A 55545-nucleotide genomic window follows, 5' to 3' on the forward strand; every position below is an offset into this window, starting at 1 on the left:
CCCAACCATCCCCACAACCACCCCCTACGACACGAACGCCCGCCTTGCCGCTGCCGTGGCCCATTTGAATGCGCTGCTGCCGCGCCCGGATCTCGTCCTGATTACCGGCGACCTCGTCAACGGACCGAAACCCGGCGAGTACGCGGCGCTGTCCGCCCTGCTGGAACCGCTCGCCATTCCCTTCCGCGTGCTGCCGGGCAACCACGACGACCGCGCGGAACTGCGCCGGACTTTCGCCGACACCGGCTGGATGCCCATGGAGGGTCCCTTCCTCCAGCACGCGGTGGAGGCGTACCCGGTCCGCATCCTGATGCTCGATTCGGTCATCCCCGGTTCGGCGGTGGGTGGCCTGTGCGCCGACCGGCTGTCCTGGCTGGCGGAGCGGCTGGCCGAGCAGCCGGAGCGGCCGACGGTGCTGGCGCTGCACCACCCGCCCTTTGACACCGGGCTGGCCTTCCTGGACACGCTGCGCTGCCTGGAGGGCGCCGATGAGCTGGGCCGGCTGGTGCGCCGACACCCGAACGTCCGGGCCGTGCTGTGCGGCCACACCCACCGCCAGACCGCGGTCGCCTGGAACGGGGCGCACGGCTACGTCGCCCCGTCTGTCGCCTACCAGATCGCCCTGGATCTCGCGCCTGAGCCGCCCTACCGCTGGACGGAGGAACCGTCCGCGCTCGCTCTCCATCAATTCCGACCGGATGGCACGGTGGTGACGCATCTCAGCGTGATCGGCGACTATCCCGGCAGGGAGTTTTCCCGCAAGGCCAGGAACTCCTGAAAATTGGCGCAGCGTCCGGCGGACTGCGCGGCCATGTAGGCGGCGTTCAAGGCGCGCTTGGCGTCCAGGGCTGCGGCGAAACGATGGCGCAGCGCGGCGTCGGCGATCCGCAGCCCGTCGCCGGCCAGGCGGTCGAGCACATGGCGGTAGCAGAGGTCCGCCCGCGTGCCGCTGTCGACGGAGCAGGTGATCGACCCTTCCCGCTGCCGGTATTCGTACAGCGGCTCCAGAACGAGCGGCAGGCGGCCCAGCCGGTCGAAGACCTGGATGTTGAAGACCACGTCGTCGCAGAAATCGACCCCCTCCTCCCAGCCGGGAACAAGGTCGCGGCGGACCACGAAGAACATCGGGACAGAGGTCTTCAGGAAAGCCGCCGCATCCAGCGTGGCGGTCCCGGCGCCGGGTGGGAACAAGGTGGAGAGCGGCGCGCCGTCGCTGTCGCGCACCACCGCCACATTGTCCGCCGCAGCCCCCTGCGCCGCCGCCAGAGGGGCGAGCCGCGCCAGCCGGTCCGGCTCGAACCGGTCGTCGGCGTCCAGCGGGGCGATCAGCGGCAGACGGGCGCAGCGCAGCCCGGTGTTGCGCGCCGCCGGGGCGCCGGACCCGACGCGGCCGGTTCCGGTGAAGGTCAGGCGCGAGTCGGCGATGCCGGCGGCCGCCAGAAGGGCACGGTAGTCGGCGCCGTCGTCGCTGACCACCACCGCTTCCCAGTGGGGAAGGCTCTGCGCCAGCAGGCTGGACACGGCGCGGACGATGGTGTCCTGCGCCCGGTAGGCCGGAATGATGACCGAGACGCCCCCGCCGCTGCCCTCGCCCATGCACCGCCCTCCGATTGTGCAAAGGGCAGTCTGCCTCTCCTTCCCGATGGTCGGCAAGCGGCGATCCGCACCGATGCGGCCAGCCTGAGCGCGACTATGACGATGCGGGGGTGGGATTTGGCGTCGCGGCCCGTTGAACAAGGAACCGATACGGGCTATGTGGAGAAACGAGTGGCGTGGTTCGGTCCCCATCCGACATCCCAGGCCCCCGCAAGCCAAAGCCCCCCGGTAGACACGCCGACCTCAGGGAGTTCAAAAACGATGGCGCAAGACGGATACACCCGCTTCGACGACGAACCCGAGCAGGAGCCGGACGAGAAGTCGAAGGAAAGCGCCCCGCCGCCGTTCGCTGCCGTGCAGTCGAACCTGTTCAAGGCGCGCACGGTGCTGATCTTCGGGCAGATCGACATGAAGCTGGCGCAGGCCGTCTCGGCCCAACTGCTGGCTCTGTCCCACGAGAGCAACGACGACATCACGGTCGTGGTGAACTCCCCCGGCGGCCACGTCGAGGCGGGCGACACCATTCACGACATGATCCGCTTCGTGAAGCCGCGCGTGAAGATGCTGGGCACCGGCTGGGTCGCCAGCGCCGGCTGCCACATCTTCCTGGCCGCGAAGAAGGAAGACCGCTACTGCCTGCCGAACACCCGCTTCCTGATCCACCAGCCGCTGGGCGGCACCGGTGGCCGGGCGACGGACATCGCCATCGAGGCGAAGGAAATCATCCGCATGCGTGAGCGGCTGAACCGCATCATCGCGCGCGAGACCGGCCAGCCGGTGGAGAAGGTGTCCAAGGACACCGACCGGAACTACTGGATGCTGGCGGACGAAGCCCGCGAGTACGGCATCGTCAGCCACGTCATCGACACCTTCGACGAGCTGAAGTAAGCGGTTCTCCGGAACGCACAAAGCCCCTCTCCAGCGAGAGGGGCTTTTTTTATGGCCGCGGCTTGGTCTGAGCGATCAAGCCCGCCGAATCAGCCGTTCACACAACGATGTTCAGATTCTGTCCGCGCGTGGCCGTCACGTTGCCGCCGGATGAGGGCCCTTCCGAACCACCTTGAAGCAGCGTGGCGATCGCCTGATCCTGCTGCTGCGCGGTCTGGTTCAGCGTCTTCACGCCGAAATCGATCTGTCCCTGGGCCTGCCGCAAACCGATCGCGGCGCCGAGCGTGGAGGATGAAACATCGAGAGCCATCGAAGGATGCCTTCAAAAGAAACAGCCGTGGAACGGAAACCCGCCCGCGCCGTGCCGATCAGATCACCACGTTGACCGAAACGGACCCCGCCGGGGGGGCTGCGGCCGCATGGGTCGTCATCGGGGTGGAGGCTACCACCGGTGACGTGTGCGCGGAAGCCCCCTGTGACGGGCCGGAACGGCCCCCGCCGGCCCCGGACTGGCCCGAGGCCCAACGGTGCACGGGGGAACCGTTGGCAGAGGTTCCGCTCGACCCGGCGCCGTTCGGCTGGTCCTGCCCGTCCGAACCGCCGACCAGAAGTTCGAGCGACGCCTTGCCGCCCTTCCGATCCTTCTGCGCTTCGCGGTACTGCCGCAACGCCGCCTCGGTCGGAATCTGGTCGAGGGTCGCCCCGTCCTCCGGGCTGCGGAACAGCAGCACCAGCCGCGATGCGTCGGCATCGTAACGGTAGGCGGTCTTCGTGTAGCGTCCGGAGAGGGGTTCGGACTGCCCGGTCACGGGGTCCTTTGCAGACGGAGTCCCGGTGTCGGCCCCGGTTTCAACAGCCTCGCTGTTGCGGGCCGTCATGAAGGCCAACGGCCTTGCAGCCGTTGCGGTGGCGAGGGCCACGTTCATGACATTACACCGATGTGTGGACAATCCAGATGATATATTGCAGCCGCACTCGTGCATTGTAAAGGGTTCGTTCACCTTTTTTCCGGCTAGTCCGAAGGACGGTTTCCCACAGGCTGTTTGCGGCACCAAGGTTTCGCATTCCAGGACCATTGGGACCGTTCCCCACCCCTTCTCACAGCCGTGACACTTGCGGAAGGGCGCCAGGGTGCTTAAGCCTGTATGCATGGCTACGATCGCGGAAGCGCTGGCGCTCGCCCTGGAGCACCATCTGGCCGGCCGGCTGGCCGAGGCCCAGCAGCTCTACCACCGCATCCTGGATGTGGACCCGGAGCAGCCGGACGCCCTGCATTTCCTGGGAGTCCTGGCCGGTCAGGTGGGGGAACAGGCGCTCGGCCTGCAACTCATCGCCCGCGCCATCGCCCAGCGGCCCGAAGCGGCGGACATGCACGCCAACAGCGGCAACATCCGCCGTTCCTCCGGACAACCGGAGGCGGCGGTCGAGGATTATCGGCGCGCCGTCGCCCTCCAGCCCGACTTCGCGGAGGCCTGGACCGACATGGCGAACGCCCTGCGCAGCCTGGGCCGCTCCGCCGGGGCCATCGCCGCCCTGGAGCGCGCCGTCGCCTCCGCCCCCACCCTCACCATCGCGGCGGAACGCCTGGGGGCGCTCCGGCACGAGGAGGGCCGCCTTCTGGTCGAGCAGGGGCGCGGCACCGAATCCCTCCGACCGCTGGCCCGCGCCGCGGACCTGCTGCCGCTGGACGCCGACGTCGCCTTTCTCTACGGCAATGCCCTGTTCGCCATGGGACTGCGGGAGGATTCCACCCTCGCCTACCGCAACGCCCTGGCCATCACGCCGGATTTCCCGTCCGCCGCCTTCAATCTGGGGGTCGCGCTGGGCGGCGTGGACCGTTTGGACGATTCCGCCCGTGCGCTGGAGCGGGCCGCCCGTCTGGACCCCCGCCATCTCGACGCCATCGACCGGCTGGTCGTCGCGCTCGCCCTGCTCGGCCGGGACGACGAGGCCGCCGTCTGGGGGGAACGCGCGCTGGACCTGAAGGACCGCACGGCCATGGGCACGGCCCTCGCCCTGCCCCCGCTGCCCGCCCAGCCACGCGGTGTGGAGCGGCGACGGCGCAACGTCATCGCCTTCAGCCTGTGGAGCGGCCAACCCGCCGGCGCCCACGACCCGGTGGAGATTCTGCGGCACACCCTGGCGCTGCATCCGGGCTGGACCTGCCGGGTTCATCACGACGGCACGCTTTCCGCCGACCGGTTGGCCGAACTGGCCGCGACGGGGGCGGACCTCGTCGCGGTGGCCTCCGACGCACCGACCGGCGGCCCCTATTGGCGTCTGGCGGCCGCCGACGATCCCACGGTGGCGCGTTTCCTCTGCCGGGATTGGGACGCGCCGCCGACCGCCGACAGCAAGGCCGCCGTCGATGCCTGGATCGCCTCCGGCCTGCCCTTCCACGTCCTGCGCGACGGGGTTCTGCACACGGAGCTGATGTCGGGCGGTCACTGGGGCGGGATTGCCGGGCTGCTGCCCGACCTGCTGCCGCTGGCCGAGCGCCACGCCGCCGCCGAGGCGGACCGGGCGCAGGATCACCGCTTCCTGCGCCGCATCGTCTGGCCGATGATCCGCGACCGCACGCTGGTCCACGACCGCGCCCACCCCCGGCACGGCCTGCCCATTCCGAAAGCCTGACCGGCTACAGAACCTGCTTCGGCAGGGACAGCAACTCCTTGCGGATCTGGCCCATGCTCGGGCGGTTGTCCGGCCCGAAGGCGATGGGGCGGCACAGATGCATGGCGGTCAGCCCGACCCGCGCGGTCAGCAGCCCGTTGATCACCCCCTGCCCCATTCGGGTGGAGATGGCCGCGGCGATGGAGCCGCCCAGCGCCTCGACGGCGACATGGTGGGCGCTTTCCGCCACCCCGGCGACGGCGAGGTTGGCGAGCATCCGCCGCAACAGCCGCAGCGACCCGACATAGCCGGGCCGCGCGCCGTAGAGCGCCGCGATCTCCCGCACCAGCTTCAGGTTCCGCCACAGCACCACGGCGAGATCGACGACCGCCGCCGGGCTGAGCGCCGTCGCCACCGCCGTGTCGCGCGAGGCGCGCAGGACGGTCTGGTAGGCGCGGCGGTCCAGCGGTCCCATCACCTCGCGGTCGAGCAGGCGGAGGATCTCCGCGTCGTCATGGGCGTCGGTCACATGGTCGCGCACCCGCTCCAGCGCGGGCGCCAGATCGGGACGGCCGTCGTAGAGGCGGGTCAACGACCCGGCGAAGCGGTCGGCGTGGCCCGGCTCCCCGGCCTTCGTCACGATCTCGGTGGACAGGCGCCCGGCCTCGCCGCGCAGCTCCTCGATCCTGCGCAGGCGGCGCAGCGCGCGCAGTTCGCGCAGCAGCATCGCCAGCGCCGCCCCGCCGGCCACGGTCACGGCGGCGGCCACCAGAACGCCCAGCGCGGCGCTGGTGGCGAAGGCGCGGTTGAACAGGTCCCAGGTGTCGAAGCCCAGCGCGATCAGCACCAGCGCGGCGACCGACCCGGTCAGCCAGCGGCCGAGCCGGCTGCGCGGACGGCCCTCCGCCAGCAGGGCGGGAAGACGCTCGGCGGCCGAACCCGCCAGGGGGCCGGCCAAGGGACCGGCAATGATCGCCTCCTCCTCCGCCGCGGGGACGGCGGCGGCGCGGGTGGGGTCCAGCTCCATCGGCGGGACCCAGTGGCGGTCGCGCGTGCGCTCGCTCATTCCAGATAATCCCCCAGTAGGAACTGCATGGCTTGGTCCAGCCGGATGTGCGGCAGGCCGCGCGCCTCGCGGGCGAGGTCGGCCGGCGGCTGGAAAGCCATGAAGTTGTAGGGCCGCTCCTGCCCCGGCGGGAAGTCGGCGTCCTCGGGGATCTCGCCGGGGAACAGCACGGTCGGGCGGTCGCGACCAAGCGGCACGCCGCGCACGCAGCGCAACTGCCGCCCCTCATGCTCGGTCACCACCGTCTCGGTGGATTTCAGGGCCGCGATGGCCATGGTCTCCACCTGCGCCCCTTCGAAGCGGATGCCGGCGCGGGCGTCGGACACCAGCCGGTCCAGCAGATGGCGCAGGCTGTTGTGCTGGTGCGAGGCGACATGGTCGGCCTTGGTCGCGGCGAACAGCACGCGGTCGATCTTCCGGCCCAGCAGCCAGTCCAGCCAACTGCTGGACCCGTGGCGGAAGGGCTCCAGGCTCAGTTCCAGGGCGCGCTTCATGTCCGCCATGCCCGCCGGGCCGGAGTTCAGCGCCCCCAGCACGTCGATCAGGACGATCTGCCGGTCGAGCCGGGCGAAATGCTCGGCGAAGAAGCGGCGGACGACCTTGGACTTGTACGCCTCGTAGCGGTCCTCCATCAGCGCCCACAGGCTGCCGCGGGTGCGCGGACGGTCGCCCGGCAGCGGGCAGAAGGTCAGCAGCGGCGCGTTCGCCATGTCCCCCGGCTCGACGAATCGCCCCGGCTGGATCAGGCTCAGCAGATTGTCGGAGCGGCGGCAGGCGTGCAGATAGTCGGTGAACAGCGCGGCACCGCGCCGCGCCTGCTCCTCCTCCGCCGGGGCCGCCGTGTCGATGGTGGCGAGCCAGCCGCGCCAGGACACCGACAGCTCGTCGCGCGGCGCCCGCCCGGCCAGCTCCAGGGTCAGCGCGCTCCATTCCGCGAAGGACTGGTGGAGCAGAGGCAGGTCGAGCAGCCATTCGCCGGGATAGTCGACGATGTCGAGATTCAGCGTGGCGACCGGCTGCACCGTGCGCTTCAGAACCGCGTTCGGGCGGTAGCGCATGGACAGGCGGAGCTGGCTGATGCCGCGCGTTTCGGTCGGCCAATGGGGCGCCGGACCGGCCAGCTCGGCCAGCCGCTGCTCGACCTCGAAACGGGGAACCTGGGCGTCGGGCTGGGGGCGCAGGCGCGACGCCTGGAAGCGGCCGGAGGACACCACGTCGAGGAAGGGAAGCCGCCCGGCCTTCAGCAGGTTGTCGACCAGCGAGGTGACGAACACGGTCTTGCCGGCCCGCCGCAGCCCGGTGACGCCGAGACGGACGTCCTGTTCCAGGATGCCGCCGGAAACGAGATCGCCGGCCCGCCCCAACAGGCGCGAGCCGGCGTCGTACAGGTCGTTGAAAATGGGCACGCGCACGGTCAGACGGTCCGTGTGGGGGAAAGGATCGCCCCTCTATATGGGGGACCGTCCGCCCACGCCTATACCCTGACCGGTGCTTTAGGACGCCCCGAAGTCGAGGTTCCAGGCCTCGTAGCGCTCCGGATCGTTCTCCCAATCCTCGCGCACCTTGACGAACAGCATCAGGTGGACACGCTGCTCCAGCATTTCCTCCAGCTCGGTGCGGGCGGCCTGACCCAGCGCCTTGATGCGGGTGCCCTGCTTGCCGAGCACGATGGCCTTCTGGCTGTCGCGCTGGACATACACGACCTGGGAGATCTTGACCGACCCGTTCTCGAACTCCTCCCACTGCTCGGTCTCGACCGTCGCCGCGTAGGGAAGTTCCTGGTGAAGCTGCTGGAACAGCTTCTCACGGGTGATCTCCGCCGCCAGGAGGCGCATCGGCATGTCGGAGATCTGGTCCTCCGGGTAATGCCAAGGGCCTTCCGGCATGCGGGCGGCCAGGAAGCCGCGCAGATGCTCCACCCCGTCGCCGGTCGAGGCGGACAGCATGAAGATGTCGGTGAAGATGCCTTCCTGGTTGAAGCTGTCGGCGAGGCCCAGCAGCTTCTCGCGCGGCACGAGGTCGATCTTGTTCAGGATCAGGATCGCCTTGCGCCCCTGCTCCTTCAGCCGGGCGATGATGCCAAGCGTGTCCTGGTCGATGCTGCGGCGCGACACGTCGAACAGCAGGCCGACCAGATCGGCGTCCTCCGCCCCCTGCCAGGCCGCCGCCACCATGGCGCGGTCCAGCCGGCGCTTCGGCTTGAAGATGCCCGGCGTGTCGACGAAGATGATCTGGCTGTCGCCGGCGATGGTGATGCCGAGCACGCGCGTGCGGGTGGTCTGCACCTTGGAGCTGACGATCGACACCTTGGAGCCGACCATCGCGTTCAGCAGGGTCGATTTGCCGGCGTTCGGCGCGCCGACCAGGGCAACGAAGCCGCAGCGCGGGTTTTCGGGCACATAGGCAGCCTCTTCGGCGCCTTCTTCGGCACCAGTGTCGGCACCCTCGTCCACGCTCTCGCTCACGCCCTCGTCCACGCTCTCGTCCTTACCGTCGAAATCGTCGTCTTCAAACTTGTCGCGGCCGTCAGTCATCGACCTGCACTCCCAATTGGCGCAGCAAGGCGCTGGCCGCTTTCCGTTCGGCGACCCGCTTGGAGGGGCCGGTGGCCGTCACCGGCTCCATGCCCTTCAACCGGACCGCGATGCGGAACACCGGCTCGTGCGCCGGGCCGCTCTGCTCGATCAGTTCATAGGTGGGAAGGGGCCGCTTGTTGCCCTGCGCCCATTCCTGCAACGCCGTCTTGGAATCCAGCGGCGGCGGCTCCGCGCGGTCGATCTGCCCGGCCCAGGCCCCGCGGATGAAGTCCCGCGCCTTGTCCATGCCGCCGTCCAGATAGAGCGCCCCGATCACCGCCTCGCAGGCGTCGGCCAGGATGGTGTTGTTGCTGCGCCCGCCGCCCTGCGCCTCGGACGGGGACAGGCGCAGGTAGCGCCCAAGCTGCAGCGCGCCGGCGACACGGCTCAGCGCCTCCCGCCGGACCAGCGAGACGTGCCGCTTGGCGAGCGCGCCCTCGCGTTCGTTGGGGAAGCGCTCCAGCAGCCATTCCGCGATGACGAGGCCGAGCACCCGGTCGCCTAGGAACTCCAGGCGCTCATAGGCGAGGCCCGGCCCCTGCTCGGGCCGCCCGCCGCGGTCGTTGCGCTCCAGCCCCATCAGGCTGGGATGGGTGACCGCGTCGGCCAGCCGTTGCGGGTCGGCGAAGCGGTGGCCGATGGCCGCGGCCAACTCCGCGAGGTCGGCGGAATCGGCGCTCACGTCCGCGTCGGACGCCATGGGGGTCCCCCGTTCTTCAGGGCTCACAATAATCGGTCTCCGCGCCCCGGCGGGGCTCACTTCACGGCGTTGAACAGGCGGCTGAACCGCAGATCCGCCGGCCAGCGCCACACCTCGAAGAAGCGCGTCCCGTCCTCCAGAGAGAAGAACAGGAATTCGGCGCGCCCGACCAGATTCTCCATCGGGACATACCCCACCTGCGACGGGACGCGGCTGTCCAGCGAGTTGTCGCGGTTGTCGCCCATCATGAACAGATGGTTCGCCGGCACCTTGAAGGCCGGGGTGTTGTCGAGCGGACCGTTGTCCGACTCTTCGATGATGCGGTGGCTGCGTCCGCCCGGCAGGGTCTCCACATACTGCGCGATGCGGACCTCGCGACCCAGAGCGTCGCGGGACACATAGTCCTCGATGCGCTCGCGCTTCACCGGCTGGCCGTTGACGTGCAGGACGCCGCCGGTCACCTGGACGGTGTCGCCCGGCAGGCCGATGACGCGCTTGATGTAGTCGGTCTTGTTGTCGCGCGGCAGCTTGAACACCGCGACGTCGCCGCGCTCCGGCGCGTGGCCGAGGATGCGGCCCTCGAACAGCGGCAGCCCGAAGCCGACCGTGTACTTGCTGTATCCGTAGGAGAACTTGGACACGAACAGGTAGTCGCCGATCAACAGCGTCGGGATCATCGACCCGGACGGGATGTTGAAGGGCTCGAAGGCGAAGGTCCGCACGCCGAAGGCGATGATGACCGCGTAGAAGACCGTCTTCACCGTCTCGGCAAAGCCGCCTGTCTCTTTGGATTTGCCGGTCAAGGCGGTCTCTCTGTTCATGGTCATGCGGATGGTGCCGTGGAGGTGGTGATGGAAGTGTCGGCCGGTTCGGCGCTGATGATGACGAAGGCCTCGGCCATCGGGTACTCGTCGGTCAGCGTCACATGGATGCGCGCCTGCATTCCCGGCGGGGTGATCGCCTGCAGCCGCTCCAGCGCGCCGCCGGTCAGGCGCATGGTCGGCTGGCCGGAGGGCAGGTTCACCACCCCCATGTCGCGCCAGAACACGCCGTCGCGGAACCCGGTGCCCAGCGCCTTGGAGCAGGCCTCCTTGGCGGCGAAGCGCTTGGCGTAGGTCGCGGCCCGCGCGCTGTGCTTGCCGGCGGCGCCGGCGCGGCGCTCCGACTTGGCGCGCTCCACGTCGGTGAAGATGCGGGCGATGAAACGGTCGCCGAAACGGTCCAGCGACTGCTCGATCCGGCGGATGTCGATCAGGTCGTTCCCGATGCCGAGGATCATGAGACGCCTCCGGCCGCCGCGCGGGCGTCCTTCATCACGGCGCGCATGCGCTGGAGCGTGTTGCCCAGACCGACGAAGATCGCCTCGCCGATCAGGAAATGGCCGATGTTCAGTTCGACGATGGTCGGAATGGCGGCGACCGCCCCCACCGTCTCGTAACTCAGCCCATGGCCGGCGTGGCATTCCAGGCCGATGGCCTCGGCGTGGGCCGCCGCACGGACGATGCGCTCCAGCTCCGCCGCGCGCTGCGCCCCGGCGGGCGCGTCGCAATAGGCGCCGGTGTGCAGTTCCACCACCGGGGCGCCCAGCGCCTTCGCCGCGTCGAGCTGCGCCGGTTCCGGGTCGATGAACAGCGAGACGCGGATGCCCGCGGCGGCGAGGTCACCGACGAAGCGCTTGAGGTTGTCCATCTGCCCGGCGACGTCCAGCCCGCCTTCGGTGGTGACCTCGGTGCGCTTCTCCGGGACGAGGCAGCAGGCATGCGGCCTGTGGCGCAGCGCGATGGCGAGCATCTCGTCCGTCGCCGCCATCTCCAGATTCAGCGGCAGCCGCATCTCCGCCATCAGCCGTTCGATGTCGGAATCGATGATGTGGCGGCGGTCTTCGCGCAGATGGGCGGTGATGCCGTCGGCCCCGGCCTCGGCGGCGAGCTTCGCCGCGCGCACGGGATCGGGGTGACGCCCGCCCCGCGCGTTGCGGACGGTCGCCACATGGTCGATGTTCACGCCAAGGCGCAGAGGGCGGGGCATAGGCTCGAAACTCCGGTGTCGCGCCGGTCCCGCATCCTGCATCCGGCGGGCACCGGTTCTCCCTGCTATATAGCGGCGGTGCAGCGTCGCGTCACGCCGTCATTCGACGATGTGATGCGCGGCGATCCGCTCGGCGAGCGCCTTCAACTCCTCGATGGGCGGGTCATGGCGCGGCCAGACCAGATCGGCGCCGTCGTTCTCGTAGCGCGGCACCACATGCACGTGGATGTGCGGCACCGTCTGCCAGCCCGCCGGCCTGTTCGTCTGGAGAAGCGTGATCCCCTCCGGCGTAAAGGCCGCCTGGACGGCGCGGGCGACCTTGTGGACGGTGCGGAACAGGGCCGCCGCCTCGTCCTCCGTCACGTCCAGGATGGTCGGGGCCGGGCGCTTCAGCGCCACCAGCACATGGCCGGGGTTGACCTGCCCGGCGTCCATGAAGGCGAAGGTCTCCGCATCCTCGTACACCACGGCGCAGGGCAGCTCCCCGGCGATCAGGCGGCTGAAGATGGTCGGGCTGGACATGCTTCCCTCGCTTTCCGACAGGCGCGGCCGCGCGGGCGCCCTCACCGCCCCCGCGCCCGCTCCACCGCGTTGATGGCGGGGGTGGCGCGCAGGGCGGCCATGATGTTGGTCAGGTGCTTGGCGTCCTTCACGTCGATGTCGATCAGCAGCTCGAAGAAGTCGGTGTTGCGGCTGGTGATCTTCAGGTTCGTGATGTTGCCGCCGTTCTTGCCGATGACCGTGGACAGCGTGCCGAGCGAGCCCGGCTCGTTGTTGACGACCAGCGAGATGCGCCCGACATGCTCTTCCGGGCTGTCCGGTCCGATGTCCCAGGCGACGTCGATCCAGCGCTCCGGCGACTCGTGGAAGCTCTCAAGAGTCTCGCAGTCGATGGTGTGGATGGTCACGCCCTTGCCGGTGGTCACGATGCCGACGATGCGGTCGCCCGGCAGCGGGTGGCAGCAACGGGCGTAATGGACCGCCATGCCGGGGATCAGGCCGCGGATCGGCAGCGGCGCGTTGTTGCCCTTCGCCTTCGGCTTGGGCTTCGGCACCGTGATGGCGTTCTTGTCGTCGCCTTCCTTGGGCGTCGCCACATGCGGCTTGTGGCCGGGGAAGACGGCGTGAAAGACCTCGCGTCCGGAATGCAGGCCCGACCCGACGCTGGCCATCAGATCGTCGGCGCTCGGCTGCTGGAAGATCTTGATGACGCCTTCCAGCGCCTTTTCCGAGAACTCGTAGCCTTCCGACTTGAACTGGCGCTGCAGGATGGCGCGGCCCAGCTCGATGTACTGGGTGCGCTGCTGGGTGCGCAGGAACTTGCGGATGCGCGCCCGCGCCTTGCCGGTGACGACGAAGCGCTCCCAGCCCGGAACCGGGGTCTGGGCCTTGGAGGTGATGATGTCGACCTGATCGCCGTTCTGCAGCTGCGTGCGCAGCGGCAGCATCCGCCCGTTGATCTTGGCGCCGACGCAGTGGTCGCCGACCTCCGAATGGACGGCGTAGGCGAAGTCCACCGGAGTGGCCCCGCGCGGCAGCGCGATCAGGTCGCCCTTCGGCGTGAAGCAGAAGACCTGGTCCTGGAACAGCTCCAGCTTGGTGTGCTCCAGGAACTCCTCGGGCTTCTGGGCGTGCTCCAGGATGTCCAGAAGCTCGCGCAGCCAGCGGTATTCGCGCCCCTGCTGGGTGCGCGGCTCGCCCTGCTTGTAGGCCCAATGGGCGGCGACGCCGAGTTCGCAGATCTCGTGCATGTCGCTGGTGCGGATCTGCACCTCGATCCGGTTGCGCTCCGGACCGATCACCCCGGTGTGGAGCGAGCGGTAGCCGTTGGGCTTGGGCGTCGAGATGTAGTCCTTGAAACGCCCCGGAACGACCGGGTAGTGGGCATGGATGACGCCAAGCGCCTGATAGCATTCCGGCACCGTGTCCACCATGATCCGGAAGGCCATGATGTCCGACAGCTGCTCGAAGCTGACGTTCTTGCGCTGCAGCTTGCGCCAGATCGAATAGGCGGTCTTCTCGCGCCCGGTGACCCCGGCGTTGGGCAGCCCCTCCTCGGCCAGCGTGCCGCGGAGTTCCTGGATGATCCGCTGGACGCGGTTCTCGCCTTCGGTGCGCAGGCGGGAGAGCTGGGCCAGGATGCTGTCGCGGGCGTCCGGATTCAGCTCCGCGAAGGAGAGATCCTCCAGCTCGTCCTTGACCTGGTGCATGCCGATGCGCTCGGCCAGGGGGGCGTAGATCTCGATCGTTTCGCGGGCGATGCGCTTGCGCTTGTCCGGGTTCTTCAGATGGAACAGCGTGCGCATGTTGTGCAGCCGGTCGGCCAGCTTGACGAGGAGGACGCGGATGTCCTCCGACATGGCCAGCACCAGCTTGCGGAAATTCTCGGCCTGCTTGGCCTGCTCGCTGTGCAACTCCAGGCGCGACAGCTTGGTCACGCCGTCGACCAGACGGGCGATCTCCTTGCCGAAGTGCTTCTCGATGTCCTCCAGCGTGGCGACCGTGTCTTCGACCGTGTCGTGCAGCAGCGCCGTCGCGATGGTCCCGGCGTCCAGCTTGAGCTGGGTGAGGATGCCGGCGACCTCCAGCGGGTGGAGGAAGTAGGGGTCGCCCGAGGCGCGGGTCTGCGAGCCGTGCGCCTTCATGGAGAAGACGTAGGCGCGGTTGAGCAGCTCCTCGTCCGCCGAGGGGTCGTACGCCTTGACGCGCTCGACAAGCTCATATTGCCGGATCATGCCACCCGACCCGGCGCAGCGTGCGCCATGAAGTTTCGCAAATAAATGGTTGGTCGACGGAAACGGGGGCCGCTGGCCCCCACAGCCGGTCGCTGTCGGTCAGCGTCAGAGATCCCCGTCCGCATCGCGGCCGACGACGTCATCCTCGGTCTCGCCGAAGGCCGCCGCCGGGTCGCTCTCCATGTCGGACAGCAGGTCGTCGCCTTCGCCGACCTCCTCCGCCTCGCTCATCCCGTCCTCGTCCTCCAGCGACGTGTCGCCGCGGGCGGCCCAGTCGTTCTCGCCGGCCATCAGCTCGACGATCTCCTCCTCGGGCTCGTCGGGCTCGACGTGCTTCTGGTGGCCCTTGATCAGGGCGTTCTTCAGATGCTCCAGCATCACCGTCTCATCGGCGATCTCACGCAGGGCAACGACCGGGTTCTTGTCGTTGTCGCGGTCGATCGACAGCGGGGCGCCGGACGCGATCTCGCGCGCGCGCTGGGCCGCCATCATGACCAGCTCAAACCGGTTCGGAACCTTGAGGACGCAATCTTCGACGGTAACGCGGGCCATACCAAACCAACTCCGGGATCTGCGAAGGGAACCGAATATATTGATGCGTTCGCGCCTGCGCAAGCGCTTCGAGCCACGGCGGGTCCGCCCGCCGTACCCCGCCCGCAGGTGCCCCATGCCCGCGCGCCCCCTTGCTCGCGCGTAGACGAACCCCTACGTTACTTATCTGGTGAATCGCAATTTCGCGTATGCCTGAGATATAATTCAATCCATCGTGGAAGGATTACGGAATTGGACCGCAATACGACTTTGCCGAAAGATGTTACGAAGCTTTTTTATAAGGAAGAGCGTTTGGCGATGTTCATCGACGGCGCCAATTTGTACGCAGCCGCCCGGTCCCTGGGCTTCGATATCGACTATAAGCGCCTGCGCGACGGCTTCGCCTCGGAAGGGCGGCTGGTCCGCGCCTTCTATTACACCGCGCTGGTGGAGGATCAGGAGTACTCGCCGATCCGGCCACTGGTCGATTGGCTGGACTACAACGGCTACACCATGGTGACCAAGCCGACCAAGGAGTTCACCGACGCCTCGGGCCGGCGCAAGATCAAGGGCAACATGGACATCGAGCTGGCCATCGACGTGATGGAGATGGCCGAGCGGGTGGACCACATCCTGCTGTTCTCCGGCGACGGCGATTTCCGCCGGCTGGTCGAGGCGGTGCAGCGCAAGGGCGTGCGGGTCAGCGTCATCAGCACCGTGCGTTCCCAGCCGCCGATGGTGGCCGACGAGTTGCGTCGTCAGGCCGACAATTTCATCGAGCTTCAGGACCTCGCTCCGAGCATCGCCCGCGTCCATCACCACCGCGAACCGATGGGGAGCCCGGGCGCTCCAGGCGCTCCGGACCTGTCCGCCCAAGGCGGTCCCTACGCCAACTTCTGAGCGTCGACGTCCGAGCCGCAGCGCACTCCGCGGGGCGTCGTGTCAACGCCCCGCGACGGTGGGCTTCAGGGCGTTGGCCGGAAGCTGGAACATCATCAGATAGGTCCGCTGGAGCGGGCTGCGGTTGTCATCGGAGACGATGTAGACCAGCGTGTCGCCGTCCGGCCCGGGCCGGACGGCCAACCCTTCGAAATTGTCGGTCGGCAAGGGCGGCTCCAGCCGCGCCAGCTCCACCCCATCCATCGTCGCGCCGCCGCGCAGCGAGTCCGCCGGCACATGGACGATGCGCGCCGCCCAGCCGCCCAGCAGGGACACCCGACGCTCCAGAACCAGCACCCCGCCGTCGGGCAGGGCCGCCGCCGCCGTGGGGCGGAAGCGCGGCGCCGCGCGGTAGGTCAGCGGCTGCCAGTCGCCGCGTGTCTTCGGATTGGCGGGAGCGATCCAGGCGTGGCGTTCCCGAACGCCGTCGTCGTCCCCTTCCTCGATGGCCAGGATGCGGCCGTCCGGCAGCGCGGCCAGCGCCTCGACCCCGCCGTTCGACGGGGCCTTCTCCAGGCCGGGCGGCGTGGGAAGCTTGCGCGGCGGCCCCTCGGGGCGGTCGGCGCCGTCGTAACGGAGAATGCGGTGATTGCGCTCGAACGGCACCAGCCAGCCGCCGTCCGGCAGGCGGACAAGATCCTCCGAGTCGTTGAGGCGGCCGCGGTAATCCGGGTCCTTGTCGATGACCAGCGGGCGGACGTCATACTGTCCGGCTCCGGCCAGACGGCCCTGGGCGTCGTAGGACAGGCGTCCAGTGACGCTCTTGCCGAGATCGGACACCGCGACGAAGCGGTCGCCCGAGTCGCTGACCCAGAGGCCGGACAGGCCGCCAACCCCCGCCCCATCAGGCAAACGGAGAGCGCCACGGAATCGCAGGGCGCCGACCTCCGAAAGATCGGGGCGGTCGCGGTCGAGGGCAACCGGAACGGACGACTCGGCCGGCGAGCCGTTGCCGGCCACCGCGGCGCAGCCACCGGCCACAGCCAGCAGGGCGCAGAAGGGAATCACCAAGGTTCTCAAACGCATGGCGGCACTCATGCCACGATGGGGCAACCAGGGGAACGCATTTTCCGGCTTGCCCCGCCTGCCCGCGATTCCCACCCTTTGTCCGCCGGGCTCATAGGCCCTGCCTCTCCGTCCGAACGTGGACGAACGAATTGGATATGCGCAGAGGGTTACTTCCTCAGAACCAGCTCGGGAGTGGGTTCGAGCGCATAAATTGTTCTGCACCTAAGTAAAACATTGCCCAGCTTCAGCCGAGAATTGCGTGATGCCCAATCCCCTCCGGTCCCAGCCGGTCGCCCTGCCTGCTGATCGCCCCGCAACCGGTTCGGGTGCGCCGGAGGACCCAATCGCGGAGCGCATCCGGGAGCTGGAGGCCGAACTTCGCGAGCTTCAGCACCGCGCCAAGAACAGTCTGCAGCTGGTCATCAGCCTGCTGAAGCTGCAGACGGGCCGCATCCGCGACCCGGACGCCCGCGCCGCCTACGAGCAGACGCTGGTCCGCATCGAAGCGCTGGCGATCCTCTACCGCCATCTCCACGAATCGGGCACCGGCACCCATGTGAATCTGGGCCGCTACATCGAATCGCTCGCCGACGCGGTGAAGCACGGGACTCCCGGCGGCCTCGCCAACGTGCCCATCGAGGTGAAGAGCGATCCCATCCAGATCGGCCTCTACGAGGCCATGCCGCTGGGCCTGATCACCGCGGAACTGATCACCAACAGCCTGCACCACGCCTTTCCGGAGCAAGGCTGGATCCGCGTGTCGGTGATGCAGGAGAACAACGGGCGCGCCCGCCTGATCGTCGAGGACAATGGGCGCGCCCTGCCCGCCGGCTTCGATACGACGGCGGAGGACGGGCTGATGCTGGCCGAGGCTTTGGCTGCCCAGCTCGGCGACACGCTGAACACGGAAAGCGACGCCGCCGGCACCACCGCCAGCGTATCTTTTCCTGTGTGACGACTCAGGCCGGCGCCCCGTGGCACTCGTGCGGGGCGTCGCCAAGGCCGTGGTCGTGATGCTCGTGGTCGTGATGCTCGTGGGGATGTTCGGGCGGTGGGGCCGTCTTGACGGTCCCCGCGAACCAATCCCGAATCGCCTGCGCCGGATCGGTCTCCAACGTGGTCACCGGCTCGATGCCGCGGCGCTTCATGTGGTTGATGAAGCCCTCGCCCGAGGAGCCGGTGATGACCACCCGCACCGCGTCGATGGGGTGCGGGCGTCCGTCGCCGGCGAGGTGAAGCACCTCGTCCTCCGCCAGCTCGATTCGCGCGACTTCGACGGGTGTCCCGCCCGCCTCGGCCTCGAAGACCAGGAAGCGGCGGGTGCGCCCGCCGTGGGTGGCGATGCTGCGGTAATCCTGCGTGCCGACGGCGAACCTCATCCCCTATCCCCCTCGAAGCCCAGTGGCCTTACCGTGGCACGGCGGACCGCCGCGCACACTGAGGGAGGTCAATGCGCGTCAGAGGATTTCCGTTTCGTCGGAGCGGATGACGTCCGTCCATTTGCGCTCCAGACGGCGCAACGTGCGATAGGTGACCTCGAAGTCCTGGCCGTCGCCGTCCGTGCGGATCAGCCCGTCGGAATGGACCGACGCCATGTGGCGCAGCCGCTCGCACAGCTCCAGCCCGCGGGGCGACAGCTTCAGCCGGGCGGCGCGCTTGTCGCGCGGCGAGGCGGAGCGGTCGACATAGCCGCTGTCCACCAGTTGCTTCAGGTTGTAGGAGGCGTTGGAGCCGAGGTAATAGCCGCGCTCGATCAGGTCGCGCACGCTGATCTCGCCGTTGGAGATGTTCAGCAGCATCATCACCTGCACCGGGCTGATGTCGTCGATGCCGATGCGGGACAGCTCGATTCGCAGAACGTCGAGGAACCGGCGGTGCATCCTTTCGATGATCCGGGCCACCTCATGGTACATCTGGGTGGCGGAGGCCTTGCGCTCAACGTCGTTGCGCTCGGCATCTTCGGTCGGCTGGGGCTGAACGAGCGTCGTCATGGGCCTCGGTTCTGCGTGGGGATCGGGGGAGCACGGCCTTCCTTGCCCGACGCACCGTAGGGACCTAACTGTTTAATTTATATTAACTGTGATGGCGGCGTGAAGGCGCACCGGACCGTTCCAAAGGGTTGGTGCGCCTTCCGCAAAGGACTGGATAAGGTCAGATCCAGCTGTCGTCTCCGCCAGCATCGCCGCCGCCGTCGTCGAACGAAGAATCGTCGGTCTGGTAGTCGACGTTCTGAAGGGTGTTGTCCTCCGGCGGGAAGCCCTGCCCCCCGGCCTGATCCGCGGAGTCGCCGTAGTAGTTGTTGATGATCGTCTCGCCATGGCTGGCCGTCTGCCCCGCCGCCGCGGCTTCGCCGAACGGTCCCGGCGAATGGCTGAGCATTGAGGAGATGGCGCTGGCCGCCAGCATGCCGCCGGCCACGCCCGCCGCGGTCTGGGCGGCGCCGCTCAGGAACCCGCCGCCGCGCGGCGCGTAGCCCTGCGGGCCGAATCCGGGCTGCGGCGCGTAACCGGGCTGCGGCGCGTAGGCAGGCTGGCCGTAGCCGGGTTGCCCGCTGGCCTGAGGAGCGGCGCCCCACGGGCTGCGCGACGGCGGCTGCATCGGGTTGTAGGCCGGCCCCGAGGGAGATTGGGGCGACGGCGCGGGCGGTTCCGCCGCACGGCTTCCCCCGCCGGCCCACGGGCTGCGGCCCAGCCCGAGCGCGTTGGACAGGAAGCTGCCGCCGGACGGCTGCGGTTGGGTCTGCTGGGCGCGGGACTGCGCCTCCTTGACCTGACGCTCCAGATCGTCGATGCGCTGCTGGGCGGCGGTCAGCGCCTGCTGCTGCACCAGGACCGACTGCGCCATGTAGTAGGCGGCGGCGGGCTGGCCCTGGATCATCTGCTGGATGAAGCGTTCCGCCTCCGGATCGCGGGGCTGGTTCTCCACCTCGCGCAGGTGCGTGAACAGATCGGAAAGGAGGGTGCGTTCCTCGGGCGTCATGATCGTCTCCTGTGCGCGCTCCATGCGGGCGCGCCATTGATGTGGCGCACCGCACCCCCGGTGCGCAAGGGGCCCGGCCCTTGCGGAGAACGCTACCCGGCCTTGCGCTCCGCCGCCTCCGCGGAGGGCTCCGGCACCAGCGCCGCGCGGACGGCGTCGTCCACCCGCTCCAGCCAGACGAAGCTCAGCCGCTCGCGGACCGCCGCCGGAATGTCGTCGAAATCCTTGCGGTTGCGGGCGGGCAGCATGACCGTCTTCAGCCCGGCGCGCTGGGCCGCCACCACCTTCTCGCGGATGCCGCCGACCGGCAGCACCAGACCGCGCAGGCTGATCTCCCCGGTCATCGCCGTGTCGGAGCGGATGCAGCGCCCGGACAGCAGCGACACCAGGGCCGTGAAAATCGCCACCCCGGCGGACGGCCCGTCCTTCGGGATGGCGCCGGCCGGAACGTGGATGTGGATGTCGAAACGGTCCAGCCCTTCCGGGTCGAGGCCGAGGTCCTTCACCCGCGACTTGACGAGGCTGAGAGCGGCCTGGGCGCTCTCCTTCATCACCTCGCCCAGCTGGCCGGTCAGGATCAGCCGGCCCGAGCCCGCGAAGCGGCTGGCCTCGATGAACAGGATGTCGCCGCCGACCGGCGTCCAGGCGAGGCCGGTCGCCACGCCGGGCACGCTGGTGCGCATCGCAACGTCGTTCTCGAAGCGCGGCGGCCCGAGGATCGCCGTCAGGTCCGCCGGCTCAACCCGCATCCGCTCGACCTCGCCCTCGGCGATCCGGACGGCGGCATAGCGCCCGACCGCGCCGATCAGCCGTTCCAGTTGGCGGTTCCCGGCCTCCCGCGTGTGGTCCCGGATGATCGCCCGCAGCGTGTCGTCGGGGATCTCCAGCTGCTCCGCCGTCAATCCGTTGGCGACGAGCTGCCGGGCCAGCAGGTAGCGCTTGGCAATCTCCAGCTTCTCGTCCTCGGTGTAGCCGGACAGCTCGATCACCTCCATGCGGTCGCGCAGCGGACCGGGGATGGTGTCCAGCATGTTGGCGGTGGCGATGAACATGACCTTCGACAGGTCGAAAGGCACGCCCAGGTAATGGTCGCGGAAGGTGGCGTTCTGCTCCGGGTCCAGCACCTCCAGCAGGGCGGCCGAGGGGTCGCCGTGGAAGCCCTGCCCCAGCTTGTCCATCTCGTCCAGCATCAGCACGCAGTCGCGCGTCCCGGCCTTGCGGATCGCCTGGACGATGTTGCCGGGAAGCGCGCCGACATAGGTGCGGCGGTGGCCGCGGATCTCGCTCTCGTCATGGACGCCGCCCAGCGAGACGCGGGCGAAGGCCCGCCCGGTCGCCCGCGCGATGCTCTGGCCGAGCGAGGTCTTGCCCACCCCCGGCGGCCCGACGAAGCACAGGATGGGGCTGCGCCCCTCCGGGTTCAGCTTGCGCACCGCCAGGAATTCCAGGATGCGGCGTTTGACCTTCTCCAGCCCGTAATGGTCCTCGTCGAGGATGCGGCGCGCCTCGGCAATGTCGATGCGCGATTCCGACCGGCGGTCCCACGGCATTTCGATCAGCCAGTCCAGGTAGCTGCGCACCATCGAGTATTCCGCCGCCGCCTCCGGCATCCGCTCCAGCCGGCGCAGCTCCTTCTCGGCGTGCTCGCGCACATCGGGGGGCATGCCGGCCTTGGCGATGGCGTCCTGAAGCTCGCCGATCTCGGCCTGACGGCCCTCGTCGGCCTCGCCCAGCTCCTTCTGGATGGCGCGGAGCTGCTCGCGCAGCAGATATTCGCGCTGCCGCTCGTCCATCGCCTCGCGGGTGCGCTCGCGGAGGTCGCGGGACAGACGCAGCACCTCGATCCGCCGGGCCAGCAGGCCGCCGACCTTGTCGAGCCGTTCCGGCAGGTCGACGGTCTCCAGCACCTCCTGCTTCTCGGCGGGCTTCAGGTCCATGTAGCTGGCGGTCATGTCGGCCAGCTCGCCGGGGCTTTCGATGGCCTGGACGGCGGCCAGAAGCTCCTGCGGGGCCTGGGGCAGCAGTTGCAGCGCCTCCACCGCCTCGTTGCGCAGGTTCAGGAAGCGGGCCATGACCTCCGGCGTGGCGGTGTCGCTTTCCTCCACCATCTCGACACGGGCGGCCATGAAGGGATGGCCGGGCACCCACTCGACGATGCGAAAGCGCTGCTGTCCCTGGCAAACCAGATGATGGGAGCCGTCGGGCGTGGTGACGTAGCGCAGGATGCTGGCGGTCGTGCCGACGCGGTGCATGTCGGCTCCGGTCGGGTCCTCCACCGCCTCGTCGCGCTGGAGCAGGATGCCGACCGGCCGTTCGGTGCGGGCCGCCTCCTGCGCCGCGGCGACCGAGCGCGCCCGACCGACCGTCACCGGCAGCACCACCCCCGGAAATTGCACGAGGTTCCGGACGGGGATGACCGGGATCACATCCTCCGGCAACCCGGAGACGGGCGGTGTTTGGAGAGTCGGCGTCGCTTCGGCAGCGTGCTCATCAGTCATTGGACGTCCTTCATCCCATCTTGTCGAGCGTCAGCACGAGGCAACCCGCCGACAGCTCGCGCCGTCCCATGCGGAAGGACCCGGCGGGCAGCTCGATCCGCCGCTCGAAGCGGCCATGGGGAATCTCAAGCCGGTGGATGATCCCGTCGCAGCCCAGCGGCAGCGTCCGCTCGCCGGCAACCACCAGAACGCCGTCCTCGACGGCGACGTGAAGCTGCTCCGCACCAACGCCGGGAAGGGCGACGACGATGGTCACCGCGTCCTCCGTCTCGTAGACGTCGATGGGCGGGGTCCAGCAGGCGCGGCGCGGGCCGGGCGGGGCCGGGCGGAAGAACTGGCGGTGCAGCCGTTCGGCGCGGTCCAGCAGTTCGACGGCCTCCGACCACATGAAGGACGCGGGATCACGGCGGGGCGGCATGGCGTCTCCTTGGGATGACGGGTGTGATGGACGTCAGATGCCGGCGCCGGTATCCGCGGAGGCTTGGGCAAGGCCTTGCGGTTCGGCGCCCTGCTCCTTCGCCCGCTCGTCCTCCTCCTGGAGTTCGCGGCAGGCCCGCTCCCAATGCTCGGCGCGGCGGCCTTCGGGGCGCCCCTCCTGCTCCCAGATCTCGTAGGCACGGTGGCGGATGCGGTGCTCGTCCATCGCGGCGTTCCCCTCCTTCCCGCCCCGGCCGCAGGCATGGCCCGTCCGGCCGCAAGAACCGGGGCTCCTTCGTCCTTTCGGAAACGGTGGGGAGTCGCAGGCGTTCCGCCGACCATGCGGACATCAGACGGAAGAAAGGGCCAATGGCCCCTTTCGGGGTCGGGGCTTCAGAGCCGGTCCGGCCCGTCCGTAGGGTCGGGGCGGCCCGCCGCCTCGTCGTGGCCGCTGCGGTTGCTGAGGAAAACCAGGGCCATCAGCCCGATGGCGACGGCGCTGGTCAGCACGGCGCCGCCGACCAGGGCGAGCAGGCCCGGCAGGCTGAGGCCGAACAGGTCGAAGCCTGTCGCCACCCAGGCGACGAACAGCGCCGCCAGGACGATGACGGGGCAGGCGATCAGGAAGACGCGGAGCCAGGACATGCACGCTCTCCAGCCGGTGCCGGGAAGCCACTACATGGCCGCCCGGCACGGCGGAGGAAAGCCCGCCGCCCCTTTCCGTCAACCGGACGGCGTCAGTGGGACAGCAGCAGCGGCACCGGGCAGGTGCGCAGGACATGGCGCGTCCCGCCGCCGCGGTGCAGGAAGGGGAAACCGTAATGGCCGTGCGCGCCCATCACCAGCAGATCGGCCCCGGAATCGATGCTGCGGGCCAGAAGCGCGTCCATGGCGCCGATGTCGGTCACCGTGAAATGCGTCTGGTCGGCCGTCACGCCGTGGAGCGCCAGATGGTCGAGCAGGCCGATGCGCTGCGGCTCCGTCCCGGCCGGCGGGGCGGCCTGGGTCAGGACGGTGATGACGGTGACCTCGTCGGCGGCCTGGAGGAAGGGCATGGCGTCGGACAGGGCGCGGGCGGCCTCGCGCTCGGCGTTCCAGGCGACGGCGACGCGCTTGCCGATCACCGGGAAGGTGCCGGCGAAGGGCAGCACCAGCACCGGGCGGCCGGAATTCAGCACCACCTGCTCGTTCAACTCCTCCGGTGCCACGCCGTCGGCGGGGGCGCTGCGGTCGAACTGGCCGAGCACCGTGAGGTCGGCGAAGCGCGACCAGATGATGACCTCGCGGATGACGTGGTTGTGTTCGCCGTGGGTCAGGCCGTGCCATTGCCCCTGCAGGCCCGACGCCTGGAGCTTGTCGCGGAACATCGCCTCGCTGCGGGCGGCGGCCTGCTCCAGATGGTCGCTGGAGCGGCGGGCGATGACGCTGGTGGCGCTGCGGTCCGGCTGGGCGAACAGCCCGCGCAGGAAGGCGCCGCTGCTCTTCGCCAGGGCGATGGCCGCGTCGAGGCGGGTTTCCACCTGCGGACCGGAATCGAGATGCACGAGGATGTGCTTGTAGGCCATGAAACTCCTCCCGTTATTCTTGTTCGGGCGGGCGTGCCCAAGGGGCGACGCGCCGGCACCGATTGTTCCTCTTGCGGCGCCGCAACGCCAGCAGGAAAAAGCCTTCGGGAAGGATGGAATAGGCGATTCCTCAGAAGCTCATGCGCAAGCGGGCGGTGAAGGCGTGGTTGTGGCCGTCCGCCCCCGACAGTTCGCCGCGGTAACCCACCGTCGCGCCGACCGCCTGCCAGAGCTGGGCCGACAGGCCGGCGCCGATCACCAGGGAGTCGCGGCCGTCGCCGCTCGGGCTCACGCTGTTGGCGGCCCCGCCGGGCAGACGGACGGTGACGGTGCGCGCGTCTTCGGCGAACTGGTGCTCCCAGGCGATGCCTAGGCTGGGCTGAAGCACCGTCCGCCCGATCTCCACGACGGTGGAGGCTTCGGCCCCGACGCTGCTTTCCAGGGATTCGGCGCTCTGCCGCTCGACGCCGAGCGACAGCAGGCCGGCGCCGCTCTCCTGATAGCCGTCGATGCGCGTGTGGATGTAGCGCAGGCCCAGCCGCGGCCCCAGCGCCACCGGCCCGAGCTGCGCCGTGTAGCCCCCGGCGACCGACAGGGCGTAGGTCCGCCCGTCCGTCTCCGCCGAGGCGTTGGGGAACGGCGCGAAGCCGGTGGTCCGGTCGATGTCGCCGTAGCGGTCGAAGGAGACGCTGCCCGCCACGGCCAGTTGGAAGCCACGCGCCTCGGTCACCGCGTGCAGGCCGATGATGGTGCTGGTCATGTCCAGCGTGCCCGCCCCCTCGTCCAGCTTGGCGCGGCCGCGCGACCCGCCGACCGACAGCCCGACGCGCGAGGCCGGTCCGACCGGCAGTTCGGCGCCGACGCCGCCCGACTGGGTGTTGAAGCGGAAGCCCTGCCGCTCCGCCGTGCCGCCGAGACGGCCCCAGGCGGCGTCGCCGATCAGGAACGCCTTCAGCTCCCCGTTGCCGAGCGGCGCCTCCACCCGCGTCGCGGCGGGGCCGGCGATGGAACCGAGCAGCGCGCGGTGCCAGCTCCGCGTCGCCTCGAAGGCCAGTTCCGGCTGCATCGCCACCGTCTCCGCCGCGTCGTTCAACGCGAGCAAGGCGCCCTGCATGTATTGCGCGATCAGCAGATGGGCGGCGCGGGTCGGGTGGATCTCGTCCCAATAGACGGTCTGGTCAGCCTGTGCCTCGGTCCCGCAGGCGCCGGTCGGCGCGTTGTTCGACAGGCAGGGCGTCACGGTGTTGGTGAAGCCGTAGGCCGTCGGGTTGGCCGCCACCGCGCGGTACAGCGCGTTGACGTCGGCCACCACGATGGTGACGCCCAGCCGCTTCTCCACGTCGGCCATCGCCTGGGACAGCAGAGCGTTGTGGGAGGCGGTGGCCGCGTTCAGCAGGGCGGCGCGCTCGGAATTGCGGGTGTCCGGGATCGTGCCGAGGTCCGGCAGGTTCGGCACCAGGAAGGTCTTCCCGCCGAGCGCCGCCAGACGCTCCACCGTGGTGACGATGTTGCCGACCGTCTGGGTGACGAGGCCCGACGGGTCCGACCCGGCCGAGACGCGGTTGAAGTAGTCGTTGCCGCCCGCCCAGACCGCGAACAGCCCGCCGCCGGTGCCGCTCGGGCGGCTGAGCAGGAACTGACCGACCTGCCCCTGGATGCCGGGAACGCCGGTCTGCGACAGGGTCCCGGTCTCGGCACCACCATAGGCGAAGTTGGTTTTCTGATCGGGCTGGCTGCCGATCAGCGGGGCCAGCCGCTCGACCCAGACGGGGCCGTTGGAGAAACGCCCGTCGTAATAGGGCGGGCTCTGCGGGATGGCGCCGCGCGTCAGCTCGTAGACCCGGCCGGTGTCGGACAGGCTGTCGCCGAAGACGAACACCCGGTCGAACGGCACCGCCCCGGCGGGCGCCGACGCCAGCAACGCGGCTCCCGCCGCCATACGAACCACCTTCCCCGTCACCGCCTCACCTCCCCCGCTGGACAGCCGGAAAACAGGAGCGATGCGTCAAAGCGGGGGGCGGTACCGCCATTGCGTCGGGAAGAGAAGCCGCTTGGGCGGGTTCATCAGACCATGGGGGACCCGAGCATGGGTCCATCCATGGAGGAGGCAGGACCTCGCCACTCGGCGGGCGGCGCCCATCGGCACTCCGGTGCCGGCGCCGCCCGCCCTTTTCTCAAGCTCAGCGGTTTCCCCAGGGAAGCATGCGGCTCAGCGTCCCGTCCTTCAGCACATAATGGTGGACCAGGGCAGTGACCGCGTGCAGACCGGCCAGCACGATGATGGCGGTGCCGAGAAGCTCGTGCAGCGTCTCCAGCGTGTCGCCGAAGGCATGGTTTTCCGCCACCAGCGTCGGCAGGGTGAACAGGCCGAAAAAGGCGACGGGATGGCCGTGGGCCTGGGTCATCGCCACGCCGGCCAGGGGCACCGCGATCATCAGGGCGTAGAGCGCCAGATGCCCGGCCTTGGCCGCCAGCAGGAGCAGCGGCGCGGTGTCGGCGGGCATCGGCGGCGGCGGGCTGACGGCGCGCCAGACCATGCGCAGCGCCACCAGCGCCAGCACAAGGACACCGATCGAGCGGTGGATATCCATCAGGGCGGTCCGCTCCGGCCCGCGGGGCACCAGCCCGCGCCCCTGGGCGATGGCGAAGACCACGAGAATCAGAAGGGCGACGCTCCAGTGCAGGAACAGCATCATCCCGTCGTACCGGGTCTTGACGGGGCGGGTCTTGACGGGTGGCCGGGCGGCGGCCTCGGAGTAAGCGTTGGACATCGGAGGTCCCCTCATCGGCAGAAATGGGCAAGTCCTGCCGATCCTGTCCGGGGGCGACTGAACCGAAGCTGAACGGCGGAACCCAGGACTGAGATGGGGGCGCAGGGCTGGTCCGCGCCGGGGTCTCACGGATGACCCGGCGCACCAGCCGGGTCACCACCAACAGGGAGAAGCGCCGGTACGCCGGCCTTGACCGGACGGCGTCACACCGTCGCTTCGGACTCCGGCGCCAGCTCGGACGCGGGCAGCAGGCGGCGCACCGTCAGGCAGACGATGTCCCCGGTCTGCCCGCCCGGCCCCACATGGGCCTCCACCGCGCGCAGCAGCAGTTCGGAGCGGTCGCGCGCCGACAGGCCGCGCCCCTGGTGCAGAACGGCGGCCAGACGCTCCTCGCCGAACGGCTCGCGCTGGGCGTTCACCGCCCGCAGCACGCCCTCGGTGCACAGGAACAGCGTGTCCTCCTGCTCCAGCCGGGTCACCGCCTCGCCGTAGGGGATGCCCTTGCGCACGCCCAGCGCCGGGCCGCCGGCGTCGGCCAGGGTCAGGACGCTGCCGTCCGCCCGGATGCGGCAGGGCGCGCGGTTGCCGGCGCTGGAATGGCTGAGCGTTCCCGTCTCCCGGTCGTAGAGGGCGACGAAAGCGGTGGCGAAGCCGTCGAAGGGGCTTTGCCCACACAGCCGGTCGTTGGCCGCCGCCAGGATGGCCGCGGGGGTCATGCCGGGCCGGGCCGTCGCCTCGCGGATCGCGCCGCGCACCAGCAGCATCAGGAAGGCCGCCGGCACGCCCCAGCCGGAGACGCCGGCCACCACCAGCAGGCACTGGCGCTCGTCCAGCTCGATCACGTCGTAGAAGTCGCCGCTGACCGCCGGGCCGGGGACCAGCAGGCCGAAGAACTGGCTGTCGCGCCCGGCGGGAAGCTGCTGCGGCAGCAGGTTCGCCTGCACGTCGCGGGCGGCGCGCTGCTCCTCCTCGATCAGGTGTTCGGCGGCGGCCAGCCTCTCCGTGCGGGTCTCCAGCTCGGCCGTGCGCATCAGAAGCTGGGCGTCCAGCGTCTCCTCGCGGTAGGACGCCTCAAGGGCCATGCTGCGGAAGACGCGGGCGAGGCGGCCCATCTCGTCGTTGCGCTCCATCGCCTCGTTCAGGGTGAAGGGGTTGAAGCGCCCGGCCTCCACGGCGGCGACGGCCTCGCCCAGCCGCTCGATCGGGGCCATCTGGCTGCGCGCGAAGCGGACGGCGCCGTAGACGCCCGCTGCCAGGACGAGCAGACCGACCAGCACGCCGATCTTCACATGGCGCCCGATCACCGAGGACAGGTCCTCCGCCGGCAGGCGGACCACCGCGATCCCCGCTCCCTGCCCCGCCACCGCCGGCACCGGGGCAAAGGCGGTCAGGCGGTCGCCCTCGCGCAGAAGGCCGGTCTCGCCGGCCGCCGCCGCGGCCTTCGCCGCCTCCACCGCCCGCTCCGACAGCGGCCCGGCGCTGGGGCCGGTGGCGTGCGCGGCGAGACGCCCGTCGCGCTCCAGAAGCCACGCGCCCTCCACCGTGCCGGCTGCCAGCAGGGAGGCCATCACGCCGTCCACCCCGGCCTTGCGGGCGATGTCGCCGAGCCGGCGCACGTCGGCGCCGACCTGGACGATGCGCGGCTTGTCCACGCCGGCCACGCCGGCGAACTTCATCAGCTTGCCGCCTTCGGTGGCGGCGTCGGTCACCACCTTTTCCGGCGCGCGGTTCAGCAGGCCGTAATAGGGCGCCTGGCGCGGCTGCGCCCGCGCGTCGGGGCCGAAGGTGATGTCGGGGCCGGGGATGTTGTGCAGATAGGCGCGGCCCCGGTTGTCGGTGACCCAGATCTCATCCGGCCCGCCGCCGTCCGCGACGGCCTTCAACCGGTCGATCACCGCCTTGACCGGCGCCTTGCCCGCCTCCATCACCGCGACGAGATGGGCGGCGAGCGTCGCCTCCGACAGCAGCCGGTCGCCGAGCAGCGCCTCCACGTCGCGCGGAACCTCGCGCGCCAGCGTGGCGCTGCGGGCCAGCAGGGTCGCCGCGCCGCGGCCGTCCGCTTCCACCCGCGACTGGATCGCCGAATGGGTCGTCCAGGCCAGCAGAATCGTGACCAGCGCCACCGCCAGCGTCACCAGCCCGGAGATCAGGAGGACCAAACGCCCTTGAAAGGTCATGGAGGGGACCCGCCTTTTGTAGCCAACCGACCGCCGCGGGCTTTCCTCGTCCTTCCCCGGACAAGCCTGGGATCTGGAAAAATTGCCCGACCGCGCCCGTCGGTTCTACCCAGCCGGGCACCCCGAGTCCAGGAGTGGCGGACGCGCCTCCTGTAACCTCAGTACCAGTAGCCGCCGATCCGGTAGCGCGGGCGCCGCAGAGCCGCCGGCATGGCGAGGTGTGGCGGGGCGTGCAGAGGGTGCGCATCGAGACCCGGCAGGACCGGCGGCGGGGTGCGCAGCGCCAACAGGCGGCGCACCCGCTCCTCGGTGTCCGGGTGGGTGCGCAGCAGGGACGGGATGTTCTGCGCCCGGCGGCGGCCGGGAAAGCGCAGCCCCTCCCACGGGCTGTGCTGAAGCCGCTCGATCCGGGCGAGGGCCGAGGCGACGCCCTCCGGATCGCCGGTCAGGTGGGCGGCGTCGAGGTCGGCGTCGAATTCCCGCGTGCGCGACAGGGCGAGCTGCAGAAGCACGCCGATCCAGGGTGCGGCGATAAGCAGCAGCACCAGCAGCCAGGGAACGCCCTCCTGCCGCATCATCAGCAGTGGCAGGTTGAGAATCAGCAGCGCCATGCCGAAGACCGACATCAGCCGGGTCAGGCTGGTCACCGTGTCGGCCAGCCCCATCACGGTCAGGTCGTTGTTGCGCACGTGGCTGACCTCGTGGGCCAGCACGCCGGCCAACTCGCGCAGGCTGAGCGCGCGCAGCAGCCCGTCGGTGACCGCGATGGCCGACCGGCGGCGGCTGCCCACGGCGAAGGCGTTCAGCGCCGGGCTGGCGACGTACCACAGCTCCGGCACCGCGGGCAGTTCCGCCCGGCGGGCGATGGCGGCCAGCGCGTCGAACAGGACCGGGGCCTCCGCATGGGTCAGGCGGCGGGCGCCGAACATGCCGAGCACCATGCGCGGCGACAGGCGCGGGCTGAACAGCAGGCTGACGGCGCCGCCGAGCAGCGCCCACAGCACCCCCTCCACCCCCGCCAGGATCATCCCGCACAGCGCCAGCAGCAGCACCATGCCGCCGAGCAGGAGGAGAGACTGCAAGACGTTCGCGATCTTGTGACGCCGCCGCAGGTCGGCGGCCGCCTGATCCGTGGGCATGAAGGACCGGTGCGTGTGCGGCATGACGGGGGCTTCCTCCCTGACCATCTCCCTTTGGAACCGTTCAACCGGAGCCAAGTCCGGCCCGCCTCATATTGGCGCGCTTTGCCCCGTCGTCATCCCGGCCGCAAGCACAGGCGGCGTGCATTGGGCGGAAGGGCAGCCCTCTTGATTTGCGGGGATGCGTCGAACACATACACGTCGAACGTGCTCACCCGTCAGCCGCTGACCCCCGCTGTCCAATCACGGTCATCGCCATGAGCAATCCTTACGAGATTTTGGGCGTATCCCCCACCGCTTCGGACGACGAAATCCGCAAGGCCTACCGCAAGCTGGCCAAGAAGCACCACCCCGACCTGAACCCCGGCAAGGCGGAGGCCGAGCAGCGCTTCAAGGACATCAGCGCCGCCTACAGCCTGCTGTCGGATGCCGACAAGCGTGCCCGCTTCGACCGCGGGGAGATCGACGAGTCCGGTCAGGAGCGGCCGCAGCGCCACTATTACCGCGACTTCGCCGAAGGCCCGGCGGGCGCCCGCTACGCCCACGCCGAGGGCTTCGCGTCGGACGATCTGGAGCACATCTTCTCCGACCTGTTCGGCGGGCGCGGCTTCGCCCGCGGCGGTTCCATGCCGATGAAGGGCGGCAACCTCAGCATGGCGCTGACCGTCGATTTCCTGGCGGCGGCCAAGGGCGGCAAGCGCCGCGTCACCATGCCGGACGGGAAGACGCTGGACATCGACCTGCCCGCCGGTCTGGAGGACGGCGGCACCATCCGCCTGAAGGGCCAGGGCCTGCCCGGCAGCAACGGCGGTCCGCCCGGCGACGCGCTGGTGACGGTCAAGGTCACGCCGCACCCGTGGTTCCGGCGCGACGGCGACGACATCCAGCTCGACCTGCCGGTGACCCTGGCCGAGGCGGTGCTGGGCGGCAAGGTGCGCGTCCCGACCATCGACGGGCCGGTGATGCTGACCGTTCCGAAGGGGGCGAACAACGGCACGCGGCTGCGGTTGAAGGGCAAGGGACTGCCCGGAGCCAACGGCGCGCGCGGCGACCAGTATGTGACCCTGCGCATCGCCCTGCCCGACGCGCCCGACCCGGCGCTGGAGGCGTTCGTCCGGGATTGGAAGACCGACCACAACCCGAGACGGGACATGGAGGCCGCGTGAGATGGGCCACGACCATTGGGGACAGGACGGCGCGTGGTGGCGGACCGAGGAGGTGCTGGCGAGTTGCCGGCGCGTCTCCTCCGCCCAGCTGACGGTGTGGGTGGAGCGGCATTGGCTGCGGCCACGGCACGAGGGGACCGGTTTCGTCTTCAGCGCGGCCGACGTGGCCCGGCTGGAGATGATCTGCGATCTTCGGGAGGATCTGGCGCTCGACGACGAGGCGATGCCGGTCGTGCTGTCGCTGCTGGACACCGTCTATGGGCTGCGGCGGCGCCTGCGCGTGTTGGCCGAAGCCATCGGCGATCTGCCGCCGGAGGCCCGCTATCTCCTGCAGGACGAGCTGCGGAAGCGGGAGGAAAAGGAAGGGTAGATCAGCTCCGGACGCCGAAGGCCCGTCCGCTCAGCGCGATGTCCTGGTTGAAGCCTTCCGCGACCCGGTCGTTGCCGCCGGACTGCATGCACAGCGTCACGTTGATGGCGCTGAGGATGGCGTGGTCGATCTGCTCCGGCTTGGCGTTGTGGCGTTTGATGGCTTGAAGCGCGCGGGTCACGGATTGGGCCATGGAGCAGGTTCCGTTCGTTCTGGCAGGCTGCCCGGGTTGATCGGCGGGTTGATCGATGACGGCATCATGCCGCCCCTTCGCTCGTCCCGCTGTGCGCCGGGCCACACCCAGCCGCACGGACAGCCTCTCGCAATGGCGAGAGTCCTAAAGCCCAAATTCTTAATCAGGTGTAAACGTCCGGCCGAGCCCAAAAGGCATAACCCTTTATGCCTTTTCTGGAAGCTCCATCAAACCAAGAGCATAGCTCAAGCCATTGGTTTGGTATTACCACTCATTAATGTCAAATGCGACATTTTGCCCGGCGCCGCTGGCCACCCGCCGGGGGGCATCACCCCTCAGAGGTCCCCGTCCTCCGCCAGGAGTCGGCGATGGATCGCGGTGGCGGCGATCGCGGCCTGCCCCATGGCGACCGAGATCTGGTTCAGGCCCTCGACGATGTCCCCCGCGGCGTAGAGCCCCTCGATCCCGGTCTGCTGGTGCCCGTCGGTGACCAGCCGTTCGCTCGGCCCGATGCGCACGCCCAGCCCCTTCACCGTCTCGTTGCGCGGGTGGCAACCCAGGGCGGAATACAGCGTGTCGAAGGTCAGCCGCTCGCCGGACACCGTGGTCAGGGCGGCGATCCGCCCGCCTTCGGTGTGGATTTCCACCACCGGCTCCTCGACGGCGCGGAGGCCGGCCTCGGCCATGCGGCGCTCCTCCGCCTCCTCCAGATTCATCGGCTCGCCCAGCGTCAGGACGGTGATGTCGCGGGAATAGGTGCGCAGGAACAGCGCCTCCCCCAGGGCTCCAGTGCCGTGGCCGATGACGCCGATGCGGTGGCCGGTCACCTCGAACCCGTCGCAGATTGGGCAATGGCGGACCAGCCCCCGCTGGACCGCCTGATACAGGTTGGGCAGCTCCGGTTCGCGGTCGATCACGCCGGTCGCGGCCAGCACGGTGCGGGCGCGGAACAGCCGCCCGTCCTCCGTCCGCACGCGGTAGCCGTCGTCGCCCCGCTCCACCGCCGTCACCGTTCCCGGCACGATCCGGGCGCCGTAACGCTCCGCCTGGGCGCGCATGCGGGCCAGCAACTCGTCGCCGGTCACCCCGTCGGGGAAGCCCGCGTGGTTGTGGGACAGCGGGATCCAGGAGGCCCGGCTGGCCCCGGAATCCACCACCAGGAAACGGCGGCGGTAGCGCGCCAGATAGATTGCCGCGGTCAGCCCGGCGGGTCCGCCGCCGACGATCAGGGCGTCCAGACGCTGTTCTTCGGTTGCGGCGGTCATCGCTCGGGCGTTCCAGCGGACGTTGACGACGTTGGGGAACAGGCTGCGCGTCCCCCGGTTCCGCGACCGGATGATGCGGCGCCGAAGCGTCCATTCGCCGCGCCGACCTCGGCTTGACCGGGTTGAATTGCCACACGCACTGTACGGCCATACCGTGTCCTGCCGGGAGCCGCCATCGTGCCCCAGCCACCGCCCAGCCAATCCGAAACACTCACCGCCAGCGCGGTTCCGTGCGATCGGGACATCCTCGACACGGAGCCGATGCTGCGGAACTTCGGCGGTCCTGGCCCCACCGTCACCATGCTCTACGCCCTGTTCCTGGAAAACGCCGACGAGTTGTCGCGCGTTCTGAACGAGCGATTGGCGCTCGGCGACCTGGATGGTGTCCGGCTGGCCGCCCATTCGGCGGCCGGCGCCGCCCGCACCGCCGGGGCCGGGCGGGTCGCCGATCTCTTCGGCTCGGTGGAGGAGGCGGCCCTGCGCGGCGACGCGGCGGTAATGCGGCGGGACGCGGCGGCTCTCGACCGCGCGCTGGCCGACGTGAAAATTCTGATCGCACGCATTTGAGTTTCTTTCGCGCTGATATATCATGCGGACGTAACCCTTAGGGGTACCCACAGGGCGAAGCGCGAGGGTGGCCGTGTCGTTCAATTCGTGCGCGGTGCTGGTCGTCGAGGACGAGGTTGTGACCCGCAGCGTCTCGGTGCGGCTGTTGAAGCAGTTGGGAGTCGGCACGGTGATCGAGGCCGCCGACGGGGCGGAGGCCCTGGCCCGCTGCAACCGGGTCGACTTCGACGCGATCTTCTGCGACGTGGACATGGTGCCGATGGGCGGTCTGGCCTTTCTTGAGGCCTTGGACGGGCGGGCGCCGGTCATCATGCTGACCAAGCACGACGGGTCGGACGTCGTTCTGTCGGCCCTGCGCTCCGGCGCCGCCGGCTATCTGGTGAAGCCGCTGACCCCGCTCGGCCTGCGCGAGAAGCTGAAAAAAGCGCTGTCCGCGAAAGGGTAGAACCTTGACCGCGACATTATACTTTTCGTAACCACGGCGGAATTATTCTGTACACGGTGCATTGCTGCACCCTTGTGCGGATTGCCGGGAGATTCCGCATGCCCATGAACGTTCTGGAAGTGGCGATCTACGCCATGGTGCTCACCGCGTCGCAGCCACGCCCCTACGAGTGCGTGGCGGTGCAGCCGGAGGGAGTCAATTGCACGAACGGCCTCGCCGTGGCGTCCGAGAGTCCGAACGGCGTCATGGCCTTCAACACCGGCGTGCAGGTCATCAAGGACAACCAGGGCCGCGTGCGGCTGAGCAACGGGATCACCACCCATTTCGACGCTTCGGCCTGGGTGGCCTTCAAGAACCCAAGCGGACAGACCCTGGTCAGCGTGCGCAAGACCGGGCCGTTCCGCTTCAAGTTCTCCAACAGCTTCCAGTGCGAGATGATCGGGCCGAACCAGGACATGGCCCGCTGCTACAAGCCCTGAGGCCCGATTACCCCACCGAGTTAGCCAACCGAGTCCCGCCCGTGCGGCGCGTCGAGATCCAGCGCCGGCCCCTTCGGCACGACGCCGGTCGGGTTGATCATGGTGTGGCTGGCGTAGTAGTGCCGCTTGATGTGGTGAAAATCGACCGTCTCCGCGACGCCGGGCACCTGATAGAGGTCGCGCAGATAGCCGGACAGGTTCGGATAGTCGGCGATGCGGCGCAAGTTGCACTTGAAGTGGCCGACATAGACGGCGTCGAACCGCACCAGCGTGGTGAACAGGCGCCAGTCGGCCTCGGTCTGACGGTTCCCCAGCAGGTAGCGCTGTCCGCCCAACCGCTCGTCCAGCTCGTCGAGCGCCGCAAAGAGGGCGTCGAACGCCTGCTCGTACTTCTCCTGGCTGGTCGCGAACCCGGCCTTGTAGACGCCGTTGTTGACGCGGTCGTAGACGAAGGCGTTGAGCCGATCGATCTCCTCCGCCAGTTCCGCCGGGTAGAAATCCAGCGAGGCGTCGCCGAAGGCGTCGAATTCCCGGTTCAGCATGCGGACGATCTCCGCGGACTCGTTGCTGACGATGGTCCCGGTCTTCCTGTCCCACAGCACCGGGACGGTGACGCGCCCCGAGTAGGTGGGATCGGCCTTGGTGTAGACCTCGTGCAAACGGGTGGAGCCGGTGATCGGATCGGGTTCAGGGAAGGTCCAACCTTCCTCGCGCATCAGGGGATCGACCACGGTGACGCCGATGGCGTCCTCCAGCCCCTTCAACTTGCGCAGGATCAACGTGCGGTGCGCCCAGGGGCAGGCCAGCGACACGAACAGGTGATAGCGCCCGGCCTCCGGTTGGAACGGGGTCGAACCGTCGGCCCGCACCCAGTTGCGGAACTGGGTTTCCGGACGGACGAAGGCGCCGCCGCTGTTCTTGGTGTCGTACCACTGGTCGTGCCAGCGGCCGTCGATCAACAGGCCCATGCCCTGAACTCCCCTCTGTCCGGTGCCGCCTCTCCCGCCCGGACGGCGGGAGAGGCGCACTCTCCCCTCAACCGTGCAGCTTCTTGGCGATCTCCGCGACGTGACGCCCCTGGTAGCGGGCGCCGTCCAACTCGACCGCGCTCGGCTGACGCGAGCCGTCGCCGCCCGCGATGGTGCTGGCGCCGTAGGGGCTGTTGCCCATCACCTCGTCCACGCCCATCTGGCCCTGGAAGCTGTAGGGCAGGCCGACGATCACCATGCCGTGGTGCAGAAGCACGGTGTGGGTGGTGAGGATCGTGCTCTCCTGACCGCCATGCTGGGTGGCGGAGGAGGAGAAGGCGGCGCCGACCTTGCCGACCAGCGCGCCCTTCGCCCACAGGCCGCCCGTCTGGTCGAGGAAGTTCTTCATCTGGCCCGGCATGTTGCCGTAGCGCGTCGGCACGCCCAGGATGATGGCGTCGTAGTTGGCCAGCTCGTTCGGGTCGGCGATGGGAATGTTCGGCTCTTCCTTGAAGTGCGCCTTCTGCCGCACCTCCTCGGGGACCAGTTCCGGCACGCGCTTCACCGCCACCTCGGTTCCCGGAACCGAGCGGGCGCCCTCGGCCATCGCCTGCGCCATGGTGGAGATGTGGCCGTAGCTGCTGTAGTAGAGCACCAGAACCTTCGCCATGTCTCGTCTCCCCTCTGTCGTTGCGGCCGCGCTGGAGGCTGCGGCGTCCCAAAAGATAGCGCGTTGCCCCGTTTCGGCAAATCCAGGGCGCTGGAACTTCATTGTTTCCGGGTGTAGAACAATGGGATGGATCGCCTCGACGACATGATGGCCTTTATCAAGGTCGTGGACACCAAGAGCTTCACCACCGCGGCGGAGCGCCTGAACCTGTCCAAGTCCGTGGTTTCCCGCCGCATCGCGGAGTTGGAGAACCGGCTGGGGGCGCGGCTGCTGAACCGCACCACGCGCAAGCTCAGCCTGACCGAGGTCGGGCAGGCCTATTACGAGCGCTGCACCCGTATCATCGCCGATCTGGAGGAGGCGGAGCAGGCCGTCGCCGACCTGCACGCCGCCCCGCGCGGGCGGTTGAAGGTCAACGCGCCGGTGTCCTTCGGGCTGTTGCATCTGGCCAAGGCGGTCGCCGAATTCCTCGAACGCTACCCGTCCATCGAGATCGAGATGGACCTGAACGACCGCTACGTGGACCTGATCGACGAGGGCTACGATCTGGCGGTGCGCATCGGGCGGCTGCGCGACAGCTCGCTGATCGCCAAGCGGCTGGCCCCCAACCGGCAGGTGGTCTGCGCCAGCCCGGCCTATCTGGAGAAGCACGGGATACCTCAGACACCGGATGAGCTGTCCAACCACAACTGTCTGATCTACACCAACATCCCGACCGCCGAGCAGTGGCAGTTCCGCGTCGGTGACGCCATGCGCTCGGTCCGCGTGTCGGGGTCGCTGCGCACCAACAACGGCGACCTGCTGCGCGAGTCCGCCATCGCCGGCGTCGGCATCATCGTTCTGCCCACCTTCCTGTGCGGGGAGGCTCTGTCCAACGGACAGCTCCAGTGCCTGCTGCTGGACTATTACATGGCGGAGTCGAACGTCTTCGCGGTCTACCCGCAGAACCGGCACCTGTCGCCGAAGGTCCGTGTCTTCGTCGATTTCCTGGCCGAACGCTTCGGCCCGCGCCCCTATTGGGACTGCGCCCTGCTCAGCCTGCAGCCCTTCCGGGCGGAGGCGTGACCGCCGCCGCCCGGAAAGGCCGTTTTCGTCAGGCCGCCGGCTTCTCCATTATAAAGAGGAGACCCGGCACGCCCACGCCCTTCTCACGGCGGGGGGAGCAGGGTTCCATCAGAAGCACCGTCAGGCCGGCCGCCGCCGCCATCGCGCGCAGATAGGCTTCGCTGTGGGCGTAGCGCCGCGACGGGCCGAGCGCGTAGCCGGAGACCGCCGCCTCGCCGTCCAGACGCTCCACCGTCGCGGCGAAGCGGCCCGCCGGGCGCAGGGCCTTGGCGGCGCCTTCGAACAGCGCGGTCAGGTCGCCGAGATAGACGAGCACATCGGCGGCGACCAGCAGGTCCCAGCTTCCCGGCGCCGGTACCAGGGCCGCGACCACGTCGCCGACCGCCAACTCATCATAGAGAGCGCGGGCGCGGGCCTTCTCGACCATGCGCGGGGCCAGATCGACCCCGGCGAGATGCCCGGCCAGCGGACGGAACGCCACGCCCGCCAGCCCGGTGCCGCAACCGAGGTCCAGCACCCGCAATCCAGGCGCCCCACGTTCGGACGCCGGCCCCAGCCGGTCCACCGCCTCGCGCAGCAGGGCCGGCGCGGAGTAGCCCAGCTTGCCCACCAGATCCTGGTCGAAGCGGTCGGCGTAGCGATCGAACAGGGCGCGCACATAGGCCGCCGACAGGTCTTCCCCCGCACCGCCTTCCAGCGCGGTGATCAGCGCCGCGCAGCCGAGTCGGTCGTCCGGGTCGAGGCTTTGGGCACGGCGCAGAGCGGTCAACGCCTTCGCCGGCTCCTGCAGGGCGATCCAGGCCCGCCCGATGGCGGCGTGCAGGTCCGCGTCCTCCGGATCCCGGCGGGACAGCGGCTGGAGCAGTTCCACCGCGCCCAGCGCGTCGCCGGACTCGACCAGCAGGGCGCCCAGTTCCAACGCCGCCTCGCGGTCGCCGGGGCGCAGGGCCACGGCCTCGCGGTACTCCTCCAGCGCGGCGTCCCGCCGGCCCGCCGCCGCCAGGGCGCGGGCGAGACCGAGCCGGGCCGTTGCGGAATCCGGCCGCTCCGCCGTCAACACCCGCCCGGTGGCCACGGCCTCCTCGAACCGGCCGGCGGTCCGCAGCGCCTCGGCCAGCGCGATCCGCCAGGGCCACACGCCGGGGTCGAGCGCCACCGCCCGCCCGCAGGCGGCCAGCGCTCCGGCGGCCTCGCCCGCATCCCGCGTGCTGTCGGCCAGGGCGCCCCACGCCTCGCCCGATCCCGGATCGGCGGCGCAGGCGAGCCGGAAGGCACGCGCCGCCCCCGCCGCGTCGGCGGCATAGAGTCGGTCATAGCCGGTCTGAAACAACATGCCCGGAACGTCTCCGGGTTGGACGAGGGAGCCTGTCCCCTCACGGTCGGCTTGAGCCGTCGAATCGCGATCCACGATCACTTCGCTATGGGAGATGCGCTGTCGCCGTCTCCGCATCCGGGAGACTCCGGATTGCGGGAGACGGCACGCACTCCTGCACCAGCTTGCACGCGCGCGCAAGAGGCATCCGAAGGAGGTCGTTCGGCCGCGAATCGTGCTTCAGACCGTCGCATTAGGCCGTTTGGAGGAAATTGTACGCCTTTCGCACAATCCACCTCTTTCGGTTTTCCAAAGCTCTTCGGAATCAGTGTCTTGATGGATAAGACCGAGGCCTCGGGTGGGTTTTTCCGGCCGCCTTGTGACATCGTTCGATCGAAAGGCGTGGTATTACCGGGCAGCAAATAGATTGACGCTGTATAAAATTTTTGGAAGTGTGGCTTCGGCGCCCGCTGGTGGGCGCTGAACTTTCGGGTAGGAGGCGGTCACCGTAAGCGACTCGGTGACCGGTAATGGCGGCCCCGCGCGGGGGGCCAAAACGAAGCCGGATGACCCCGGCAACGAAGAGGGGACCGAGGATATGCAGGATCGAACTCAGCGCGTGCGACGCACGTATGGCGGCTGGATCGCTCTTGCACTGGGCTTAGCCGCCGCTCCGGTCCTCACCGCCAAGCCCGCCGCCGCCCAGGACAGCAGTTGCGTCTCCCACGCCGTCGAGGCCGAGCGCAAGTTCAACATCCCCTCCGGTCTTCTGGTTGCCATCGCCCTGGTGGAAAGCGGCCAGGACGGCGCCCCGACCCCCTTCGCGATGAGCGTGGAAGGCCGTCCCGTCTACGCCCGCAACGCCAACGACGCCGCCCGGCATCTCCGCGACAAGCGCGGCCAGCTTCGCCAGAACGTCTATGTCGGCTGCATGCAGATCTCGCTCGGCACCCATCGCGGCGAGTTCCAGCCGGTGGAGCGGATCGTCGATCCCCGCGAGAACGTCAATTACGCCGGTCGCCTGCTTCTTCGCCTTCACGGCGAGCAGGGAAGCTGGAAGACCGCCGTCGCCCGCTACAACGGCGGCTCCACCCGTCAGGCCCAGAACTACGTCTGCAAGATCTGGCAGCATCTGAACGAGCTGGACCCGAAGAGCGCCAAGCTGCTGGAATCCGCCCGCTGCGGCGAGTCCGAGCCCGCCAGCATCGCGCCGAGCACCCGCCGCACCTTCCGCAACGCCCAGCAGGTCGCTTCTCTCGACTGATAGCCTGGCTTCGAATAAACCGGCTTCGCAGGGGATGGCGCGGAACGCCCCGATGGGCTAAATCCCTGCCCCATGAACTACCGTCACATTTTCCACGCCGGCAACCCCGCCGATGTGATGAAGCACGCCGTTCTGGCGCTGATCATCGATCATTTGCGCGCCAAGCCGGCGCCCTTCTGCGTGCTCGACGCCCACGCCGGCATCGGGCGCTACGACCTGGACTCCGAACCGGCGCGCAAGACGCTGGAGTTCCAGGACGGAATCGGACGGCTGTTCGGCCAGCCGGCGCCACACCCGGCGCTGCGGCCCTATCTGGACGCGGTGGCCGCGCTGAACCCGGACGGGCGGCTGCGCTGGTACCCCGGATCGCCGCGGCTGGCGCGGGCGCTGCTGCGCGAGCAGGACCGGCTGCTCCTCAACGAGCTTCACCCCGACGACTGGCAGACCCTGAAGGCGGAGTTCGCCGGGGACCGTCAGGTTTCGGCCTTCAAGACCGACGCCTATCAGGCGCTGAGGGCCCATCTGCCGCCGCGGGAAAAGCGCGGCCTCGTCCTGATCGACCCGCCCTTCGAGCAGCCGGACGAATTCGCCCGCATGGCCGAGGGGCTGAAGGCGGCACACCGGCGCTGGTCCACCGGCGTCTACGCCCTGTGGTACCCGATCAAGGAGCGCGCCGCCGTCTGGCGCTTCCAGGAGGCGGTGGAGAACACCGGCATCCGCAAGATCCTGAGGGTCGAGCTGACCTGGCACCCGGAGGACACCCACCTCCGGCTGAACGGATCGGGCCTGCTGATCGTCAACCCGCCCTGGACGCTGGACGACACGCTGCGCGACCTGCTGCCGGCGCTGCACGCCGCCCTGCCCGCCACCGGCGGCGGCTGCACGGTCGACTGGCTGGTCCCCGAGGGGTAAAACCGCACATTTCAACGGAGAAGCGGCAACCGGTCACAGAGGTTGCCGTTGCAACGGCCCCGCCACTCGCCCTAGGCTGAACGGGATTACTCCGTTCCGGCAAGGCCACGATGTCCCGTTCCAACGATTTCGCCAGCAGCTTCATCAAGGCTCACGCCGATGCCGGGCTGGAGCGCGTCTCGATCGCCCACATCCTCCAGACCATCCAGAAGGACCCCGCCTTCCTGTTCAGCGAGGAGTTGCGGCGCGGCGGCGGCCAGTGCCCCATGCACGCCGCCCCCAACGCCGACGACGCGGACAAGGTGACGGTCAACACGCTGCTCGCCTATCTGTTCGAACGGCTGCGCGACCATGTGGCGTCCAAGCTGCCGCTGGACGAGCGCGGGCAGGTGATGCTGCCGATCCCGCCGCGCTCCCCCCACGGCATCAACCCGGCCGACCGCGCCGCGATGGCGGCGGCCCCGCTCGACGTGATGGCCTCGGTCCTGCGCGACGCCACCTGCCATCTGCTCGACGGCCTCATCACCGGCTGGGCCGCCGACCTGCTGACGGAGGAGGAGCATTACCGCGCCCAGGGGACCGGCGAAATCTCCGCCGCCGCCGCCGCGACCTTCATCCTGCGCACGACGCTGGAGGACTCAGCCCTCTACCAGCGCGCCGGCTACGACATGCTGTCGATCACCAAGACCGGCAGCCACACTGCCATCCACATCTGCTGGGCCATGGTCGAGGCCGCCCCCCTGCTGCTTCCGGACCAGGAGGCGGCGGCTTACGACGACCTCGTGCGACGCAGCCTGAAGCAGGTGGTGCCGCTGTCCATGGCCAGCCTGGGCATGCTGGTCCATTACATGGAAGCGTCGGGGATCGAGCCCCACGACGGCCTCGCCATCCATCTGCTGCCCAAGGACCAGACGGCCTTCGTCCTCGACGAGGCCGGGCTGATCTGCTTGAACCCGGAGCCGATCACCCGCTTCGCCAAGCCCGAGGAGCGGCATTACACCGGCTGCCCGGCCTTCTACACGCCCGGCTTCATCAAACTGTATCTCGACATCGTGGCCAGCATCGCCATGGACTACGGCGTCTACGACCGGCTTCGCGACCGCTGACCGTCCTCACCCACGAGATTGACGCCCCATCATGGCCCGCTCCAACGACTTCGCCCTGACCTATCTCGCCGCGCATGAGGAGGCCGGGATGACCCGTGTCAACCTCGCGCCGATCCTGCACCGCATCACCGAGGACCCGAACTACCTCTTTGCCGAGGAGCTTCAGCGCCTCGCCGGCCAGTGCCCGGCCCATGCGGACACCCGCAAGGAGGATTACGAGAAGGTCGCGATCAACACGCTGCTGGCCTTCCTCTACAACGACTTGCGCGATCACATCACCAACCGCATGCCGCTGGACGCCGACGGCCATCTGCTGCTATGCAACCCGCCGGACTCGCCGCACGGGCTGGACGTCGCCGACACCGCCGGGCTGGAGGCCGCCCCGGCGGAGACGCTGATCGGCTTCCTGCGCGACAGCGTGTGCCACCTGCTGGACGCCATCATCAAGGACTGGGCGATCAAGGTGACGCTGGAGGAGGAGCGCTGCCGGGCGGAGGGCGCCATCACCCCGCTCGCCGCGGCCGGCTTCGTCCTTGCCAACACGCTGGAGGCGTCGGTCCTGCACGCGCCGTCCGGCTACGACATGCTGTCGATCACCAAGACGGGCAGCCACACCGCGCTCCACGTCTGCTGGAACCTGTGCGAGTCGGCGCCGATGCTGAAGCCCGGCCTGACCCTGGCCGAATACGACGACCTGTCGCGCCGCAGCCTGAAGCAGGTGCTCCCGCTCGCCATGGGCAGCCTGGGCATGCTGTGCCAGTTCATGGGGGCCGGCCACATCGAGGCCGACGACCATCAGGCCATCCACCCCCTGCCCCGGCACCAGACCGCCTTCGTCTATGACGCGGGGGCGCCGGGCGGCATGATCGTCCTGAACGCCGACCTGATCGAGCCGACCGCGCAGGCGGGCGAGCGCCATTACACCGGCTGCCCGGCCTTCTACGCCAACGGCCTGATCAACCTTTACATGGAGATCGTGCTGTCGCTGGCCGCGCGGTATGACATCTACGGGCGCGTCCTGCGGGCCGGATGACCAAAGCGCCGCACAGCCCAGCGGCGCGGCGGTCTTGACGCCACGCAAAGTGTGCCTATCTTGGCGGCCTTGTCGATTTGGAGACTGCTTGCGTGGCCACCACCAGGAAGATGTTGCGCCGTTACACGACCACCGCGCTGGCCGACGGGATCAAGCGGGCGCGCGGGCGCATGATCTCCCCGCTGCAACGGGCGCTCGGGCATGTCGAAAGCGTGTTCATCGACCACGCCTGCTTCCGGCTGGTCTACTCGAACACCCACCGCATCTCCCCCAACATGTACCGGGCGAGCCAGCCCTCGCCCTCGCACATCCGGGAAGCGGCGCGGCATGGCGTGAAGACCATCCTGAACCTGCGCGGCAGCCGCGACTGCGCCTCCTACATCCTGGAGGCCGAGGCCTGCCGGGCGGCCGGGCTGACGCTGGTGGACTTTCCGGTCAACTCCCGCGACATGCCGAAGAAGGAAACGCTGCTGAAGGCCCGCGACCTGTTCGCGACCATGCAGTATCCGGCGCTTCTGCACTGCAAGTCGGGGGCGGATCGCGCCGGTTTCATGTCGGCGCTCTACCTCTTCATCCACGAGGGCGTGCCGCTGGAGCGGGCGACCAAGCAACTCCACTGGAAATACGGCCACTTCAAGCAGGCGAAGACCGGCATCCTCGACTATTTCTTCGAGCTGTACGCCGCCTACAACGAGAAGCGCCCGATCGCCTTCTGGGACTGGGTGGAGCGCGTCTACGACCCGGTGGAGGCCAAGGCCAGCTTCCGCTCCCGCGAATGGGCCGACACGGTGGTCGACCGCGTTCTCGGGCGGGAGTGATGCGGACGGCGCGTCACTTCGCGCCGACGAAGTGGCAATAGGGGAAGTTCAGGAAGTCGAAGCGGCGCACGCGGATCGGTTCATGCCGGTTCAGCCGGTCGAGCACCGCGTAATGGGCCATCTGGTCCAGCATCCAATAGACCTCCGCCCCCGCCAGGAAATGACCGATGTAGGCGCCGAGCAGCGACAGGAAGCGGTCGCCGCCCGGCGTGTTGCTGTAGACGCTGAAGCAGACGGTGATTTCCCGCGACGGCCCGCGGCGGCGCCCGTCGATGAGAAACCCGACGTCATGGTCGGCCATGTCCTCCCGCAGGGTCCGCAGGTCCTGGGCGATCCGCGCGTCGGTGTCGATCACCATCAGCGGGCGGTCCAACCGGCGCAGCCACTGCAAGGCGCGCAGGAAGCGGGCGGAGGCGTAATAGGTGACGCGCTTGATGTCGGTCCATCCCGCCATGTCCGGCCGGTCCAGCGAGAAACCGATCCTCAGCCGCCCGTCCGTCCGCCAGCGGTCCATGGCCTGTTCCGTCTCCGGCGACGGCGCCACCACATGGACGGCGACCGTGGCGCCCGGCATCCGTTCCGCCAGCGATTCCAGCAGCGCCGGAGCGAAGCGGCGGAAATACACATCGTCGCAGCAGAAGAAGACCGCTGGTTCGCCGCCCGGTCCCGGCGCCGGCTCGATGCGGCACTCCAGGGGGGCCATGCTTTCCAGCACTGTTTCGACCGGCGGCAGGGCGCGGAAGAAGGCGTCGTCGGCGCGCAGCATGGTCCACAGGCCCAGCTCATGCTCCCGCGCGACCTCTGCCGCGGTGAAGCGCCGCCGGAAGCGCCGGCCCAGCCAGGAGGCGAGGACGAGCCGGTCCCGGCGGTAGACGTGAAAACCGATGACGGAGGCCGCGACCGTGTCCTTGGGATGGCGCCGCAGGCGGACCCAGGCGGCCCGCGCCCCGTCGCGCAGCACCGCGTCGGACGCCAGCCCCACCTGCACCAGAGTCGCCACCGCGGCGACGTGCAGCCAGTCGGCCTCGTCGTCGTCCGGACGGGCGGCGACGGCCCGGCGCAGAACGCCGATGGCCTCCTCCACCAGCGTCCGGTCGACCGCGAAGGGTTTTCCGTCCTGCACCCCCATCGCCCCGCTGCGCTCCAACAACAGGCGCCCCAGCAACCGGTTCGCCCGGTGATGGTGATCCTCACGGCCCAGGGCGGCGCGCGCCATCGCTTCCGCCGCGAGGGTGTCGCCAACCGCCAGCAGGGCCTCGGCCGCCGCCGCCCGGACTTCGGCGGAGGCCGTCGGGTGGCGCGCCGCGGCGGCGAGCCGGTCCGCCTCGTCCAGACGCGCGCCCCACTGATTCCGCAGCGCCGTCCGGTTGCCCGCCGCACCGGCGTGGCCGGGGTCCAGCGCCAGGGTCCGCCGGTAACCGCGATCGGCGCCCGCCGCCTTCTCCTGCTGCTTCAACCCGTTGCCGAGGTTGAACCAGGAGGCCGCGTGGGCCGGGTCGAGGGCCAGCGCCCGGTGCAGGCAGCCGATGGCCTCCGCCCCCTGCCCGGCCAGGCGCAGGGCGGCGGCGAGGTTGCTGTAGCCGGCGACACCGCCGGGCTCCAGGCGCAGGATGGTCCGGAAATGGCCAACGGCCTCGGCCGGACGCCCGGTCTGCACCAGAAGCATCGCCAGCATCTGCAGCGCGCCGCGATTCGTCGGCTCCCGTTCGAGCACGGCGCGGTAGAGCGGCTCCGCCCCCGCGTGGTTGCCGGATTTGTGCAGGCGGATCGCGTCGTCGAGTGAAGGTTCCATGAGGCGGGACCATAGACCGGATCGGCCCCGGCGCCAATTGGCGGCGGGGCACCCGGCCCCCTTCCCTGGGCGGATCGATGGATTCTCAACCGATTATTGTGCGGTATGATACAATCTGGTTTAGAGATGCCAAGCAACCGGTGACCCAGGGGTGGCCTGCGAAATGCCTCGGTACGTTCGGACCGGACACGTCTCCTCGATCGACCGTCCCGCCAAAACCAAGTCGTTTCATGGACTTCGAGGGATGAGAGCGCACGCTGCGGTGCCATCCGGACCGCGAGGGTCCGCCCATGACGAAGCCTCCTGCCGAATCGGTCGCTGTCCGCAAGCGATCCGACACCGGGTTGTGTTCGGACGCCGGCTGATTCGATGACCCCCAATCCGGTGATGCCACCGCGGCCGACGGCTTGGCTGCGCCCGCAACGGGTCAGGGGCTGGCTCGTCCTGCTGGTCATGGCGGTCGCCGTGCCGCTGGTCCTTTTCTCGGTGTTCCTCCTTATCCGCAACGTCGACGCGCAGGCCCGGCAAACGGAACAGCTCGTCCTCGACCGGACGCGCCTGCTGGCGGAGGATGTGGAGCGCGAGGTGAGCCGCCTGATCGCCGCCGCCGAGGTGCTGTCCACAACGGAAAGCCTGACAACGGGCGATATGGCCGCCTTCTACCGGCAGGCCGCCGGGACGCGCGACCGGCTGGGCACCAACGTGGTTCTGCGCGATCCGCAGGGCCGGCAATGGGTCAACAGCCGGGTGCCCTGGGGCGAGGACCTGCCGGACCGCACCGTGCTCGATGCCGATCAACGGGTCATGGACACGGGAAGGCCGCAGGTCACCGGGCTTTTCATCGGCGGCGTGAGCCAGATGCCGCTTCTCGCGGTCGTTGCCCCGGTGATCCGCGACGGCCAGATCCGCTACCTGCTGAGCCTCAACATCCCCCAGGACCGGATTCAGGCCATCGTGTCGCCGGAACGCATCCCGGCGGGCTGGCGGGCCGGGGTGATCGACCAGGACGGCGTCGTCATCGCCCGGTCGCACCAGACCGAGCAGTTCGTCGGCAAGCGCCTTCCCGACTCGTTGTGGACCGGGATGCAGCGGGTGCCGGACGGTTTCCACCGCGCCGTCAATCTGGAGGGTGTGGAGGCGATCCAGACCTACAGCCGATCCCGCAGCTTCGGCTGGGTGGTCGCGATGAGCGTCCCCACCGCCCTGGTGGCGACCCCGGCGCGCCACGCCCTCCTGCTCTTCACCGGCGGCGGCGTGGTCCTTCTGCTGATCGGGGTCGGGGCGGCGGTCCTGCTCGGGCGGCGCCTGACGCGATCCGTCTCGCAGTTGGCCGAAGCGGCCCAGGCCCTGGGCGCCGGGTACCCAGTGCCGCCGCCCGGCGGCGGCGTGGCGGAGATCGAGGCGGTGGGCCGCGCCATCCGCGGCGCGGCGGACCTCATCCGGCGACGCGAGGCGGCGCTGGCGGAAAGCGAGGCCCGCCACCGGGCCATCGTGCAGACCGCGGTGGATGCCATGCTGGTCATCGACGAGACGGGCACGATCCAGAGCTTCAACCCGGCGGCGGAGCGCATCTTCGGTTACGAGGCCGGCGAAGCGGTCGGCCGGAACATCCGCATCCTGATGCCGGAGCCCTACCACTCCGCCCACGACGGCTATCTGCAGGCCTACCAGAGCACGGGCGAGAAGAAGATCATCGGCATCGGGCGCGAGGTCGAAGGACGACACAAGGATGGCTCGATCTTCCCGATCGAACTGGCGGTCACCGAATGGACCGCCGGGACGCGCCGCTATTTCACGGGGATCGTCCGCAACATCACCGAGCGCCGCCGCACCGAAGACGCCCTGCGCGCCTCCAAGGCCGAGGCCGACCGCGCCAACGTCGCCAAGTCCAAGTTCCTCGCCGCCGCGAGCCATGACCTGCGGCAGCCGGTCCAGGCGATGATGCTGTTCCAATCGGCGCTGCAGGAGCGGCTGGACGGGCACCCCGCGGCCCCGCTTCTCGATTCCATGGGGCAGGCCATGGATGGGCTGCGCATGCTGCTCGACAGCCTGCTCGACGTGTCCAAGCTGGATGCGGGACTGATCGTGCCCCAACTGCAGGATCTGGCGATCGGCCCGATCATCGAACAGCTGGGCGCCGAATACCATCCCCAGGCGGGGGCGAAGGGGCTGCGGCTGCGCGTGGTGCCCTGCACCCTGACGGTCCGCAGCGATCCGGCGCTGCTGATGCGCATCCTGCGCAATCTCGTGGAGAACGCGCTGCGCTATACCAAGCGGGGCGGCCTGCTGATCGGCTGCCGGCGCCGGGGCGACCGCCTGCGCATCGAGGTGATGGACTCCGGCATCGGCATCCCGGCCAACCAGCACGAAGAGATCTTCGAGGAGTTCTACCAAGTCGCCAACCAGGAGCGGGACCGCAGCAAGGGGCTGGGGCTCGGCCTGGCGGTGGTGCGCCGCCTCGCCCGCCTGCTCGGCCACACGGTCCATCTGCGCTCGCGGCCGGGAAGGGGCTCCGCCTTCTGCATCGACGTGCCACTGGTCACCCGTCAGGCCACCCGCGCCGCGCCGGCGGAAGCCCGTCTGGCGACGGGCGACGGGCGGGGCATGATCCTGGTGATCGACGACGAGCCGCTGATCCGCCTCGGCCTTCAGGCGATGCTGGAAGGTTGGGGCTATCGGGTGCTGACGGCGGGCTCCATCGAGGACGCGGTTCAGCACGTCGAGAGCGGGGAATGGCCGAGCGCGATCCTGGCCGATTACCGCCTGCGTGATGGAAAGACCGGCCTGGACGCCATCCGGGCGGTGTGCGAGCGGCTGAGGGCGCCGGTTCCGGCGACGATCATCACCGGTGACACCGCCCCGGAGCGGTTGGCGGAAGCCCGCGCGGGCGGCCACACCCTGCTGCACAAACCCATCGCCGCCCAAGAACTGCACAACGCCGTGGCGGAGATGGTGCCCGCGGCGGAGTGAGCCCGGTTCAGGTTCGCCGATTCAGGTTCGCCGATTCAGGGCGCCAGCAGGGCGGCCTCGCCGTCCTCGCCGAACTGGAGCTTGCACAGGCGGGCGTAGGTGCCGTTCTGCGCGATCAGGGCGTCGTGGGTGCCCTGCTCCAGGATGCGCCCGCCCTCCATCACGACGATCCGGTCGGCGTTGCGCACGGTGGCCAGACGGTGGGCGATGACCAGCGTCGTGCGCCCCTGGGTCAGCCGCTCCAGCGCGCCCTGAACCAGCCGCTCGGACTCGCTGTCCAGGGCGCTCGTCGCCTCGTCGAGCAGCAGGATCGGCGCGTCCTTCAGGAAGGCGCGGGCGAGCGCGAGGCGCTGCCGCTCGCCGCCCGACAGCTTCACGCCGCGGTCGCCGATCACCGTGTCGTAGCCCTCCGGCAGCCGGGCGACGAAGTCGTGCGCGGCGGCGGCCTTCGCGGCGGCCACGATGTCGTCGAAGGGGGCGTCCAGCCGCCCGAAGGCGATGTTGGCGCGCACCGTGTCGTTGAACAGGACCGTGTCCTGGCTGACCAGCGAGATCACGCCGCGCAGGCTCTTCAGCGTCACCGCCCGCACGTCCTGCCCGTCGATCAGCACCCGCCCGCCCGTCGCGTCGTAGAGGCGCGGGATCAGGTTGAACACGGTGGATTTTCCGGCGCCGCTGCGCCCGACCAGCGCCACCGTGGCTCCCGCCGGAACCTCCAGGTCGATGCCCTTCAGCGTCTCCGTCCCCTCCTCGTAGGCGAAGCGGACATCGCGCAGGGACACGGCGGCGCGCTCCACCGCCAGGGATTTGGCGCCGGGCTGCTCGGTGATGGTCGGCTTCTCGTCCACCAGCTCGAAGATGCGCTGGGCGGCGGCCAGACCTTCCTGGAGCACGGCGTTCAGCGTGCCGATGGCCCGCACCGGCTGCGCCGCCATCAGCAGCGCGCCGACGAAACCGGAGAAGGCGCCGACCGAGCCCTCGCCCATCGCCATGCGGTAGCCGGCGAAGGCGATCACCCCGGCCACCGCGGCGCCGCCCAGAACCTCCATCATCGGGTCGATGCGCGAGCGGGCGCGGGTCGCCTTCATGGTCAGGGCGAAATTGTCCTCGAAGGCGCGGGCGGCGCGGGCGCGCTCGTACTCCTCCAGCGAGTAGGTCTTGACCATGCGGGCGCCGGCCAGGCTCTCCGTCAGCAGGGCGGTCATGTCGCCCATCTGCGCCTGGGTGTCGCGCGACACGCGGCGCAGCCGCTTGCCGATGTTCACGATGGGAATGGCGGCGATCGGGTAGATCAGGAAGACGATCAGCGACAGCACCCAATCGAGATAGAACATCGACCCGACCAGCGCGATCACCGTCAGGATGTCGCGCACCAGCCCGGTCAGGGTCCGCGACAGGGCGTTGCGAATCAGGTCCACGTCGCTGATGAAGCGGGAGGTCAGCGTGCCGGTGGGGGCCGCGTGAAGCTGGGCGGTGTCGGACCGCAGCAGATGGTCGAACATCGACAGGCGCACGTCGGTGATGATCCGCTGCACGATGTCGGTGGTCACCACCGTCTGGGAATACATGGACAGCGCCTTGACCGCCGTGACCACGATGATCAGGAGCGGGATGACCAGCAGCATGCCGCGGTCCTGCTCGGAGAACATCGAATAGGCCTGGTCGATCAGCAGCGGATAGGCGCCGGTCGCCGCCGCCACCACGGCCATCAGCAGGAAGGACAGCATCAGCTTGCCGGTGTAAGGGCGCACCCATTCCCGCAGCATGCGGCCGACCAGCCGTTCCGTCGCCGCGTCGAGGCGCAGCCGTTCTCCGCTCTTCTTGCTCACGTGCACGTCTTCCTGTAGCGCAATCGCGATGGCTTAGCCGATGGCGCCGGTGCTTGTCCACCGGGCCTTATCGGGCAAGACTTGTCCGGCGGTGCGGAACCGATCAAGCTTCCTTAACCGGGCGGATGGCACGATACCGGCCGGAACGCGCTTCACCCCGTGCAAAGGAGGCGCCATGGCGGCGGACGGCGGAAACGGACAGAGTCTCGGCAATCGCTACGGCCAGCACCATCACCGGCCGCGCATCGGTCTGGCGCTGGGCGCCGGGGTGGCCCGCGGCTGGGCGCACATCGGCGTCCTGCGGGCGCTGGCGCGCTACGGGATCGAGGCGGACATCGTCTGCGGCAGTTCGGTGGGGGCGCTGGTCGGCGGTCTCCACCTCGCCGGCAAGCTCGACGCGCTGGAGGAGTGGACGCGCAGCCTGACCCGCATGAAGATCGTCGGCTATCTGGACCTGCGGCTGCGCCAGGGCGGCGGGCTGATCGGCGGGGACCGGCTGGTCGCCGAGATGCGCCACCATCTGGGCGACACCCTGATCGAGGAGCTTCCCTGCCCCTTCGCCGCCATCGCCACCGATCTGGTCACCGGACACGAGGTGTGGATGCGCAACGGCCCGCTGGTGGACGCGCTGCGCGCCTCCTTCTCCCTGCCCGGAGTCTTCCCGCCGGTGCGCTTCGAGGGGCGCTGGATGGTCGACGGCGCCCTGGTCAACCCGGTGCCGGTGTCGGCCTGCCGGGCGCTGGGCGCCCAGATGGTCATCGCCGTCAATCTGTCCGCCGACATCATCGGCAAGTCGCGGCGTCCCGGCGCCGCCGTGCCGACCGCGGCGGGGTTCGACCTGCTGAAGCTGATCGACGAGGAGCCGGGACCGGAGGGCGAGGCCAAGTCGCGCGCCGGCTTCCGCGTGCCCATCGGCGCGCTGAGCCGCCGCATCTTCCGGCGCGACTACGAGGGGCCGAGCCTGTTCGGCGTCATGGTCTCCTCGCTGGGCATCGTCACCGACCGCATCGCGCGGTCCCGTCTGGCGGGCGAGCCGCCGGACGTGCACATCACGCCGCGGCTCGGGCACATCGGCCTGTCGGAGTTCGACCGGGCGGACGACTGCATCCGCGAGGGTGAGGCGGCGGTCGAGCGCGTCCTCCCCGACCTTCAGGACGCCTTGAGGGTGTTCGGCTACGCGCCGCCGGTGTGAGCGGCGTCAGGCGGTCAGGCAATCAGGCGGTCAGGTCCACCGCGGCACCGCGCCGGTCCTGCTCGCCGGTCAACTGGCGCTTCAGCTCCTCGGCGATCTGCTTCTCGATGGCCGCCCGCTTTTCCGGCGGCATCTCCGCGAGGGACTGCTCGTCCAACTTCATCCGGGCCAGCAACTGGTCGCGGATGCGCTGGGCCGGTGACTTCCGCGCCTCCTTGAGGAAGGCGTCGGCGGCGCTGACGCCGCTGGCCTCCTTCTCCGGTTCGGTCTTCTCGGTCTTCACCGCGAACTTGGCGACGACGCGGGAGACCTCGGTTAAATAGCTGCCGATTTGCATGACGGTTTCTCGTGACCGATGGGTTGGAGATCCCGCAAGCAAGTTTTGTGCAACTTTAAATATGCTTGGCAATCAACCGCATAAGTGGGATTCCTGGGGGCTCCGATGTGCCGGGCGGCAAAATTGACCGGCTCATGATCTGCCGACCTCCCCGTCCGGCCACTTCCGCAGAGACGATGAATGGACTCCATCACCACAGAGCGCCTGATCCTGAGGCCCTTCCGGAACGGAGACGCGCCGGACCTGCTCGCCTATCTGAGCCAGCCCCGGGCAAACTGCTTCCTCTCGCTCAAACTGGACGGCCTCGACGCGGCGGCCGCGGAGGTGGACGCGCGCAGCCGGAGCGATGAACACATCGCCGTATGCCTGCGCAGCTCCGGCCGGGTGATCGGCGATCTGTTCCAGATGCACGAGCCGCCGGACACCCATTCGGTGGGCTGGAACTTCAACGCGGATTTCGCGGGTGCGGGATACGCCACCGAGGCCGCGCGGGCCTTCTTCGACCATCTGTTCGCGGCGAGGCAGGCGCGTCGTCTCTACGCCTATGTCGAGGAGACCAACACCGTGTCGCAGCGCCTGTGCGAGCGGCTCGGCATGAGGAAGGAAGGGCTGTTCGTGGAGTTCATCTCCTTCACGACGGACGGTGACGGAAACCCCCTCTACGAAAACACGATGCAATACGCACTGCTGCGCAAGGAATGGCGGGCCTGAAAAAACGAAAGCGCGCGCACCGGATCGGTGCGACGCGCTTGTCGTCCTCGGCAACGGAGCGTGTCCGCCGCGTCCGGTCAGCGATCCAGAGCCGTGCCCAGCGCGGCGCCGCCCAGGCCGCCGATGATCGCGCCACGCTTGCCGTCCACCGCGTAGCCGCCGGCGGCGCCAGCCGTGCCGCCCACCACGCCGCCGGTCGAACAGGCCGCGAGCGTCAACAGCGCAATGGCGGTCCCGATCAGGCGCAAACGAGACATGTCCAAACCCTCCTTGTGGTGCATCTCGCCCCTATAAACAGGCGAGAAGGCCATTTGCTTCCACGACACCGCGATTCCGTCGGGAAACCACCCTTGGATGAGGGCGAAAGAGGCATGCCGAACCCATTCGGGCCATGATTCAGAACAGAACGCGGGTCCCGACGCGCAGCATCGTGCTGTCCGACGGGTCGCCGCCGTAGGTCATGGTGCCCAGATCGGCCGTGACGCTGACCTTCGGCGACATGCGGAACCGCAGGCCGGTGGACCAGGCATCCTGCGGGGCTTCCGTGCCGACCTGCGTGTGGGCCAGCCGTCCCATGACCGTCCAGCCCCGGACGGCCGTGCCCTGCTCCAGATAGAGGCCGGCGTTGAGCGTCCGCCGCGCTGCGCCGTCATCCGGCAACTGCTCGCGATAGCCGGCGCCGACCGTCACGCCGGGCAGCGTCACCTGACCACCGACCACCCAGGACCGGCGGGGCGTGCCGCGGTCCTTGGCCACGGCGGCCTTGCCCGCTCCCGCGGTGACGCGCAGGCGGGCCTTGCCCAGCCGGCCGTCATGCCGCACAACGCCTTCCACCACATGACGGGCGAGCGGATCGGCCGCCCCCAACTCCGTCCGCACGGGGGTGTAGCCGAGCCCGATGTTGAAGCCGTGCAGGCCCGGCGAATAATAGGTCGCCCGCGCGTCCGGCCCGCCGAAGGCGCCGTCGTTCATGAAGACCGGGTCGGAGAACCATTGGTCGCGCACCGGCGTGGTTGCCACCATCCGGCGCGACGCGCTTTCCGTCCGGCCGACCTCCAGGGCGCCCCAACCGCCAAGGTCGATGGCCTTCTTGTCGAAGCGGATCGGCGTCGTACCGCCGCCCGCCGCCGTGCGGTCCAGGTCGGGCAAGGCTCCCGCCGTCGCCGCGGCGGAGGACAGGACAAGGATCAGGGCTGCGAGGGGTGGTGCCGGAATACGCCGTGTACGAAACATGAAATGCCCCTCGCCCGTTGCATTAACCCGGACGGATTGTAGCCCGCTGCAATGCTGCATTGCGGGAGACATTTCTGTATTATTTTAGGAACATTGGGAAATTTTGGCCGCTGCGTTGCACTCGCGCCCAAGAATTGCCAAAATCGGATGACCGCAAAGGCGGCATCACTCCCTTTCCGGCGCGAGGACTATGGAGACAGCGAGCACCATCATCCTGATCGGGTCGTCGCTGCTGATCGTCAGCATCCTGACCAGCTATCTGGCGCTGCGGATCGGCACACCGCTGCTGCTGATCTTCCTGGGCGTCGGGCTGTTCGCCGGGATCGACGGCGTCGGGGGCATCAGCTTCAACGACGCGGACAGCGCCTTTCTGATCGGCTCCATCGCGCTCGCCGTGATCCTCTTCGAAAGCGGTTTGGACACCAAGCTGTCGAGCTACCGCGCCGCCGCCTGGCCGGCGCTCAGCCTCGCCACCTTCGGGGTCGCCATAACCTCGGGTGTCGTCGGCGTCGCCGCGCATGGTCTGCTGGGCCTGCCCTGGATCGAATCCTTCCTGGTCGGTGCTGCGGTCAGTTCCACCGACGCGGCGGCGGTGTTCTTCCTGCTGCGGGTCGGCGGGATCACCATCCGCGACCGCGTGCGCTCGACGCTGGAGATCGAATCCGGCAGCAACGACCCGACGGCCATCCTGCTGACCGCCATGCTGGTGGAGGCGGCGCTGCACGGCTGGGGAACGCCCATGGAGCTGGCGGGCTTCCTGGTCAAGCAGATCGCCGGCGGGGCGGTGCTGGGCGTGCTGGGTGGCGCCGGGCTGGCCGCCTTCATCAACAAGGCCCGCCTCGACCCCGGCCTCAACCCGGTGGTCACCCTGGCCTTCGCCCTGTTCCTGTTCGCCGGCACGAACGAGCTGGGGGGCAGCGGTTTCCTCGCCGTCTACGCCGCCGGGCTGGTCGCCGGCAACGTCAAGCTGCGCGGCGCGCTGGGCCTGCGGCAGTTCCACTCCGGCCTGACCTGGCTCAGCCAGATCGTTATGTTCGTCATGCTGGGCCTGTTCGCCACCCCGCACGATTTCGGGGCGATCGCCCTGCCCGCCCTGGGGCTGGCCGCCCTGCTGATCCTGCTGGCGCGTCCGCTGGCGGTGTGGCTGTGCCTGCTGCCCTTCCGCTTCTCGGCCAACGAGAAGACCTTCATGGCCTGGGTCGGGCTGCGCGGCGCGGTGTCGATGCTGCTGGCGCTGGTGCCGATCCTGGGCGAGCTGCCGGGCGGTCAGGTGATCTTCAACACGGCCTTCCTGGTGGTGATCGTGTCGCTGGCGGTGCAGGGCTGGACGATCGGCCCGATGGCGCGCTGGCTGAAGCTGATCGTCCCGCCGCGGCGCGGTCCGGTCGAACGGTTCGAGCTGGAACTGCCCGGCGGTGCCGACCAGGAGATGGTCGCCTACACCGTCCACCCCAAGAGCCCCGCCGCCCGAGGCCAGCGCACGCCGCGCTTCGCCCGCCCATCCCTGGTCATCCGCGACGGGCGCGTGGTGCCGCTGCACAAGGCGCGGACGCTGCAGGCCGGGGACATGGTCTATCTCTTCACCCCGCCCAGCCAACTGCCGCTGATCGACAAGCTGTTCG

Annotated in this window: 56 protein-coding genes (1 of these 56 only partly in view); 20 read left to right on the plus strand and 36 right to left on the minus strand. The window is 69.3% G+C overall.

Translation table 11 applies throughout. From position 1 onward, the window contains the following. Nucleotides 1-7 precede the first annotated feature (7 nt). Nucleotides 8-778 carry a phosphodiesterase gene (locus DXK32_RS19300; protein ID WP_114860043.1) on the plus strand — a complete coding sequence of 257 codons (771 nt, stop codon included), beginning with the start codon at nt 8-10 and terminating at the stop codon, nt 776-778. On the opposite strand, the gene DXK32_RS19305 is transcribed toward DXK32_RS19300, so the two are convergent. Next, complete coding sequence (locus DXK32_RS19305; protein ID WP_114859989.1) at nt 736-1596, minus strand: glycosyltransferase family 2 protein; 861 nt, start codon at nt 1594-1596, stop codon at nt 736-738. The two genes, DXK32_RS19300 and DXK32_RS19305, sit on opposite strands and share 43 nt — an antisense overlap. 261 nt (nt 1597-1857) lie before the next feature. Here DXK32_RS19305 and DXK32_RS19310 point away from each other — a divergent pair, with 261 nt between their 5' ends. Beyond that, nucleotides 1858-2484 carry an ATP-dependent Clp protease proteolytic subunit gene (locus DXK32_RS19310; RefSeq protein ID WP_114859990.1) on the plus strand — a complete coding sequence of 209 codons (627 nt, stop codon included), beginning with the start codon at nt 1858-1860 and terminating at the stop codon, nt 2482-2484. Between the two features lie 97 nt (nt 2485-2581). Here DXK32_RS19310 and DXK32_RS19315 read toward each other — a convergent pair whose 3' ends face one another. Beyond that, nucleotides 2582-2794 (minus strand): hypothetical protein, encoded by a 213-nt coding sequence (locus DXK32_RS19315; protein ID WP_114859991.1) that lies wholly within the window; start codon nt 2792-2794, stop codon nt 2582-2584. Between the two features lie 58 nt (nt 2795-2852). After that, complete coding sequence (locus DXK32_RS19320) at nt 2853-3410, minus strand: hypothetical protein (RefSeq protein ID WP_114859992.1); 558 nt, start codon at nt 3408-3410, stop codon at nt 2853-2855. A gap of 223 nt (nt 3411-3633) precedes the next feature. On the opposite strand from DXK32_RS19320, the gene DXK32_RS19325 reads away from it, so the two are divergent. After that, nucleotides 3634-5118, plus strand: coding sequence for a tetratricopeptide repeat protein (locus tag DXK32_RS19325; protein ID WP_114859993.1), 1485 nt, complete (start codon nt 3634-3636; stop codon nt 5116-5118). 4 nt (nt 5119-5122) lie between these two features. Here the strand turns inward: DXK32_RS19325 and DXK32_RS19330 are convergent, their stop codons facing one another. The 10 genes from DXK32_RS19330 to rpoZ form a co-directional block, all read right to left on the minus strand. After that, the gene (locus DXK32_RS19330; protein ID WP_114859994.1) at nt 5123-6163 is read right to left on the minus strand and encodes a YcjF family protein; all 1041 of its coding nucleotides are present in this window, start codon (nt 6161-6163) and stop codon (nt 5123-5125) included. Then, a complete protein-coding gene (locus DXK32_RS19335; protein WP_014198744.1) occupies nt 6160-7575 on the minus strand; it encodes a YcjX family protein in 1416 nt (471 codons plus the stop codon). Before DXK32_RS19335 ends, DXK32_RS19330 begins: the two co-directional genes overlap by 4 nt. Before the next feature lie 81 nt (nt 7576-7656). After that, the gene (era, locus tag DXK32_RS19340; protein WP_114859995.1) at nt 7657-8697 is read right to left on the minus strand and encodes a GTPase Era; all 1041 of its coding nucleotides are present in this window, start codon (nt 8695-8697) and stop codon (nt 7657-7659) included. Further along, on the minus strand, nt 8690-9439 hold the full coding sequence (gene rnc / locus DXK32_RS19345) for a ribonuclease III (RefSeq protein ID WP_014198742.1): 750 nt from the start codon (nt 9437-9439) through the stop codon (nt 8690-8692). The genes era and rnc overlap by 8 nt, the downstream gene beginning before the upstream one ends. Nucleotides 9440-9495: 56 nt before the next feature. Beyond that, nucleotides 9496-10266, minus strand: a complete 771-nt coding sequence (gene lepB, locus DXK32_RS19350) for a signal peptidase I (RefSeq protein WP_114859996.1) — start codon at nt 10264-10266, stop codon at nt 9496-9498. Further along, a complete protein-coding gene (acpS, locus tag DXK32_RS19355) occupies nt 10263-10718 on the minus strand; it encodes a holo-ACP synthase (protein ID WP_114859997.1) in 456 nt (151 codons plus the stop codon). The genes lepB and acpS overlap by 4 nt, the downstream gene beginning before the upstream one ends. Next, nucleotides 10715-11467, minus strand: coding sequence for a pyridoxine 5'-phosphate synthase (locus DXK32_RS19360; RefSeq protein WP_114859998.1), 753 nt, complete (start codon nt 11465-11467; stop codon nt 10715-10717). The genes acpS and DXK32_RS19360 overlap by 4 nt, the downstream gene beginning before the upstream one ends. Nucleotides 11468-11566: 99 nt before the next feature. Next, the gene (locus DXK32_RS19365; RefSeq protein ID WP_114859999.1) at nt 11567-11989 is read right to left on the minus strand and encodes an HIT family protein; all 423 of its coding nucleotides are present in this window, start codon (nt 11987-11989) and stop codon (nt 11567-11569) included. A gap of 41 nt (nt 11990-12030) precedes the next feature. Further along, nucleotides 12031-14202: a RelA/SpoT family protein gene (locus DXK32_RS19370; RefSeq protein WP_114860000.1), complete on the minus strand. Its 2172-nt coding sequence runs from the start codon at nt 14200-14202 to the stop codon at nt 12031-12033. A 105-nt stretch (nt 14203-14307) separates the two neighbouring features. Then, entirely contained in the window at nt 14308-14754 is a 447-nt protein-coding gene (gene rpoZ, locus DXK32_RS19375) for a DNA-directed RNA polymerase subunit omega (RefSeq protein ID WP_114860001.1), read from the minus strand. 297 nt (nt 14755-15051) lie between these two features. On the opposite strand from rpoZ, the gene DXK32_RS19380 reads away from it, so the two are divergent. After that, nucleotides 15052-15633 carry an NYN domain-containing protein gene (locus DXK32_RS19380; RefSeq protein WP_114860002.1) on the plus strand — a complete coding sequence of 194 codons (582 nt, stop codon included), beginning with the start codon at nt 15052-15054 and terminating at the stop codon, nt 15631-15633. Nucleotides 15634-15675: 42 nt separating this feature from the next. On the opposite strand, the gene DXK32_RS19385 is transcribed toward DXK32_RS19380, so the two are convergent. Then, complete coding sequence (locus DXK32_RS19385; protein WP_114860044.1) at nt 15676-16698, minus strand: esterase-like activity of phytase family protein; 1023 nt, start codon at nt 16696-16698, stop codon at nt 15676-15678. Between the two features lie 244 nt (nt 16699-16942). Here DXK32_RS19385 and DXK32_RS19390 point away from each other — a divergent pair, with 244 nt between their 5' ends. Then, the gene (locus tag DXK32_RS19390) at nt 16943-17635 is read left to right on the plus strand and encodes a sensor histidine kinase (protein ID WP_114860003.1); all 693 of its coding nucleotides are present in this window, start codon (nt 16943-16945) and stop codon (nt 17633-17635) included. 4 nt (nt 17636-17639) lie between these two features. On the opposite strand, the gene DXK32_RS19395 is transcribed toward DXK32_RS19390, so the two are convergent. The 12 genes from DXK32_RS19395 to DXK32_RS19450 all read right to left on the minus strand — a co-directional run bounded on the left by DXK32_RS19395 (nt 17640) and on the right by DXK32_RS19450 (nt 30250). Then, complete coding sequence (locus tag DXK32_RS19395) at nt 17640-18059, minus strand: NifB/NifX family molybdenum-iron cluster-binding protein (RefSeq protein ID WP_114860004.1); 420 nt, start codon at nt 18057-18059, stop codon at nt 17640-17642. Nucleotides 18060-18137: 78 nt separating this feature from the next. Continuing rightward, nucleotides 18138-18671, minus strand: coding sequence for a MarR family transcriptional regulator (locus tag DXK32_RS19400; RefSeq protein ID WP_114860005.1), 534 nt, complete (start codon nt 18669-18671; stop codon nt 18138-18140). Nucleotides 18672-18831: 160 nt separating this feature from the next. Further along, nucleotides 18832-19659 (minus strand): DUF2076 domain-containing protein, encoded by an 828-nt coding sequence (locus DXK32_RS19405; protein ID WP_114860045.1) that lies wholly within the window; start codon nt 19657-19659, stop codon nt 18832-18834. A gap of 92 nt (nt 19660-19751) precedes the next feature. Then, on the minus strand, nt 19752-22157 hold the full coding sequence (lon, locus tag DXK32_RS19410) for an endopeptidase La (RefSeq protein WP_114860006.1): 2406 nt from the start codon (nt 22155-22157) through the stop codon (nt 19752-19754). A gap of 10 nt (nt 22158-22167) precedes the next feature. After that, nucleotides 22168-22575, minus strand: a complete 408-nt coding sequence (locus tag DXK32_RS19415; RefSeq protein WP_114860007.1) for an Hsp20/alpha crystallin family protein — start codon at nt 22573-22575, stop codon at nt 22168-22170. 33 nt (nt 22576-22608) lie between these two features. Then, the gene (locus DXK32_RS19420) at nt 22609-22800 is read right to left on the minus strand and encodes a DUF2934 domain-containing protein (RefSeq protein ID WP_114860008.1); all 192 of its coding nucleotides are present in this window, start codon (nt 22798-22800) and stop codon (nt 22609-22611) included. A gap of 167 nt (nt 22801-22967) precedes the next feature. Then, nucleotides 22968-23219, minus strand: a complete 252-nt coding sequence (locus DXK32_RS19425; RefSeq protein WP_114860009.1) for a hypothetical protein — start codon at nt 23217-23219, stop codon at nt 22968-22970. Between the two features lie 92 nt (nt 23220-23311). Next, nucleotides 23312-24139 (minus strand): universal stress protein, encoded by an 828-nt coding sequence (locus DXK32_RS19430; RefSeq protein WP_114860010.1) that lies wholly within the window; start codon nt 24137-24139, stop codon nt 23312-23314. A gap of 130 nt (nt 24140-24269) precedes the next feature. Next, nucleotides 24270-26099, minus strand: a complete 1830-nt coding sequence (locus DXK32_RS19435; protein ID WP_162801256.1) for an autotransporter domain-containing protein — start codon at nt 26097-26099, stop codon at nt 24270-24272. 220 nt (nt 26100-26319) lie between these two features. Then, complete coding sequence (locus DXK32_RS19440) at nt 26320-26910, minus strand: cytochrome b (RefSeq protein WP_114860012.1); 591 nt, start codon at nt 26908-26910, stop codon at nt 26320-26322. A 203-nt stretch (nt 26911-27113) separates the two neighbouring features. Next, nucleotides 27114-29087: a PP2C family protein-serine/threonine phosphatase gene (locus DXK32_RS33525; RefSeq protein WP_114860013.1), complete on the minus strand. Its 1974-nt coding sequence runs from the start codon at nt 29085-29087 to the stop codon at nt 27114-27116. A gap of 158 nt (nt 29088-29245) precedes the next feature. Next, entirely contained in the window at nt 29246-30250 is a 1005-nt protein-coding gene (locus tag DXK32_RS19450; protein WP_114860014.1) for a zinc metalloprotease HtpX, read from the minus strand. Nucleotides 30251-30483: 233 nt separating this feature from the next. Here DXK32_RS19450 and DXK32_RS19460 point away from each other — a divergent pair, with 233 nt between their 5' ends. Both DXK32_RS19460 and DXK32_RS19465 read left to right on the plus strand, forming a co-directional pair. Further along, nucleotides 30484-31392, plus strand: coding sequence for a DnaJ C-terminal domain-containing protein (locus DXK32_RS19460; RefSeq protein WP_114860016.1), 909 nt, complete (start codon nt 30484-30486; stop codon nt 31390-31392). 1 nt (nt 31393) lies between these two features. After that, complete coding sequence (locus DXK32_RS19465; RefSeq protein WP_114860017.1) at nt 31394-31762, plus strand: chaperone modulator CbpM; 369 nt, start codon at nt 31394-31396, stop codon at nt 31760-31762. 1 nt (nt 31763) lies between these two features. On the opposite strand, the gene DXK32_RS19470 is transcribed toward DXK32_RS19465, so the two are convergent. Next, a complete protein-coding gene (locus DXK32_RS19470) occupies nt 31764-31955 on the minus strand; it encodes a hypothetical protein (RefSeq protein WP_014198714.1) in 192 nt (63 codons plus the stop codon). A gap of 335 nt (nt 31956-32290) precedes the next feature. Beyond that, complete coding sequence (locus tag DXK32_RS19480; protein ID WP_114860019.1) at nt 32291-33220, minus strand: NAD(P)/FAD-dependent oxidoreductase; 930 nt, start codon at nt 33218-33220, stop codon at nt 32291-32293. Nucleotides 33221-33397: 177 nt separating this feature from the next. Here DXK32_RS19480 and DXK32_RS19485 point away from each other — a divergent pair, with 177 nt between their 5' ends. From DXK32_RS19485 to DXK32_RS19495, 3 genes are all read left to right on the plus strand, one after another. After that, the gene (locus DXK32_RS19485; RefSeq protein ID WP_114860020.1) at nt 33398-33787 is read left to right on the plus strand and encodes an Hpt domain-containing protein; all 390 of its coding nucleotides are present in this window, start codon (nt 33398-33400) and stop codon (nt 33785-33787) included. Nucleotides 33788-33860: 73 nt separating this feature from the next. Continuing rightward, on the plus strand, nt 33861-34232 hold the full coding sequence (locus tag DXK32_RS19490; RefSeq protein ID WP_247877238.1) for a response regulator: 372 nt from the start codon (nt 33861-33863) through the stop codon (nt 34230-34232). A 98-nt stretch (nt 34233-34330) separates the two neighbouring features. Then, nucleotides 34331-34711 carry a hypothetical protein gene (locus DXK32_RS19495; protein WP_114860022.1) on the plus strand — a complete coding sequence of 127 codons (381 nt, stop codon included), beginning with the start codon at nt 34331-34333 and terminating at the stop codon, nt 34709-34711. A 20-nt stretch (nt 34712-34731) separates the two neighbouring features. On the opposite strand, the gene DXK32_RS19500 is transcribed toward DXK32_RS19495, so the two are convergent. Together DXK32_RS19500 and wrbA are read right to left on the minus strand one after the other, a co-directional pair. Continuing rightward, nucleotides 34732-35679: a glutathione S-transferase family protein gene (locus DXK32_RS19500; protein WP_114860023.1), complete on the minus strand. Its 948-nt coding sequence runs from the start codon at nt 35677-35679 to the stop codon at nt 34732-34734. Nucleotides 35680-35746: 67 nt separating this feature from the next. Next, a complete protein-coding gene (gene wrbA, locus DXK32_RS19505; RefSeq protein WP_114860024.1) occupies nt 35747-36349 on the minus strand; it encodes an NAD(P)H:quinone oxidoreductase in 603 nt (200 codons plus the stop codon). Nucleotides 36350-36475: 126 nt separating this feature from the next. Here wrbA and DXK32_RS19510 point away from each other — a divergent pair, with 126 nt between their 5' ends. Next, the gene (locus tag DXK32_RS19510; RefSeq protein WP_094302592.1) at nt 36476-37414 is read left to right on the plus strand and encodes a LysR family transcriptional regulator; all 939 of its coding nucleotides are present in this window, start codon (nt 36476-36478) and stop codon (nt 37412-37414) included. A 28-nt stretch (nt 37415-37442) separates the two neighbouring features. Here the strand turns inward: DXK32_RS19510 and DXK32_RS19515 are convergent, their stop codons facing one another. After that, on the minus strand, nt 37443-38747 hold the full coding sequence (locus DXK32_RS19515) for a tetratricopeptide repeat protein (protein WP_247877239.1): 1305 nt from the start codon (nt 38745-38747) through the stop codon (nt 37443-37445). Nucleotides 38748-39345: 598 nt separating this feature from the next. Between DXK32_RS19515 and DXK32_RS19520 the strand changes: the two genes are divergently transcribed. The 5 genes from DXK32_RS19520 to DXK32_RS19540 all read left to right on the plus strand — a co-directional run bounded on the left by DXK32_RS19520 (nt 39346) and on the right by DXK32_RS19540 (nt 43859). Continuing rightward, the gene (locus tag DXK32_RS19520; RefSeq protein WP_247877240.1) at nt 39346-39990 is read left to right on the plus strand and encodes a transglycosylase SLT domain-containing protein; all 645 of its coding nucleotides are present in this window, start codon (nt 39346-39348) and stop codon (nt 39988-39990) included. Between the two features lie 72 nt (nt 39991-40062). Then, complete coding sequence (locus tag DXK32_RS19525; RefSeq protein ID WP_114860026.1) at nt 40063-40902, plus strand: 23S rRNA (adenine(2030)-N(6))-methyltransferase RlmJ; 840 nt, start codon at nt 40063-40065, stop codon at nt 40900-40902. Nucleotides 40903-41012: 110 nt separating this feature from the next. Continuing rightward, on the plus strand, nt 41013-42008 hold the full coding sequence (locus DXK32_RS19530; protein WP_114860027.1) for a hypothetical protein: 996 nt from the start codon (nt 41013-41015) through the stop codon (nt 42006-42008). Nucleotides 42009-42039: 31 nt separating this feature from the next. Beyond that, complete coding sequence (locus DXK32_RS19535; RefSeq protein ID WP_114860028.1) at nt 42040-43041, plus strand: hypothetical protein; 1002 nt, start codon at nt 42040-42042, stop codon at nt 43039-43041. Between the two features lie 92 nt (nt 43042-43133). Next, complete coding sequence (locus DXK32_RS19540; RefSeq protein WP_247877241.1) at nt 43134-43859, plus strand: fused DSP-PTPase phosphatase/NAD kinase-like protein; 726 nt, start codon at nt 43134-43136, stop codon at nt 43857-43859. A 13-nt stretch (nt 43860-43872) separates the two neighbouring features. Here the strand turns inward: DXK32_RS19540 and DXK32_RS19545 are convergent, their stop codons facing one another. Beyond that, nucleotides 43873-45651 (minus strand): tetratricopeptide repeat protein, encoded by a 1779-nt coding sequence (locus DXK32_RS19545; protein ID WP_114860030.1) that lies wholly within the window; start codon nt 45649-45651, stop codon nt 43873-43875. A 369-nt stretch (nt 45652-46020) separates the two neighbouring features. Between DXK32_RS19545 and DXK32_RS19550 the strand changes: the two genes are divergently transcribed. Next, nucleotides 46021-48621, plus strand: coding sequence for a hybrid sensor histidine kinase/response regulator (locus tag DXK32_RS19550; protein WP_114860031.1), 2601 nt, complete (start codon nt 46021-46023; stop codon nt 48619-48621). Between the two features lie 35 nt (nt 48622-48656). On the opposite strand, the gene DXK32_RS19555 is transcribed toward DXK32_RS19550, so the two are convergent. Beyond that, nucleotides 48657-50450, minus strand: coding sequence for an ABC transporter ATP-binding protein (locus DXK32_RS19555; RefSeq protein ID WP_114860032.1), 1794 nt, complete (start codon nt 50448-50450; stop codon nt 48657-48659). 175 nt (nt 50451-50625) lie between these two features. Here DXK32_RS19555 and DXK32_RS19560 point away from each other — a divergent pair, with 175 nt between their 5' ends. Beyond that, a complete protein-coding gene (locus DXK32_RS19560; RefSeq protein WP_114860033.1) occupies nt 50626-51642 on the plus strand; it encodes a patatin-like phospholipase family protein in 1017 nt (338 codons plus the stop codon). Nucleotides 51643-51664: 22 nt separating this feature from the next. Here DXK32_RS19560 and DXK32_RS19565 read toward each other — a convergent pair whose 3' ends face one another. Further along, nucleotides 51665-51979 carry a hypothetical protein gene (locus DXK32_RS19565; RefSeq protein WP_114860034.1) on the minus strand — a complete coding sequence of 105 codons (315 nt, stop codon included), beginning with the start codon at nt 51977-51979 and terminating at the stop codon, nt 51665-51667. A 180-nt stretch (nt 51980-52159) separates the two neighbouring features. Here DXK32_RS19565 and DXK32_RS19570 point away from each other — a divergent pair, with 180 nt between their 5' ends. Beyond that, nucleotides 52160-52690: a GNAT family N-acetyltransferase gene (locus DXK32_RS19570; RefSeq protein ID WP_114860035.1), complete on the plus strand. Its 531-nt coding sequence runs from the start codon at nt 52160-52162 to the stop codon at nt 52688-52690. Between the two features lie 77 nt (nt 52691-52767). On the opposite strand, the gene DXK32_RS19575 is transcribed toward DXK32_RS19570, so the two are convergent. Then, nucleotides 52768-52947, minus strand: coding sequence for a hypothetical protein (locus DXK32_RS19575; RefSeq protein WP_014198692.1), 180 nt, complete (start codon nt 52945-52947; stop codon nt 52768-52770). A 139-nt stretch (nt 52948-53086) separates the two neighbouring features. Continuing rightward, a complete protein-coding gene (locus DXK32_RS19580; protein ID WP_247877242.1) occupies nt 53087-53839 on the minus strand; it encodes a porin in 753 nt (250 codons plus the stop codon). A 274-nt stretch (nt 53840-54113) separates the two neighbouring features. On the opposite strand from DXK32_RS19580, the gene DXK32_RS19585 reads away from it, so the two are divergent. After that, a protein-coding gene (locus DXK32_RS19585) for a potassium/proton antiporter (protein ID WP_114860037.1) crosses the window boundary here: on the plus strand, nt 54114-55545 show its 5' portion. It continues 458 nt past the right edge of the window; 1432 of the gene's 1890 nt are visible here — the first part of the coding sequence; it begins with the start codon at nt 54114-54116; its stop codon lies beyond the right edge, outside the window.

The sequence above is a fragment of the Azospirillum brasilense genome, assembly GCF_003349955.1.
In the GTDB taxonomy this organism is placed as follows: Bacteria; Pseudomonadota; Alphaproteobacteria; order Azospirillales; family Azospirillaceae; genus Azospirillum; species Azospirillum brasilense_B.

Coding starts and splice junctions, on each gene's coding strand:
- DXK32_RS19495 (WP_114860022.1), top strand. CDS start 34,331: ATGCCCATGAACGTTCTGGAAGTGGCGATCTACGCCATGGTGCTCACC.
- DXK32_RS19405 (WP_114860045.1), bottom strand. CDS start 19,659: ATGACGCCCGAGGAACGCACCCTCCTTTCCGATCTGTTCACGCACCTG.
- DXK32_RS19385 (WP_114860044.1), bottom strand. CDS start 16,698: ATGCGTTTGAGAACCTTGGTGATTCCCTTCTGCGCCCTGCTGGCTGTG.
- DXK32_RS19575 (WP_014198692.1), bottom strand. CDS start 52,947: ATGTCTCGTTTGCGCCTGATCGGGACCGCCATTGCGCTGTTGACGCTC.
- DXK32_RS19420 (WP_114860008.1), bottom strand. CDS start 22,800: ATGGACGAGCACCGCATCCGCCACCGTGCCTACGAGATCTGGGAGCAG.
- DXK32_RS19530 (WP_114860027.1), top strand. CDS start 41,013: ATGTCCCGTTCCAACGATTTCGCCAGCAGCTTCATCAAGGCTCACGCC.
- wrbA (WP_114860024.1), bottom strand. CDS start 36,349: ATGGCGAAGGTTCTGGTGCTCTACTACAGCAGCTACGGCCACATCTCC.
- DXK32_RS19315 (WP_114859991.1), bottom strand. CDS start 2,794: ATGGCTCTCGATGTTTCATCCTCCACGCTCGGCGCCGCGATCGGTTTG.
- DXK32_RS19430 (WP_114860010.1), bottom strand. CDS start 24,139: ATGGCCTACAAGCACATCCTCGTGCATCTCGATTCCGGTCCGCAGGTG.
- DXK32_RS19305 (WP_114859989.1), bottom strand. CDS start 1,596: ATGGGCGAGGGCAGCGGCGGGGGCGTCTCGGTCATCATTCCGGCCTAC.
- DXK32_RS19415 (WP_114860007.1), bottom strand. CDS start 22,575: ATGCCGCCCCGCCGTGATCCCGCGTCCTTCATGTGGTCGGAGGCCGTC.
- DXK32_RS19310 (WP_114859990.1), top strand. CDS start 1,858: ATGGCGCAAGACGGATACACCCGCTTCGACGACGAACCCGAGCAGGAG.
- DXK32_RS19400 (WP_114860005.1), bottom strand. CDS start 18,671: ATGACGACGCTCGTTCAGCCCCAGCCGACCGAAGATGCCGAGCGCAAC.
- DXK32_RS19365 (WP_114859999.1), bottom strand. CDS start 11,989: ATGTCCAGCCCGACCATCTTCAGCCGCCTGATCGCCGGGGAGCTGCCC.
- lon (WP_114860006.1), bottom strand. CDS start 22,157: ATGACTGATGAGCACGCTGCCGAAGCGACGCCGACTCTCCAAACACCG.
- DXK32_RS19465 (WP_114860017.1), top strand. CDS start 31,394: ATGGGCCACGACCATTGGGGACAGGACGGCGCGTGGTGGCGGACCGAG.
- DXK32_RS19525 (WP_114860026.1), top strand. CDS start 40,063: ATGAACTACCGTCACATTTTCCACGCCGGCAACCCCGCCGATGTGATG.
- rnc (WP_014198742.1), bottom strand. CDS start 9,439: ATGGCGTCCGACGCGGACGTGAGCGCCGATTCCGCCGACCTCGCGGAG.
- DXK32_RS19470 (WP_014198714.1), bottom strand. CDS start 31,955: ATGGCCCAATCCGTGACCCGCGCGCTTCAAGCCATCAAACGCCACAAC.
- DXK32_RS19560 (WP_114860033.1), top strand. CDS start 50,626: ATGGCGGCGGACGGCGGAAACGGACAGAGTCTCGGCAATCGCTACGGC.
- DXK32_RS19380 (WP_114860002.1), top strand. CDS start 15,052: ATGTTCATCGACGGCGCCAATTTGTACGCAGCCGCCCGGTCCCTGGGC.
- rpoZ (WP_114860001.1), bottom strand. CDS start 14,754: ATGGCCCGCGTTACCGTCGAAGATTGCGTCCTCAAGGTTCCGAACCGG.
- DXK32_RS19550 (WP_114860031.1), top strand. CDS start 46,021: ATGACCCCCAATCCGGTGATGCCACCGCGGCCGACGGCTTGGCTGCGC.
- DXK32_RS19460 (WP_114860016.1), top strand. CDS start 30,484: ATGAGCAATCCTTACGAGATTTTGGGCGTATCCCCCACCGCTTCGGAC.
- DXK32_RS19510 (WP_094302592.1), top strand. CDS start 36,476: ATGGATCGCCTCGACGACATGATGGCCTTTATCAAGGTCGTGGACACC.
- acpS (WP_114859997.1), bottom strand. CDS start 10,718: ATGATCCTCGGCATCGGGAACGACCTGATCGACATCCGCCGGATCGAG.
- DXK32_RS19370 (WP_114860000.1), bottom strand. CDS start 14,202: ATGATCCGGCAATATGAGCTTGTCGAGCGCGTCAAGGCGTACGACCCC.
- DXK32_RS19515 (WP_247877239.1), bottom strand. CDS start 38,747: ATGTTGTTTCAGACCGGCTATGACCGACTCTATGCCGCCGACGCGGCG.
- DXK32_RS19395 (WP_114860004.1), bottom strand. CDS start 18,059: ATGAGGTTCGCCGTCGGCACGCAGGATTACCGCAGCATCGCCACCCAC.
- DXK32_RS19450 (WP_114860014.1), bottom strand. CDS start 30,250: ATGCCGCACACGCACCGGTCCTTCATGCCCACGGATCAGGCGGCCGCC.
- DXK32_RS19330 (WP_114859994.1), bottom strand. CDS start 6,163: ATGAGCGAGCGCACGCGCGACCGCCACTGGGTCCCGCCGATGGAGCTG.
- DXK32_RS19570 (WP_114860035.1), top strand. CDS start 52,160: ATGGACTCCATCACCACAGAGCGCCTGATCCTGAGGCCCTTCCGGAAC.
- lepB (WP_114859996.1), bottom strand. CDS start 10,266: ATGACCATGAACAGAGAGACCGCCTTGACCGGCAAATCCAAAGAGACA.
- DXK32_RS19535 (WP_114860028.1), top strand. CDS start 42,040: ATGGCCCGCTCCAACGACTTCGCCCTGACCTATCTCGCCGCGCATGAG.
- DXK32_RS19545 (WP_114860030.1), bottom strand. CDS start 45,651: ATGGAACCTTCACTCGACGACGCGATCCGCCTGCACAAATCCGGCAAC.
- DXK32_RS19500 (WP_114860023.1), bottom strand. CDS start 35,679: ATGGGCCTGTTGATCGACGGCCGCTGGCACGACCAGTGGTACGACACC.
- era (WP_114859995.1), bottom strand. CDS start 8,697: ATGACTGACGGCCGCGACAAGTTTGAAGACGACGATTTCGACGGTAAG.
- DXK32_RS19320 (WP_114859992.1), bottom strand. CDS start 3,410: ATGAACGTGGCCCTCGCCACCGCAACGGCTGCAAGGCCGTTGGCCTTC.
- DXK32_RS19565 (WP_114860034.1), bottom strand. CDS start 51,979: ATGCAAATCGGCAGCTATTTAACCGAGGTCTCCCGCGTCGTCGCCAAG.
- DXK32_RS19480 (WP_114860019.1), bottom strand. CDS start 33,220: ATGACCGCCGCAACCGAAGAACAGCGTCTGGACGCCCTGATCGTCGGC.
- DXK32_RS19425 (WP_114860009.1), bottom strand. CDS start 23,219: ATGTCCTGGCTCCGCGTCTTCCTGATCGCCTGCCCCGTCATCGTCCTG.
- DXK32_RS19440 (WP_114860012.1), bottom strand. CDS start 26,910: ATGTCCAACGCTTACTCCGAGGCCGCCGCCCGGCCACCCGTCAAGACC.
- DXK32_RS19325 (WP_114859993.1), top strand. CDS start 3,634: ATGGCTACGATCGCGGAAGCGCTGGCGCTCGCCCTGGAGCACCATCTG.
- DXK32_RS19390 (WP_114860003.1), top strand. CDS start 16,943: ATGCCCAATCCCCTCCGGTCCCAGCCGGTCGCCCTGCCTGCTGATCGC.
- DXK32_RS33525 (WP_114860013.1), bottom strand. CDS start 29,087: ATGACCTTTCAAGGGCGTTTGGTCCTCCTGATCTCCGGGCTGGTGACG.
- DXK32_RS19360 (WP_114859998.1), bottom strand. CDS start 11,467: ATGCCCCGCCCTCTGCGCCTTGGCGTGAACATCGACCATGTGGCGACC.